Source organism: Bradyrhizobium sp. HKCCYLRH1030 (assembly GCF_051168395.1).
Lineage (GTDB): Bacteria > Pseudomonadota > Alphaproteobacteria > Rhizobiales > Xanthobacteraceae > Bradyrhizobium.
The window spans coordinates 56,600-104,076 of sequence record NZ_JBNPUY010000016.1; the positions used below are offsets into that span (position 1 = coordinate 56,600).

Consider the following 47,477-nt stretch of genomic DNA (forward strand, 5'->3'; position numbering starts at 1 on the left):
GGGATTCCTGACTTCAATGACGCGATCCGCGTCTGCTGATGCTCCAGCCAGGAGCATCGGCTGGTAGATCGGCTCAACAGCGTGCATGCGTGGCTCCTCAACTTAAAGACTGCGCTGGCTGACGCTTGCTTGGGGCTTGTCGGCCTCGTCGATCTGGCTGAAAGGCGCTCTGGCCGGCTTGTTGCGCGAAGGCTGCTCTTCGCGCTGCCAGATCACGATCGTAACGCCCATGATGATCAGCAGGCTGGCAAGAACCGTGCGCAACGCGAGCTCCTCCCCCTGCAGGACGAGAGCTGAGATCAGCGCGACGACGGGAATGAGAACGAGGCTCTGAGATGCGATCCGCGCCGGAATTGAAGCCAACGCATAGTACCAGGCAACGAATGCGAGGCCGGTCGCTACGATACAGTTGAACGCGATCGGGAAGGCGAGAGCTGAAAGGCGCTTGACCTCGAAATGCGGCTCGAGGACGGCTGAGGCCATCATGACCGCCATCCCTGCCGCTGCGAGCTGGAATGTAGTCCGGCTCCAGACGTCGATATCGCTGTGAGCTCGGTTGGCGAGCCACGTTCCCAAGGCCCAGCAGATGGCCGCAATCAGCAGCAGGGCAACCCCTTCCGCGTCGTCCAAAGTCATTGGCGCAGCCGTTGGCCCGAGGCCATTGGCGCTCAACAACATGATGCCACCAAGCCCGCTCCCGATCGCTCCAAGCTCGAAGCCGGTCTGCCGCCTTCCGTCCAAGACCCACTCAATGATCGCAAGCCAGAGCGGCATCGTATAGAAAATGAGAGCACTTCGGCCGACGTCCAGATATTGGAGTCCAACGAGGCTCAGGCCCAGCCCGCAGGCCATCTGCAGCATGCCCACGGCAATCAGGTTGAGCCGTCCGCGATCGCCGATGCGGAGCTGATACCCCAAGGCAAGGCGCGCCACCGCGATCGCCACCGCGCCGCCGAGAAGACGCAGTCCTGTAAAGAACAGGGGCGGCGCGATCTGCAGCGCGTCCTTTATGACGAGCCAGTTCATACCCCAGATCAGGATCACGAAGATCAGGCAGAGGGCTGCCGAAGCAGACGTCTTGCGGACCATCACATCGTTTCCCCTTTAGCCGGCAGCTGAAGGTTCAAGAACGTAGCGCCACATGGCGTCCTGGAATCGGCGCTTGTTCCCGACAGGCGTATGGCGGGTGGTCACGCGCGGAAGCGTTGCGGGATGGCAACGATTGATCTTGCAAAGCAGGAAATGCGGGCCCCGCGTCGTCGCACAGTGCTCCATTGCTGTCAGGATATGCCCGGCTTCGGCACAACGCACCGACGAGCGATAGCCGCAGGCGGATGCGACAAGATCCAGGGACGAGCTTCGTGACGTCGAGGCCTGGCCACCGGTGGACGCATAACTTTCATTGTCGAGCACGACATGGATGAGGTTCTGGGGTTTGGTGTGGCCAATCGTGGACATGACGCCCATGTGCATCAACGCGCCGCCGTCGCCATCCAGTGCGAGCACAGGACGGTTGGGCATGGCGATGGCGAGGCCTGCCGCCAATGCGCTGCAGTGCCCGAGCGAGCCCTGCATGTAGAAATTCTCGGGACGATCGTTGACCCGGAAGAGCTCTCGCGTGATGAATCCGGTCGTCGAGACGATCGACGTGGTCGGATCGAGCCGCTGGCAGATCAGTTCGATCGCCTCTCCCGCGCTGAGCGGGTAATCGAGCGGTGCGTCGGGGGCCGCTCCCGCGGAGCTCGGCGTGAGCTGGCCCTTTCGCAACAGCACAGCAAAAGGTGCCTCCTGCCGATGCGCTTCAGCGGCGCGGATGAGAAGCCGATCCAGTCCGCCCGTCGTTCCGTCGAACTCGTCCCAGTCGACGGCGAGCTGATCAAGGATCGCCTTCGTCGCGGCACCCATGAAGATGTGCTGCGGCTCATCTGCGCTCTCGTCGGGATGCCCTCGCACCGAGATCAGCAACAGGACCGGGATCCTGTTGACCATCAACAACGAGGTGAGTGGATTGACGACGTGACCAAGACCGGAGTTTTGCAGCGCGACGACGGCTCGCTGGCCAGACAGCGCAGCGCCAGCGGCGAGCGCCACCGCGCTGCCCTCGTTGGCCGCGGGTACGTCCGTCAACGCGCTGCTTTCGGCCGCCCTCTCAAACAGGTCAGCGAAGTGGGAGCACGGAACGCCCGAGAAGAACGTATAGCCTGCTGCACTCAATCTCGATAGAAGAACGCTCGTCGGCACGGACATGTCTCTGCTCCTGCACAAGGGCATTGGGAGCGGCTCTGCCGCCCCCAATGAATCGACGTCCTGTGACCTCAACTGAGTTTCTTCGCCACGATCAGGCTGCGATTGCAGAGCGATCTGTGGTACTCGACCTGCCCGAAGCCGGCCTGTTCGAGCATCCCGCGCATGTCTTCAAAGCTGTAGCAGCAGCCTTCGTAGCCCGTGGTCAGGAGCACCGAATATTCAGCTTCGGCGGTCGGGGCCGGACGCCCGCCGCGATCGTCGGGATGGCAGCTGTAGACAGCAATGCGGCCACCGGGCTGGAGGCTGTCGTGGGACTTGCGCATCAGCAGGCGGACCTTCTCGGGTCCCCAATTGTGAAGAACGTGGGAATAGAGATGAAGGCTTGCATCGCGTGGCAGCGGGTCGACAAACATGTCGCCAGCGACGATACGGACGCGGGCGGGAAAGAGACCCCGCGCGATCAGACAGGATCGCGCGAGCTCGTCGACCGGGGGGCGCTCGAAGATGGTCGCGGATAGCCGAGGATATCGCATCAGCAGATGAGCGGAATAGACGCCGGAGCCGCCGCCGATGTCGAGCATGGACGTATCGCCGCTGCAATCGAGCAGGGTAGCGAGATGCGGGGCAAAGATCCGGCCGCGCTCCTCCATGCCGCGCGTGTTGAGGTCCGCGAACTCATCCGTCTGCATCAGATCGTCCCAGCTGGTCGTGTCGCCGCGCGCGACATGCCAGGTGTCGGAGCCGTCGTTCCGCAGGACGTCGTACAGCTCGCGAACCGACGACTTGTACTTCATTGTGGCGATGTAGGAGGCGACATTCTCGTCGGATCGGCTGCTGAGATATCGGACGGCTTCGATGGTGGCGTGAAGTTTTCCGCCCTCGCGGGCAATCAGGCCCCAGGATTCGAAGAGCCTGATCATTGTACGTGTCGGCCGGTCACGAAGCGAGAAATGCTCCCGCAGTTCGTCTTCAGAGACGGGATGACCGTCCAGATAGGTGAACAGGTCGAGCCAGGACACCGCTGCAATGTAGAGGTCGGCGGCGTATGAGCTATCCCGCCACTTGATGACCTGGGCAATGTCGGGGCGGTCGACCTGTGAGACATCGGTCGGTGTGTCGATGCGAGATGCGAGTGCAGTCGGGGTCATGGGTTTGATCCTTTACGAGAACGGCATGAGTTGTTCGGTCAGTCTGGCTGGCCTGGCGCGGCATTCACGGGCAGGTATCGGGCCTCGGCGCGCGCGAGCTCGTCGTAGTGAAACAGCGAGAAGACATCCTCGAGGGTCGCGACCTCAGCCTCGATCCCGGCGATGCTCTGCTCGGTGATGATGCGTTCGCAGACATTGCGCATCGCGCTTGTCGCGGCGCGCATCGAATGATTGGCCCAGATCACGGTCGAGATGCCGGCAGCACGAAAAGCGGACGCGGGGGTCCGATAGTATTTCGTTGGGACGATCACGACGGGGAGGCGGTTCTGCCAACCATTGGCGAAGGCGAAAATCTCGTCCGCCGTGCTCTTCCGGGAATGAATGAGAATGGCGTCCGCTCCGGCGTCCGCATAGGCGTGAGCGCGGTGAAGGGCCTCGTCCATGCCATGGCCGGCGATCAAGGCCTCGATGCGGGCGACGAGGACGAGTTCGTCTCCAACCGCATCTTTCACGGCACGCAGACGCCCGGAAAATTCGCCGGCATCGGCGAGCGGATGACGATCGCCGACGAACGAGTTCATCTTCGGAAACTGCTTGTCTTCCAAGGCCACACCCGCGGCACCCCGCTGACGGAGCTTGTGGGCCAGAATGCGCGCGTTGTTGAAATTGCCGAAGCCGCTGTCACCGTCGACGAGAACGGGGAGATCAGTCGAATCGACCATGCGTTCGACGACGTCGATGAGCTGGGTCCAGGACGCCTCACTTGCATCGCGATAGCCGAGAGAGCAGGCGATCGACAGGCCGGATGCCCATAGGCCCCTGAAGCCGGCGCGCTCGGCGACGGCGCTTGATAGCCCATCATGGGCCTCCATCAGAAAGCTCAGATCTCGATTGCAGCAGATCTGCTCGCGGAGCACTGCGGCGCGAGTGGCGAGTTCCGGACGATGATCTGCAGCATGACGAATCGATTGCGGTCGCGTGAGCATGCAAGGTCTCCCTTCCCCGTGCGGGTCTGTCATCAACCACCAGTTGACAGTTTTGCGATACCGGGATCAATTACTAACTCTGGTAGTCACACCAGCGCATAGGTTCCGGTGGGGAGGGCGAGGGAGGCGATCTCGCCGAGGGCGAGCACTGCCGGCGAGCAGGCCCGGGTTCGTGCTGGCAAGGGGAGGACCGCGGCCCTGCCGCGTCCGCTTGCGCCGCCGGGGAAAGTCGCGTGCCTGGAGGGATGGCGATGGCCGGCCGCTACCTAAGCTTGTAGTAGCGGCGCGGGCCGATATGCGTTCAACTGGTTGCTTCGTTCAGCATCCGGTCAGCCGTTTGGCGGATCTGATCCGATGACGATACATCAACGGGCGCCAGAGACGCTGGCGCGCTGCCGCGTTCGTATTGAAGATGGCGTGGATCCGATGACAACCATCCTTCTGGACGATCATGGGCGGGCTTGGGATGCTCATTCGCCGGTTTTGCGGCGATTCCTGCAATGCCCGGTGTCAGATTTTGATTTCTCGTCCTATGTGGTCGACAATCTGGGATTCGTCGCTGTCACCATAATCGACAGTCGATCGGCCCGGATCCGGCTCAGGCCGAGGACCGCCTGCGGGATCAGCATCGCTTCGGCGCTATACTTCATCGCGGATAGGGCCGTGGAGCGAATCATCGTTGTGAAAGCAGGCGATGAAGTTGTCGAGTGCATGTTCCCGAGGGTCAGCCAGGCGATGACCTATATCGGGGATGAGGTCGCGCGAGCCCGCCTGCATCTGTCGCCGGTGTTCAGAAGCCGTGAGTTGCCCATCACTGCGCTTGCCAAAGAGGCAGAGCCTCTTGAGGTCCTGTTCATGCGATGGCTCGAATGTGATCAGGGCCGCGACAATACCGAACTGAAGGGCCTCCTCGATCTGCACTCGCTGCAGCGCTTCGTCATCATCGAGCCTGTCGACGGCCGGCTTATTTTCGCTGACATCGGCTCGGGGTTTGAAAGCTTCGGCAGAACCTGGCAACAGCATGCGCCGGGATTGCCGCTCGAGGAGCAGCCGGACTATCATTACGGCCAATGGGTCCGTGGCGTTTACGACCATGTGCTTCATACAGGCAAGCCGCTCTTCGACGACGTTGATGCCGTCATCCGGCGCCCGCACCGAAATGACAGGTTGCGGGTGCACTACAGGCGCCTCATCCTTCCCTGCGGTTCGACTCGCTCCAGACCAGCTCGGCTTGTCGGTGCGTCGCTCGTCGAGAACGTTGCATCAACCCCTTGGTAGCTGCGCGATGCAGTACGAGGATGATTGATGCACCCCTGATGGCGAGTGGCTGAGTGCCGTCTTGCGAGCTTTCCGGCTGTTGAGCGGCCCGCTTGCAATGCGTCAATTGTCTTGAAACCTGGCAGTTCGTGCTTGGGTCCGCAGCAACGCGGCGCGGCATGGCTTGGCTCAATTCAGGCGCGACATGTCGCAGCCGTCTGCTCAACCGGAGCGTTTGATTGCGCCGTCCCATGATATGACGGAGGCGTTCAGCGCTGTGCCAAGTGAGACGAACAGGCGTTGGCTACTCGCGTAAGACGCGTAGTGACGATAGTGGCACGCAGCAATAGGCCGCACTGCGGACGCCGGACGAGCTTTCTGGCCAGTGACTCCGCCGCTGGTGTAGCACCACCAATTTCGGTAGCTCGCCAAGCGCAGGCTTGCGTGGCATGAGTGGGCCAAGCTGGCCGAGCGCAACCTCTTTCGTCTCGGCACGTCGCGTGAAATGAGCCGGCGTCAAAGACAACGCCGTTTCCTGCGTCGCGATGCGAGCTCTCCGCATTGCGTCGTGACGGGGCTCTGGCAGTCTGGGACCTATTGATGACGGCCTGAAACAGATATTGTATTGATGTTGATACGACTGGGCGATATCGTCTCACGTCGAGAAGGAGAGGCGGACTTCGTCCGCTGGGTGCACGTCGATCCCTTGCAACCGATCGGCTGTCGGCGACCTTCCACCGACCGTTTTCGGCCTGGAGTTCGGTGATGTCTCTTGATGAAACCCTGCGGATTTTGGCAACCGTCGAGCCAGGTGGTCTGACGCTCGATGAGCAAGCCATCGAAAGCAATCCCGACGCCGTGCTCGTTGCCCTCGGACGCAGCTTTGAAGCGCTCTCCGCAGAACTCGCAACTCTCCAGCAGCAAGATGCGCAATCAGCTGGGGCCACCTGGGATGCAAAATCGCAGATCTCCGCCGTGGTGGTGCCCGGTGTAGAGCGCATCGAAGCGGTCTTGAGCTCGCTTGACCCGATTGAACGCGCCATCATGGCGATTCCGGCCAGAACGGTCGTCGGTCTGGGGGTAAAGGCGCGACATGCTGCACATGTGCTCTCAAATTACTGGGCGGACGTCCCCGAGAGGCTCGACTGGGATGCCCGGACCGTGCGGCATCTGATCGAATCCGCTTGTTCAGTCGCCGGTGTAGAGCTGAGCTAAGGTCTTTGCTGCGGGCCGTCTTCGTCATGGAGCGGTGCGATGGCCGTGGCGACTGGCGTGTGCCGGCGCTTTCGCCCTATCGGGCGGCCAAGTAGGTCGATTGGGCAGCGAAGCTTGTGAGCCTCAGCGGCGCTGCGCAATGAGGACCTGCGATTCAATGACTTCTACGACGCCGCCGGCGGTTGCGAATGGCGATATCTCCATCGTCAATTCCTGCGCGAGCTGACCTTCGAGAACGCCCAGCTGTTCAGGGGAGGAGGTCGACATCGATAGTGCGCGGTCGATCAGGCGAGCGACAGGCACGAGACGCTGCTCAATGACACCAATTCTGGTGAGCTGACCGAAGCGCGACTCCAGCAGGATCGATTCGTGACGTAAGCGCTCGGGTGCGAAACCGACACTCTTGTTGGTGAAGCGATCGACGACGTCCGAGTAACGCTTGTACCAGGCGTTCTGTGGGACATCGGGACGTACGTCATTGAACAGCATGACTGCGCCGTCCTCCTCGATCAATGGGTCGAGCTTTCGCAGCGTATCGGCGCGATCCATCCAATGAAAGGCACGTCCAATCGCCACGGCGCGAAAGCGGCCGAGCTGCGGGCTGAGGTCGAACGAGCTGCCTTCGATCAGTTCGATCTCAACGGCCGCCGCGTTGGCGATCGCCTGAGCAGCCTCTAGCATGGCAGGCTCCGGATCTATTCCGATGACCTTGCCGACCAGGGGTGCAAATGCGATGCCGAGCCACCCTGGTCCACAGCCGAGATCCATCAATCGGTGGTCCTTGGTCAGACGAAGGTGATCCGCCACAACTTGGATGAGCGCGGGTGCGTAATTCGGTCGCCCGGCCACGTAGTGAGGGACCGTCGATTGAAAGCGAGGGAATGAAGGGGAAACTGGTTCGGACGTCATCTGTATCGTTCGACAGCCGTGCTGAAGCTCATGTCTTGTGACGCCTTCCGGTGTGGGCCGGTCCGCCCATGGCGCGGCCCCATGAGATCGTGAGCGCTTCTCCTTCGCACGCGTACCGAAATGTCAGTTTGGACGGAACGTGCTCGGGACTTGGCGCGCTTGCAGGCAGGCTAGAAGTCTTTCAATGGCATGCGAAGCTCGTAGGTTGCAGGTGGAGCCAGCAGCTCGAAGTGCTGAATCGGACGTCCGGCGCTGTCGAAATGAATGCGCACCACCTTCAAGAGCGGTGCGCCTATCGCGACATTGAGGCGTGCTGCGACAACGGGGTCGGCTGCAGCTGCCGTCACAATCTGCTCGCCAGATGTGAATGTGATGCCGAAGCGCTGCAGAATCGCATAGAGCGACCCTCCTTCCATGTCTTCAGGACCAAATTGCCGTCCGATCGCTTCCGGAATGTAGGTCGTGACCTGCATGATTGGCCAGTCATTCATGTAGCGGATGCGAACTGTGCGCTGGAAAAGGTCGCCTGGCTGGGCTTGGAAGTGCTCGCGAACGTGACGAGGGGCCACCTTGAACTCGAACTCGACCACGTGAGCTCGCGTTGTGCGCACGATCTCCCTGTTTCGAGCAGCAAGGTCCATCATCGGTACCGTGAGAGGCTCCGGCTTCGAGAGCTCCCGTACGAACGTGCCGATACCCTGGCGGCGTTCGATCAGTCCGAGCTCATCGAGAGTGTCCAAAGCTGCCCGGATCGTCACGCGCGAGACGCCGAAGAGCACAGCCAGATCCGCCTCCGCCGGCAAGACTTCTCCTGGTGCATAGCGGCGTTCTGCAATTTCGTCCTGCAGGACCAAGAACACCTGATGATGAAGCGGTATGTCGCGCCGCCGTCGTGCAAGGGTCGCGGGCCGTCCTTTTGGGCGCTTGGACTTATCTGTCGGACGCGTCTTCCGCGCCGTTTTCTTGACGGCCGAAGCAGAAGCGTTCGAATGCTGCGGAACTCGCGGCGCCACCACCTAGCCTCGATCCCACAGTGCCGCGGGCGTGTTCATCGGCTCGAACTCTCCACGATGCTATTTCGATGCTAGCGTCTGGAGAGCCTTTTCGACGAACCTGTTCGTAAATGTCTCCGCGAGATCGACCTTCACGCCACGCAATTGTGGGTCGACGGTCGACAACACCTGAAATGCGATCCCCGCGCTCTCGGCGCTGAACCTGCCATCGGGCGAAAACATGTCTCGGGTGCCCCGGATGGAGGCGAGAAAGATGTTTCGATCAGGTTTGGCCCATTCCTCCGGAAGCGCATCGGCGATCTCGTCGACGGACGCGCGATCAATCCACTGCAGGGCGCGCACCATCGCGAGAACAAAGGCCTGGAGCGTATCGGGATTGCGTTCGATGAAGTCTGACCGCGCGTAGATCGTCCCTGACGGATAGAGACCGCCAAAAATGCCGATGGTCCCCTCGTTGGTGCGAGTGTCCGCGACTAGTTTGACGTCACCTGCTGATGTCAGCGCCGTAAGCGCCGGCTCACCCGTGACGACCCCATCCACGGCGCCGTTGCGGATCGCTGCTACGGCACCTGTGCCACCTCCGACACTGACGAAGGAAATGTCGGCCGGAGAGACACCAGCTCGCAAAGCGATGTACTCCACCATGAACTGAGTTTGGGATCCCAATGCCGTGACCCCGATCTTCATGCCTCTCAGGCTGCTCGGGTCGCGATAGTCCGCAGCCTTCTCTTTTCGCAGGGCCAATGCGAACGTTGGATGCCTGCCAAACAGCACAACCCCGACGATTTTTTGTCCCTTGGCATGCATCTGAATCGTGTGGTCGAAAGCGCCAGCAGTGAGTTCAGCACTTCCTGCCACGAGAGCCTGGAGCGCCTTGGATCCGCCGCTCACGTCAAGAAGCTCCGGGTCGAGGCCCGCGTCCCTGAAAAAGCCAAGGCGCTCGGCAAGTGTGACCGGTGCGTATTGTAGGAATGCCTTTCCGCCGATCGTCACTCTGACTCTGGACGTCTCGACGGAATTGCCCGCCCAGGCCGAATTCGCCGAGCCACACAACGCCAATAGCGGAAGCCCGAGAAAACTACGTCGCTGTAACACTGGCCGGGTCTCGCGAGCGTTGGGAGGAAATGTGTGCCGGTAGTGAACTTTTCTCACGATCCGATCACATTCGAATCATACGAACGATCATCCGCACGAGCAAGGCAAAAGCTCGCCGAGGTTGCACGAGTTAAATGCACGTGAGGCGATAGTCATCATAAACTGCGACCGAAAATTGTCGAAAGTAGTTGTTGGACGTCGATTGAGGCCGGGCAGCCGGCTGCGCGATGAGACCGAACTACTCCACGCGCTCAAGATGGACCGGCGACGCTCGCGTTCTGCGAAGCACACGCATCAGATATGCAAATCGCTCAACGAGTGCAGCTACGATCAGTCTCCGGCTTCGCAATCTGGCCTTGGGGAATTCGGCCGAGAGCGCCGCCTCCGGCTAGCTGCACCGGCACGGAAGCTGCACGCCGGTGCTGTCCGGCGCAGTTCGCCGCCCAACGGCCATGAGGCGAGAGCGGCCAGCTCAGCAAAGTGACCATAGTCCCGACTTCGTCGGGCCATTCGACCGGAAGTAGCGAGCACGTCAAGCTCGCCCGATATGATCGAGTTCAGCCGGCAATTGACATCAGGCTGGGACGTCCGTCTTGCGGGTTACCCAGACAATCCCGGCGCGCTTGCGGCAGACGAACGATAGGACCTCTGCAGCCGCCGGCAGGCGAGCGAGCAACGACAGCCCGCGCCGTCCTGCGGACTGAATGCGGAACCGCATGAAGTCCGCCTCGGCGGGGACCGGAGGAGACCCAAAGGCCGATCGCCACCATCTTCGCAACTCGCCCGGCGAGTAATAGAAAACGTCAGTCTTGAGCTGCCACAGCATGAAGTCGGCCCACTCTTTGCTGCTCTTGCCTTCCCGATAATAGCCGAAGCCGAGCCGATGCGCGGCTCGCATGTAGAGATGGGCGAATAACTCGGGCATGTGATGGACGAAGTAGAGACCCACGTGTCCCTCGAACCACGACGTGCTGTCCGGAAACAGAGCCAGGAATACCCCTCCGGGCTTTAGTACGCGCGCGATCTCGGAGACCGCAAGCTCCGGGTCTCGGACATGCTCGAAGACCTGGTTGGATATGACAACGTCGAAGAACCCTTCGTCGAAGTCGAGACGTCCATTACGGAGCGCGCGGAAGTGCTCAGGACGTTCCGAAGCCGGGGCATCGAGGTCCGCTCCGAAGAACTCGTAGCCTGCGTTTCGTCCGTAGACGACCACCTCGCCGCGCCCGCAGCCGTAATCCAAGACGCGGGGGCGTTCAATGCCAGATAGCGAAAGTGCTCGCTGAAACACAAACTCGTAATTCGGGCTCATGGACGGAGACATCGCAAAAACAGCGCGCCTCTGCAACACAATGTTTCTGCATGTGACGGCAGGTTTCGAATATTGCCGCTTCGAACGAACCAGCCAAATTCGTGCTCCAGCAGCGTTATGACGTCGGTCAGCCGCCTGGGATCGCTGCTAGCACAAGCGCCAGAAGTCAGCGCCGGACTAGATGCGTTGGTCATCCAGGCGTGGTCAGTAACTCACGCCGAGAAACGTTCCTCGCGTGATGCTGACAATGATAAGACTGTTAGAATACGCGATTTTGAACGAGACGCCACTTATCCGGGAGGTTGCGCTTACCATCAATGGGCATTCGTACTAGTTAGTCGTGGACTGCCACCATTTCTGGCGCTCGCGGCGCAGTTACGCGCTCTCTTTCACTCTTATTCCGACCGGGCCCTACGCTCGCTATCGTCATCCATGACGTTGACTGCGGCTGGAGGACGGCAACTCTCGATCCGAAGAATGCCTTCCAATCAGGGCAAAAACGGCCGCCGAGCCGACCACGGCAGCGATCGCGGCAATTGCAAAAATCGTGGCAAATACGTTGATACCGGAAAGAATTGAATTGGGTTGTTCCAACGATGTCCTCATGACGGCACCGAACATCGCAATCCCAATAGCGAATCCACCTTGACGGAGAATTACGCTTATCGCAGAAGCCGCTCCAGCCTGCTCGCGACGTACAGATCCGACGATCCTCGCCGTTAGTTGCGGATTGAGTGCGCCATTTGCGCACCCCGCGATGGCCATACCAACAAGGCCCACGACGAGATGCTGCATCTGTGCCGCGACGGCCATCACAAAAGCGCCGATCGAGACGATCAGAAGCCCGGCGCCAAAGAAGACCCGTGCTTCCATCGCCAGTGCAATGCGGGCGGAGAACATAGGCAATGCAACCATCGGCATGGTTGCAGCTAGCATCAGAACCCAAGCGTCACTAAAAGAGCGGCCTAACCGTTCTTGCAGGAAGAGGGGCAGATAGATCAGCACGGCCCAGTAAGCGACCGACAAAGCAACTGGCACGAGACAGAACCCAACAAATGTTCGGCTGGAGAACATATCGAGTTCTATAAGTGGTTGAGTGCCAAAGCGTTGAGTTGACCAGAAGGCGACAAAGAGCGCCAGCACCCATAGAATTGCAAGCCAACTTGGAATTTCGAACGTCGAGATACGTGTTCCATGAAGCAGGAGCCAGACGACCGAAAGAAGCAGCGCACTTAACGTCGCAATGCCGCGCAGATCAATTTTCCGCTTAGCTGGATCGCGAGATTCGTCGACTACCATGATCGCGGCAATTGCAATGAATAGGCATATGGGGATGTTGATTAAAAACACCCAATGCCACCCCAATAGGTCCGCGATCAGGCCGCCTCCGGCCGGACCGAGGGCTGTTGCGACTCCTGCCATTGTTCCTGTCCAGGCGAACGCCCGAGCGCGACTTGCTGTATTTGTGTAGCGATTACCAATTATCGCGAGCCCAGAGGACATCATAAAGGCCGCGCCGATACCTTGGCCTACGCGGCCGATGATCAGAGAAATCTGGGCCCCAGCAAAGGCACATTGGAGAGACGCGAGAAGGAAGATGGCATTGCCACCAAGCAACATCATGCGTCTGCCGAAACGGTCGGCGAGAATTCCGGCGGACAACAAGAAGGCCGTTAGCGCAATGCTGTAAGAATCCATGAGCCAAGCGAATCCGCCGACATCGAGTGCCAGATCCTGCTTTACGAGGGGCATCACCATAACGATTGCTGTGATGTCGAAATTCACGACGAATAATACCATGCCTACAATCGTAGGAACCAACGTGTTCAGCAGTGATGTTGAGTCGTCTAAGCGGGTCGAACTTTCCGCGGTCAATGTCGTCCCCTATCTGAAGGTGTTGCCGGATTTCGTGTGGGTTATCGGAGCTCTAGCGGATGAACGGATCCGATGGAGAACGCGCACGTCGGGAGAACTTCCGGGAGTGGAAGACGACGCATTCCAGGTGATTAAAGGCGGTTCGGAACGCAAGACGATGAGGTCCCAGCTGCGGGCTGCCTGGTCCGGATTGTCTTCTTCAGTCGCACAAAATGCATGCTTTGCGACCAATGTTCGTTTCTCGAAGGCGCAATGGGCATACCGCTTTAAATGCCGAACAACTCCGGAGGACGCGAATGATCGCTTCTCAAAACGGCATGAATCTGTATCATGTTACGCGAGGTCCCAAATGATCCGTCGCTTGCCGCCCTTCGGCCCGCTTGTCGCGTTCGACGCAGTCGCCCGCAATCGCTCGTTTACGCGGGCGGCCGACGAACTGGGGGTTACCCAGAGTGCAATCAGTCATCAGGTGCGCCGGCTTGAAGAATTCTTCGGTATGCAACTTTTGATACGCCGCAATCCTGGAGTCGAATTGAGCGATGACGGGGCTAGGTTAGAAGGCGAGCTCGGCCCACTCCTCGACGAGATAGCGGGTCTTGGGCCTAGCTTAAGATATAGATCGACCCGACAGATGCTGCGCTTGGGAGCTGGCTCGTCGTTAGCCGGATGGTGGTTGATTCGCCGGTTGAGAGCCTTTCGCCATTCCAACTCGGAAATTGAGATTGATTTCCGGCTTGTCGAGTCTGAGGCTGTTGGTGAACCGCCGCTGGATGTCCGGATATTGTGGACTACTCTCGCAGAGTCCCGCGCAACGCCATTGCAAGAGCCGCTCCTACGCGAACGTATCTTTCCGGTCTGCGCCCCGTCTCTTCTTCCTCAGGGCATGCCTTTGTCGGACCCAACGGCACTGCTCGATCTTCCATTGATACAGAAAGGTCATCCCCCTGAGGGCGAATGGAGTTGGGCCTACTGGTTCGGGAAACTTGGGCTTAAGCGCACCGAACCGCACGGTCTTTTATTAGGGGACATGGGCCTTTGCTTGACCGCCGCTGTGGAGGGCGCTGGCGTCGCCATCGGCCGCTCTCTCCTCGTCGCCGATGCAATCAGCGACGGGCGCCTCGTGCCCGCACTAGCGAACGCTCCTCACGTCCTATCAAACAAGGTTCACATTGCGCGTTGGAGCCAGGATCGCATTGGAGATCCACACACCAAAGTGCTGGTGAACTGGCTCGCGCAAGCCGCCGAGGACACGGATCGCGCTATGTCAAACGACTGGCACAGCATGGCGTAGTAGCGTTGTTCGGCTTCGGCCGGCGGGAGGTTGCCAATGGGCTCAAGGAACTTGCCGTTGTTGAGCCAGTCCACCCATTCCAGGGTCGCGAACTCGACGGCTTCGAATTTTCGCCATGGCCCGCGCCGATAGATCACCTCAGCCTTCTAGAGGCCTTTGAAGGTTTCGGCGAGAGCGTTTTCATGGTTGCCATATCATGCGCCTGCCGTGGTTTTCGAGCCAAGATCATACAATAAGTTCCGCGCGACAGGGATCAACAGCGCGGAGCCTCGCCTGAGACGCCGTGGGCTAAGGCAAAGCACGCCCGGAATGCCCAGCTCCGGTTCGCCGAAAGGCCTCGCTGAGCCGTTCGGTCCCGAACGGCTGACGGATAGAATTTTGAGCAGCCGCTTCGAAATCGACAGGGTACACTGGCGGGTACACCCAAGAAGACGCAACAAAAAGCTCTGTGTATATCAAACGTATAGCGCAAACGTCGATCCCGCCCCTGGGGCCATAGCTACACCACTCGCACCGACGGTCTATTGGGATCTGGCACATTAGGCCGTCAGCGGTTGCGGACCGATGAGGCTATTCATCTGGCTGCGTATCCGAGAAATACAAACTCACGAGCTTGCCTGAGCCATATCGCGGCTTGTTGAACCGGGCCTCAACATACTGCAGCCGCCCACTTCTCAGATCGGTCTGCAGCGCCCAAAATGCGTCTGCTGGAAGATAGGCAGAGAAAAGCCGGAGGTCTGGCTTGAGTCTCATGTACAGCAACGAGGGGTGTGCCTGAGCGCCATTCGCATCGCTGCGATGATAAACGCGCGAGCACATCAGAGAGCAGCGGATTTCCCTGCCGAGGTGCTTGGGCAACTCGGGTCTGGTCATGACGATTTCAGCAAGCAAATGAGCAATAGCTTCATCTATGCTGGCGTCACGCTCGCTACCGTGCGTTGAGATGTAGTAGCTGACAGTGACCGATTTCACGTGAGCAACCAAAGAATATTCCTCTTCCGGTTGCTTGCGGTTTGGCAGTCGTCCTCTAGCCGGCATTCGAGGTCTTTCCTTTGGCCAGGTGGAGAGCTCGGCTATGAGGAAAGCAGGCCAGTGTTGACCCAGCAGTCTGCTGAAGACTGTCACATGATCTTTGCCGGGGATCGAACAGGCAGCATCAACCGCGCACGAAGCTACGTGACTCAGCCCTGCGACCCGCGCTTGATCGGCATCACCTTCTTGGGATCGAGCCAGTGGTCGATACGATCAGCCCAATGCTGCATCAGCTTCGTGCGCGAGCCGATCAGCGCGAGCGGTCCGTGTTTCTTGTAGAGCCCTTCTACGGTCGAACTATCGAGATGCGCGAGCTGCAGTTCGACGACATCGCCATCCCATGCCTTGGCCTCCTTGATCTCTTCGTGGTGGGACAGGGTCGAGAAGGTGGTCCGGAACCCGTGGGCGCAATGATCAGTCTTGGTGTCAATGCCAAGCAGCCGCAAGCGCTTGTTGAGCGTGTTGTTCGATAGCGGGGCATCCTTTGAGCAGGAAAAAACATACTGGCGATGGCCGGTCAGCTCTTGGACGCTGCGCAGGATTGCGAGTGCCTGTCGTGACAAGGGCACGACATGGTCCCACCCGGTCTTCATCTTGGTGGCTGGAATAGTCCAGCGCTCAGTGTCCCAATCGACCTCGCTCCACTCCATTTCATTGACCATGCCGGGGCGAGGTATGGTCAGCGCATCGAAGCGCAAGGCAAGGCCAACAATGTCGCCAAACCTCCCTCTCGCCCACGGTGCGCTGATGAGCTTGAAGACGCGCGTCACATCGCGTGGCTCAGTTACGCCGGGACGCGGCGTCGAAATGTTGGCAATCAGCTTCCCATTCAGATTGCGGAATGGATTGTAGCCGTCGCCTTCGACGTCGGCATAGTCACAGATTTGCGCACCGATGCTGCGCACGCGGTCGCGGGTTTCCAGCTTTCCCTTGGCTTCGTATGAACGCAGGAAAGCGAGCACGTCCGGACGCTTGATGTCCTGCCTGCACAACTTGCCAAAGCGGGCCTTGACGTAGCGGACGCGCAGCTCAAGGACCTCGATTGTCTTTGGGTCGCGCACCGCAACGATTCTGCCGCGCTTGACTTTCTCCATCTTTTTCTTCGCGAGCCACTCGTCAGCCCATTGCCCGAAAGGTCGAGCGGCCGCTTGCCTGTGCTTATCGAGCTGTTTCTCGGTGCTCGGGTCTTTGCCGTCCTTGAGCAGGTGCTTGGCCTTGTCGCGCTCGTGACGTGCGTCGGCGAGTGAGAACGTGCCGTTCTTTCCGTTGCCGTAAGGCCCGATGGAGTAGGTTTTCTGGCGACCGGAGAAGCGGTAGGCCATCCGCCAGAGCTTGGAGGCAGCATGGCCGGGTTTATTGTCGTCGGGTGTGACGAAGAGGTAGAGACCGCCGCCGGTTACATCGGAAATCTTGGCGGCACCCCACGCGCCATTGTCGAATCTCGGTTGGGCAGCGCGGCAGTCGACGTCGGTTCTGATCTGCTTGGGATTGACGCACGCGACATCGTTCTTGCGGGTCATCTGCTCCATTCCTTCGTTCGGAATAGCGAAAGTCGCCGTGAACGTTTGTTCTCCCGATACCAACACGATACCAACAAAAATACCAACAAATCGGGCGGCTGGGATCGGGCGAGAACAAACGGTGATGAACGGCAATGTGCGCGGAAAGGCCCAATTTTCAAGGGGTTCCGAGCAGAGCGCGAACTGTTGCGGACGATTTAGAACGGGCTTGAACAGCCTAGTTGGTGCCCCTGGCCGGAATCGAACCAGCACTCCTTGCGGAACTCGATTTTGAGTCGAGCGCGTCTACCAGTTCCGCCACAGGGGCATTCGCCGGGCCTGTGCAGGAACCATAGCGAAGCGGGCGGACTATAGCGGGCGGCCGGGCCGGGTCAACCCGCACGGACGTGATGGGCGCGCATCTCGACAGCTTTCGCGGGCCGGAGTAGGAGCCGGAACGGCCCGGCATGGGACCGGATGCAGCCCCGTTCGGGAGGACCGATGACCAATACTTCTGTGATGGCGCGCCCCGCGGCGGGAGCCATGAGCCCGGCGGTGGCGGCGGCGCTGCTCGCGGCCGGCATAGCGGCGGCGGCCTTGGCCGGCGCCTGGTACATGCAGCTGGTCTGGGGCCTGCAGCCCTGCGAGCTCTGCCTGAAGCAGCGCTGGGCCTATTATGCGATCGTGCCGCTCGGGCTGCTGATCGCGCTCGCCGCCAAAGGCGGCGCGCCGCGCGCGCTGGTGCTCGCGGGGCTCGGCGTGGTCGCGCTGGCCGCGCTCGGCAATGCCGGGCTCGGCGTCTATCACTCCGGCGTCGAATGGGGCTTCTGGCCGGGGCCGACCGAATGCACCGGGCCGATCGGCAATCTCGGCAGCGCCGGCAGCCTCTTGGAGCGGCTCGACAGCGTCAAGGTCGTACGCTGCGACGAGGTACAATTCCGCTTCCTCGGCCTGTCGCTCGCCGGCTACAGCGTGCTGATCTCGCTTCTGATCGCCGCCATCGCCGGCTGGGGCATCACCCGGAAGCGCGCCTAGTCGTCGACATCCTCCTGCGGCCGTCCGAACAGATGGACGATGCCGGGGGTGGCGATCGTGACGAACACGAAGCGCGACAGGTGATGCGCGCCGACGAAGATCGGGTCGATGTGCAGCGTCAGCGCCAGCGCCATCATCGCGTCCATGGCGCCGGGCGCGAACGCGACGATGGTGTCGGAAAAGCGCACATGCGTCACCAGCACGATCACGGTGACGAACAGCGCCGAGATCGCCACCGCGATCGCGAACGAGCCCAGCGCCGCCCTGATATGGCCGACCAGGGTCTTCACCCGCATCCGGGCGAAGCGGCTGCCGATCAGGGCGCCGATGCCGACCAGCGCCACGCCGCGCATCCAATCCGGCAGGCCGCCCTCGACGAGGCCGGTGCCGTGCAGGACGCCGCTGGCGACCATCGCGCCGAACAGCCAGCTCGCCGGAAACCTGATCAGCTGCATCAGCATCGCCGCGACCAGCGAGGCCACCAGCAGTGCGAGCAGGCCGAGCGGTGAGGCGACGCTCTGGCCGAGCGAGATCGGCGCCGCCGGTGCGACGCCGGCCACTGCCAGCACCAGCGGCAGCGCCGCCGTCAGGATGATCACCCGCAGCGTCTGCACCACGGCGATCGCCGGCAGGTCGGCACCGCGCTCCACCGCGAGCATCGTGATCTGCGACAGCGCACCGGGACTGCCGGCGAGCAGCGCCGAGGTGCGGTCCCAGCCATGGACGCGCTGCAGATAGAGGCTGGAGCCGAAGGTCGAGCAGAACGTCGCGAGCGCCAGGAGGCCGATGGTCACCGGATAGGCGCTGACATGGTTGATCAGCTCGCGCGAGACCACGGCGCCGATCGAGATGCCGAGCAGCAGCAGCACAGTCTGGGTCAGGATCGGCGGCATCGCCAGCGGGCGGCCGGCGATTGCGGCGATCGCGGTCGCGATCATCGCGCCGGAGATCAGCCCGCCGGGCAGATGGGCGACGAGGAAGATCAGGCCGCCGGCGGTGCCGAGCACGAGGGTCTCGATCGCGCTCAGGGTCTTGGCGCGGCTCGGCAGGTCAAAGGGGAGGGAGGAGATGATCTGGCGCACGGCGCCTTATGCCAAAACCTGCCTGCGCGAACAATTCCCGCCGCTGCGCAGGCGCCATGCGCGCATGCGCCCGCAGGGGCCGGTCATTTCGGTTTGTCGGGCGTCGGCAAGGGAGCGGGCACGGGTGTGGTCGCGGCGGCGGCCGCGGCCTTGTCGCGCTTGCAGGCCGAGCGGAATTTGCCGCGTGCCTTGCCCTTCAGCCCCTGCTCGTCGGCCTCCTTGGAGCAGGCGATGGAAATCGTCCGCCGCGCCGCCTTGTCGAGGGTGGCGAACTTGTCGGTGGCGGCATCGGGCCGCGACGGCAGCGTCAATCCGGGTTGCGAGCGGGCGGGGCCCGCGGCCGACAGGGTGGCCATTGCGATGGCCGCAATCGCCGCCCGGGCAGTGAATCTCATGCTGAAGTCCTCGAACGAAAGGCACGCTGCGATGTCCGGCGATGCTGAACCCGCAGTGAATGGAATGAGCCGGATCGCCGTGCGACGCAAATTATATTTTCGCGCGGCCATGCTCCCGCCTGCTTTGTCGGTCGCGGGCGTCTCGCTAGAATTACCGTCCCATTCCACCATGCTCCACAGGGAGATCGAGGATGAGTTTTCACGCAAAATCATTGGTTGCTTCGTCACTCGCTACGCTGGCCGTGATCGGGCTCGCGACGTTCGCCGCCGCGCCGGCGAAAGCGCTGACCGCGCAGGAATGCAGCGCCAAGTACAAGCAGGCGAAGGAGGCCGGCACGCTGGGCGGCCAGAAGTGGAACGACTTCCGCAAGGCCCAGTGCGGCAGCGATGCCACCGCTGCCGCGGCACCGGCGGCTCCGGCCGCACCTGCGGCCGAGGCCAAGCCGGCCAAGGCGGCGAAATCCGACGCCAAGGAGGCCGCTCCCGCGCCGACCGGTCCCGCCGTGTTCCCCAACGCGGTGGACCCGAAATACGCCAAGGAGAAGCCCGGCAAGGCGCGTCTGCAGACCTGCGTCGATCAGTACAATGCCAACAAGGCGACCAACGCCAATGGCGGCCTGAAGTGGATCCAGAAGGGCGGCGGCTACTACAGCGAATGCACCAAGAAGCTGAAGGGCGCTGCCTGATCCGGGTTGACGAGACGTTGCCGGCGGCCGGAGGCATCATGCGTTCGGCCGCCGCTCTCGACGCCGCGCATCGCCGCGAGACCGCCGGCCGGACTCGGCTCGGTGCCGGTCACGCGCCGGTCGCGCGGCGGTGGCGGCGGCATTGCTGCTCCGGTGATTTTGGGGCTTGCCTTCCTGTGCGGGAAATGACCCTGCTCTCGCCATGATCTCTGCTGTCCAAGGTGTGCTCAGCCTGTTTTGCGGCGCGATGGTCGGGTTCTCGCTCGGCCTCGTCGGCGGCGGCGGCTCGGTGCTGGCGGTGCCGCTGATGGTCTATGTCGTCGGCGTGCCCGAGCCGCACATCGCGATCGGCTCGAGCGCCATCGCGGTCGCCACCAACGCGGCCGTCAATCTCGCCAATCATGCGCGCGGCGGCACCGTGATCTGGCCGATCGCGGCGCTGTTCGCAACGGCGGGCATCGTCGGCGCCTTCACCGGCTCGCTGCTCGGCAAGATGGTCGACGGCCAGAAGCTGCTGGCGCTGTTCGCGCTGGTGATGATGGTCATCGCCATGCTGATGCTGAAGACGCGCGCTCGCATCGGCACCCCCGATGTGAAGATGAGCATGGCCAACGTCCCGGCGATCGTCGGCTTCGGCCTCGCCACCGGCACGCTGTCCGGTTTCTTCGGCATCGGCGGCGGCTTCCTGATCGTGCCGGCGCTGATGGCTGCGACGGGCATGCCGATCATGAATGCGGTCAGCTCGTCGCTGGTCGCGGTGACGACCTTCGGGCTCACCACCGCGGCGAGCTATGCCTGGTCCGGGCTCGTCGCCTGGGATCTCGCCGGCCTTTTCATCGCCGGCGGGATCGCGGGTGGCCTTGCCGGCACGCGCCTGGCGCGCCATCTCTCCGGACGGCGCGGCGCATTGAACGTGGTATTTTCCGTCGTGATCGCGGTGGTGGCGCTATATATGCTGACGCGCAGCCTGCTGCATATCTGGAGCTGACCTCAATGAAGCGCGTCCCCTCGACTGCGATCACCTCCGCCAGCAGCCGGCGTGACGTGTTGACGCTTTTTGGCGCAGGCGCGGCGCTTTCCTTGTGGCCCCGCGACAGTCGCGCCGAGGATGCCGACGAGCCCGACGAGGGCGCGGTGCTGCGCGACCCCGATGCGCCGGTGCTCGGCAATCCTTCGGGCGACATCGCGATCGTCGAATGGTTCGACTACAATTGTCCGTATTGCCGCAAGCTCGATCCCGAGCTGCAGCAGGTCATCCATGATGATGGCAAGGTGCGCTGGGTTCTCAAGGAGTGGCCGATTCTCGGGCCGACTTCGGTGGTTGCCGCGCGGATGGCGCTGGCCTGCAAATATCAGGACAAATATGCGAAGGCGCATGAGGCGTTGATCGGCGTCAGCTCGAAGCTCACCGAACCGCGCATCGACGAGCTGCTCGCGGGAGCAGGCGTCGACGTCGACCGCGCCAAGCGCGACCTCGCCGCAAACGCCAAGGCCATCGATGACATGCTGGCGCGCAACGACAAGCAGGCGCGGGGATTGCGTTTCCGCGGTACGCCGTCCTTCATCGTCGGCAAGTTCAGGGTACCCGGCGTGCTGACCATGGCGCAGTTCGAGCAGGTCATCGCCGACGCGCGCAAGGCCAGGGCGGCCAACTGATTGGCAAAGCAAAGGCGCCTCGACCAACGGCCGAGGCGCCCTGAAACAGCAGCGTCGTGCGCGTTACTTCGACGAGATGCGAACCCAGTCGTCATGCGCGCGGGTCTTGAGTGAATTCCAGCTGTCCGCCGCGACGTCCCAGTTCACGATCGTCCGGCGCGTCTGCGCGGTCGGCCCGTTGGCGACCTCGGAGGTCTGCATCGAATCATGGATGTAGACGCCGAACCCCAGAATGAGAGCCCCCAGGATCATTCCCACGAATGTCCGCATGTCATGTTCTCCAGTGTGACGGCCAATAACGCCGCGGTCGAAACTTGGTTCCACGCCCGCCGCGGTCCCGGTCCACCGCGATCAGAACATCCTAACTGCGCGATTTTTCAGGCCGCGATTCCGGCAGCGAGGTGACGAGATTGAGTGTTTTCATCTCGTCGGGCTTGAACGTGAACAGCTGGTCATGCGGCGTCTCCATCGCATGCACCCAGACCTTCAGATCGATGCCCATCTCGGCGAGATGGCGCTGGCATCGCGCCGAGATGTTCTGCGCAAGGCTCATGTCGTCGCCGGACCTCACGGCGGTCCCGGACGTGGGGACTGCGGCGATCTGATGCACGCCGATGATCGCCCGCTCGCCGGCCCGGCGCTCGAGACCGCCGGCGAACACCAGCGGGCACGACGACGCGCAATATTTTCCCGCCTCCACTTCGGTTGCGAATTTCCGCGCGCGGATCAGTCGCCCCATCGCCAACGCGTCGGCGACGGAGCCGCCGGGCGAGTTCAGCACGATCGTCCTGATATATTCGCCATGACGTTCGACTGCGTCCGCAAAGCTGCGCGCGCTGCCGGGTGTAATCGTGCCGGTCGCGAACAGCCGGCCGCCGCCGCGCAGCTCGAACTGAATCGGCTGCTGCAAGGCACGATCGCCCTGCGGCAGCGGCATCAGCCGCTTCATCAGGGGCGCCAGCACGGATGGTGATTCCTCCGGCAGGTCCGGCGCGTCGCGCCGAATGTCGAGCTGAGGCGGGGCCGCATCCGATGGCACTTGCGGAGCATTCAACTCGAGCAGGTCCGCCGCGAGAACTGCGACGGTGACGACGAGAATGCTGCGGAAGACCCAACGCAGAATGCTCTCATCGGGATTGTCCGCGAGCCAGGCATGGACGCGTCGGTTCAGCGCCGAAGCCACGGGACTACTTTCCGATTCGAGCCGATGACAGCGACGTCACGTTCTCATCCGCCGCGGCCGGCGCCGGCTCAACGGCCGGTGCAGAAGGCTCCTCCGTGGGCGTTTCGGCTGGCCGTCGCTCGGCCGCCCGCCTGGCGTCCTCCACCTCGCGCGCAATCTGCAATGCGGTGACGAGATCGGCGGCGGTCAGGCTGGAGGCGCTCACGGCGGGCAGGCCCTCGCGGCGGATGGCGGCATGGACGACGCAGAGGATCAGCACCAGCACCGCCGGCATCAGGTCGATCGAGATTGCGCCGGCCCAGCTCGGGATGAAGTCGCCGGCGTAGCGCAGCACGGCTTCAGCGGGCGACAGCGTCTGGAACCGGGTCGGCTCGATGCGCGGCAGCGCCAGGATCTTGTCGGCGGCGTCGGCGAGCGAGGCGGCCTGCGTGGCGATCGCGCTCTCCACCTTGCCGACGACGGCGGTCTGGCGCTCGGCCAGGTCGCCGCTGCGTCCGCCTGCGGCAGGCGCGATGAATCCGGCCGAAAGCGACGTCGCGGCGCGCCTCACCGCAGGTGCCACCGAGGTCTGCTGCAGATTGGCGATCACGCCCATCAGGTTCAACGACTCCGTGGCGAAGGCATCGCTACGCGTTGCGATCGGCCCGCGGTCGGAGATCAGCTCGCGCATCTTGGCGAGGCTCTTGCCGCCCTGCTCGTAGAGAGCAGAGACGCGCTTGCCGGACTCCTGGACCTGTTGTCCCAGTCCGTCGAGCTGCGTCGACATCTGCGCGAGGAGCTGGACCACGGTGCCCGATCCGGAGGTGCCGGTCAGCGAGCCCGCGCGTTCGGCGTCCGCCAGCTTGGCGAAGCGGGAGGAGGCGAGCTGGATATCGGGCAGCAGGCTTTGCGCAGCGATGGCCTGGCTGTTGGCCCTGTCGAGGTCGCGCGTGTAGTTCTGCACGGTGATGGCGAGATGCTGCTGGATCGCGGCGGCGCCGGCCAGCGCCGAGGCATTCAGCCAGGACGACATCGCGACGATCATCAGCGACCCCAGCAGCATGCAGCCGGCCATCATCAAGCGCCCGATCGCGCTGGTGACGTGCGGCATGAACTGCATCATGAACACCCAGAAGGCGTAGATGCCGACCGAGACCGCGACCGAGTAGATGACCGCCGCAAAGAACACCGTGGTCGGACTGCCGTTGAGCAGCTCGCGGACGCCAAGATAGGTGTAGACGCCGGCGGCCAGCGCCAGGATCGCGGTCGTGAGCTTCAGCGTGACCTCGAGACGGTTGACGCCATTGGCGAGCACGACGGAGGTGGAGGAGCGGGCGGACGAGACTTGCGCGACGGACGCGGCAGGCGAGGGCATCAGCGGCGAGGGCATGAGCAGACCTTCGGCGGCGTCATGGCCGCCCGTGTGCAGCGCCCCCGCTGTATGACCGAGCAGAACCAATGCGGACAAAATCCGCCGACATTGTGTCGGCGGCATTGCCGATCAGCCATGTCGTAGCAAGGGAATCAAGCTCAGCGCATCAGCCAGCGCAGCAGCTCGACATTCGCCTCGCGCGGATAGCAGTGGCTGAGATCGTCGATCTCGCGATAGGCGACGTTGGCGCCGGCCTTGGCCAGGGCGTCCGCCGTATGCCGCGCGATCTCGACCGGAAACATCCAGTCGAGCCGGCCGTGCACGATCTGGATCGGCAGGCCGCGCAGACGGTCCCGGTCGGCGATCTCGGCCATCAGCGGATGGAACGTCGCGGCCACCGGCGCAAGATGCGTGAACGGCGAGCCTGCGGCCAGTCCGCTGACGTAGCAGAACGTGCCGCCGTCGCTCATCCCGGTCAGGAGCATGCGGGCGGGATCGATCGCGACGCGACTGCGGACGAGGTCGAGAATGCGCAGGAGGTTCGGCGTATCGGCGTCGTCGCCCATCAGCGCCCAGGTCGGTCCTGCCGCGGTGGGGGCAACCAGGATCGCGCCGAAGCTGCGCGCGGCGCGCAGCCAGCTCCAGAGAAAGTCGCGGCCGTTGCCGCTGCCGCCATGCAGCGCCATGACCAGCGGCCAGTCTCGGTCCGCCGTGTAGTATTCCGGCACATACAGCGAAAAGCCGCCGCGATTGCCGATCTCGTTATGGTCGTGAAACACAGTGTCCTTGCCTGCAGAGGACGCGGCCAGCAGCTGGCGCAGCCCGTCGTCACCGTCGACGGCGGGATCGAGGAAGAATTCGCTCAGCGGCGGCAGCGTCGCGGCCAATGGAAACAGCGCCTCGAGTGCGCGGGGCAATTGACGGAGGGCCCTGAACACGTCGACCAGGTCGCCCTCGCCGCGCTGAACGGCGCGCAGGCCGGCAAACGACATCAGCGCTGCGTCCGCTGCGGTGTCGAAGGCGATACGGATATGGGCGAAGTCCGCCGGCCACGACGTGAGATGAATCCGCGCCGTGTGCAGCACCTGCTCGGGATCGCCGACGTCAGCCATCACGCGATCGAAATCCGGCGGGTTCAGGTAGCGTGCAACGTGGGACAGGGCTTCGAGCGTCTGCAGCAGTGGCGGCAACACGATGAGAATGTCATCCACCACGGCATCCGTCATGCAGGTCTCCTTGATACGCGATACGCGGGGCTGGCCGTCTCGTCTGCTTGCCGGTCATGCAACGCAAAATCGGGCGTCCGGGCAATGACCATTTTCCGAACGCGTGTTCGCTCCGCGAAGCCGCAATCTCGCGATGCGGCTCCTGCAAGTCAACACGGTGCGGACGCTGCCGTCGCGCGCGGCAGGTGAGTCGCGCGCGAATACACGCGCAGACGATAGTTGATTGACAAAATTCGGGCGCGATGTCGCACTTGGTGAGAGCCGGCGGCGCGGCGGAGGGTTCCTCGTGGATCACCGCCCTGGGTCAAAACTGCCGATCGGTTGCCGAGGGGGGATTCGCATCATGACCAAATCGCCGTCGGCCGCGTTGATCAACGCGGTGCTCGCCATGGACGTCTACAACAGAGGCGTCAACCCGACGCTCGTGGTCAATTTCAACCGTATCGGGAGCTATGAGCTGGTGGCGGCGAGCGTGACCTCGACCGCCGACAATTTCGAGGCCGCGACCTATCAGCTCGCGGGCGATCCATCGACACGGATCATTTCGTTTCGCGGCACCGACAGTCTCGCCGACGTGCCATCGTGGCTTGGCGGTGCCGGTCTGGCCGGCTGGCCGACGCAGTTCCCGGATGCGGAGTCCTACTACAAGACATGGGCGACATCGAACGTCTCGCTGACCGGACATTCGCTCGGCGGCGGACTTGCCGGCTACATCGCGGCGCTCAACGACAAGGTGGCCTATGCGTATGACGCGATGCCGTTCGAATTCGCGGCTGAGGTCCGCTACGACCAGTTGCACGGCTTCTGGGGCGCGCTGACGTCGCACCCGGTCGACCGCTATTCCGACATTCACATGGTCTCCCTGTCCGGCGAGATCCTGCAATATGTGCGGGCTGCGGCGCCGGTGCTGGAAGCGCCGCTGGCGCTGCTGCAGCTCGGACCGGTCGCCGGCGCGCTTGCCATCGCCCATGCTGCGATCGGCATCTCGTCAGAGCAGAAGACCGTGCTCGGCGCGGGCACGGATCTCGGTCAGGATCCGGTCAGCCTGCACTCGATCGCGCTGCTGACGATGATGCAGTGGGCGAGCGACAACGGTGCCCAGGATTGGAAGAAGGCGGCCGCTGTGCTGCTGGCGCCGCTGCAGGATGACGCGATTGCTTCGGCCGTCGGCATTCCCGCGGCCGGTGTGGGCGGCGAAGGCGCGCCGTCCGACAAGATGAAGGACATGATCGCCTATTCGACGGTGACCGACGCCAGTGGTTACGGCAACAGCGCCGTGCAGGCCCTGTTCAACGGCGGTGGCGTGCTCGGCAACAGCGTCAGCGCCGACACTGCGGCGACCTACCTGAAGAACGGCGGGGTCGAGAAGGCGCTGGCCGAGATCGTGGTGGAATATTCGGCACTGCTGGCGCAGAACCACGACGAGGTCGCGGCGACGCCAGGCGTGATCGGCCATGAGCACGGCATCCTTTATCAGGACACGGCCAACAACCTGCTGGTCGCGGATCTGTCGTCCGACCTGTGGTCGCGCGCCGACACCGGATCGGCTGTCGACGTCCTGGGCAAGCTCGCGCTGATCGATGCTGTCGCGAGTTTCGACAGTGAGGACGCTGGCCTGATCGACCTGGCGATCGGCGTGCTCTGGGGCGGCAAGACCGACAATCTCGACTGGCTCAGCGCAGCCTTGAGCGACGCGGCGACCACGGTCGCGGTCGATCCGGTGCCGGGCGCGATCATTGCTGCGTCCGACGGTGCGCTGCTGATCGCGGGCGGCGGCAACGACACGCTGTTCGGCACCGCCAATGACGACCTGCTGATCGGCGGCGGCGGCAGCGACGTGCTCAAGGGCGGGGCCGGCGACAACATCCTGGTCGGCGGCGTCGGCGCCACCTACGTCTATGCGCAAGGCGACGGCAACGACGTCATCATCAACGGCGTAGCGTCGCTGTCGAAGCCGACCGGCACGCTCGATTTCGGAACGACCTACACGGCCGACAATTTCTGGTTCGTCAAATCGGGCAACGATCTGGAGATCGACATTCTCGGCACCCATCAGCAGGTCACCGTCGCCGACTGGTTCCTTGGCGGCTCCTATCAGCTGCAGGAGATCAAGGCCGGCGGTCTCGAGATCGATACCCAGGTTTCGCAACTCGTGCAGGCCATGGCGACCTACGTCCAGGCGCATCCGGGTTTCGATCCCACGGTGGCATCACAGTTGCCGACGGATGCGCAACTGCACGACCAGATCGCTGCGGCCTGGCACGTCAACGCGTGAACGCAGGCCCGCGGCCGCCTCAGTGCAGCCGCGGCGCCTTGAGCAGCTTGGCGCGGTCGGTCGAGGCGATGGTGACGTCGAAGGTGACGCCCTCATGGTGCACCGTCAGCGGCACGTCGACGCCGGCTGCGCCGAGCGCCCAGAGCTTGCGATAGAACTCGCTCTGGCTCGTCACCTTGTCGCCGTTGATGCCGAGGATCACGTCGCCCGCCTTGAGCTCGGCGCGGGCCGCCGGGCCGTTGTCGGAGACGCCGATCACGACGACGCGATCGTCGACCTCCGTCGCGTACATGCCGAGCCAGGGGCGTGCCGGCTTGTTGACACGGCCGAAGCGCCTGAGATCATCGATGATCGGCTTCAACAGGTCGATCGGCACGATCATGTTGACGTGCTCGTCCTTGCTGTCGCGCTCGCGCTCCAACTGCAGCGACCCGATGCCGATCAGTTCGCCCTTGGCCGAGAGCAGGCCGGTGCCGCCCCAATTCGGATGGGCGGGGTGGGTGAAGATCGCCTCGTCCAGCAGATATTCCCAATAGCCGGCGAATTCCTGCTTGGCGATGATCTGGCTCGCGACCGATCGCGTGCGTCCGCCGGCGCCGCCGAGCACGACATGATCGCCGACCTTGGTTGCCGCCGACGAGCCGAGCGGCAGCGCCGGCAGGTCGAGCGATCCGAGCGCCTGCACCAGGCCGAAGCCGGTCGTGAAGTCGAACCCGAGCACATGGCCCTCGACCACGCGTCCGTCATTGGGGTGCAGCCAGACGGATTCGGCCTCGGTGATCAGGTAGCCGATGGTCAGCACCAGCCCGTCGTCGATGACGACGGCATTGCCGGCACGTTCGGTCCCCAGCGTTTCCGCGCTGAAGGCGTCGGACGGAATGATGGCATGCAGGCCCACGATCGAGGACAGGGCTTGATCGAGATCATATTGATAGTCTTCGGCGCGAGGCTGGAAGGCGGACGGCACTTTCCATTCGGTCAAAGAAGGCATTTCGTTCTCCTGCTCTGTCGATACCCCCGGGTGCATCGACCAAGCTTCTGCTTCGTGTCGCGTGACGGCCACAGCGTGAACGCGAGCTTAACATCTTTGGGCGGCTGCGCCAGTTCCGCCGGCTCCGCATCGGCGTCGGGAGGAACTGGCTTCCCAACTACCCGCGGCCGCAGCCCCTGCCGATCACGGGCCAGACCAGCCACGCTCCGGCAGCATACAGGCTGCCGACAGTCGTGGCTCCGGTTTTGGCCGCGATGTGGAAACGTCCGGCATCGAGCAAGGCTCCGTCGGAGGCGACGATCGCCGAGATCATACGGTCGGACGGGCCGAACACGACCACAGCATCCGGCTTGATCACCAGGGCCATGGCAGCCATGCCCGCAAACCAGACGAGGGCAACGGCCAGCACGCCCTTCAAGGGAAGGGCGCGGGACGGGGGATGCCGGTCAATAGTCGTAGGCATGCTCGAACGTATATCCCGCGGCTTCGAAACGGCCGATGTCCTGAACCAAAGACCGGACCGGTACGTCGACGCCGATGCGACGGGCACCGGGGCGCGACTGGATCGGGACACTGAATATAGGCAGCCCATCGAAAGCTGCCAGCCGTCCGTCGCCCGGAGGGACCACGATCGTGACCAGGATACGATGATTGCCTGCGATTTCGCCGAACGCGGCGCCGTCATGACGGCCGAGCTCCTTGGCGAAGGAATCGAACTTGGCGTAGCGCTCGGTCTCCACCAGCACGCCCTTCACGCCTTTGGAGTCCGTGACCTCGCGGATCACCTTCACGCCCGGAATGACTGCAAGCTCGGCGGCAGGCAGGCCGGTGACGACGCTCTGGATGGTCAGCACGGCCGGATCGTAGCCCGCCACATAGCCGATGACGGCCGCATAGGCGGCGCGCCCGGCATATTGCAGGCTGAGCGAGACGCGCCGCTCCACGGCGCGGAACGATGGCACGAAGGGCGTCTCGCGCCAGAACTGATCGAGCTTGGCGACGAAGGGATACCGATACCAGGGTGTCTGATACAGGAACGCAGCGTAGTCCTTCAGCAGGGCAAGGTTGAAGGCGTCCTCCGCGGTCTTGACGCCGTCCGTGGTCTCCCAGCTGATCGCCCCGATGCTCTTCTCGTAAGCGCCCTGGAGCGCCATCTCGGCGGTGAAGCTGAAGCCGATGATGTAGTTCGTCAGCTTCTGCTCCGAGGTAGCGGGACCGGAGCCTGCGGCCTGGCGCGTGGCCCGGCACAGGCTGCGCCAGAAGCCGGAGACGCTCGATAGATAGTGGAAGTCGGACTCCGAGGCCTGCCCGGTCACCGCAGCGAGGTCGGCATAGGCGTGGACGATGTACCATTCAGGAAAGGTCAGGAAGCTGTCACCCTGTGATCGCGCATATGCGGGATCGGTGATGCCGAAGTAGGAGGTCACCATCGGGGTCGGGACGTCGGCCACGCAGACCGTCTCGACGCTGATCACGGTGGCGGCAACGCCGATCGCCGCGGCTGCCAAAACGACGCCGAGAAGATACAGCGCTTTACGGCGCAGGCTCATGCGAGGGCAGCCTGTCTACGCCACGGCGACCAGCCGACCGCGATGCCGATCGCGCCGAGTGCGAGATGCGGCAGGCTGGAGAGGACCTTCACCAGCCACGAGGTGTCGCGGATGCCGTCGATGACGATCGAGAGGTCGAGATAGCCCGAGCCGGTGAACACGCCCATCACGCCGTCGAGGAAATACAGCGAGCCGAACACGCGCAGGAAGAACACCGCGCTGCGGCGGGTCAGCATCGCCGCCAGCGCCCACAGGCCGGAGGCGACATGCAGCGCATCCTTGTAGATGTCGAGCTGGAACAGGCCGAACACGCGGCCCTGCGCATCGATAAAGGTCGGGATGTAGTCGGTCGCGGCGGCGAACAGGAGCGCCATGGCGAGCGCCAGCGCGGCGATGCGATAGCGGTCCAATGCGAAGCCATCTGCTGCTGATGTATTCATGCGAAATAGGCGTCCCACATCGCGTTGCGGAACAGGAGGTTCGGATCATACTGCCGCTTGGCGGCGACGAAACGCGCGGCCGCCGGATAGGCCTTCTCGACCTGGTCGCGGCGCGCGTGCAGACGATAGGGCAGATAGAACGCGCCGCCAATCGCCGTGATGCGGTCGATCAGCGCTTCCGTCGTCCGCAGCATGTCGATCTCGCCTTCGGGCGAGGTCGCCTGCGAGAACGACATGACGGCCGCGATCCGGCGCACCGGTGCGATCGTGAGCGCGGGTGTCTTGTCCTCGGCGACGTAGCGCAGGGTGACGTTGAGGAATTCGGCGCGCGCCTTGGGAATGATCTCGCGGCAGGCGGTGAGGAACTCGCCGAACCGCTCCGGCGCGACGAAATATTCGTGCAGGATGTCGGTGCGGTGCATGTCCTTCTGCGCCAGATTGGCGACCGGCTCGGCCATCAGCGAGTTGCGGGTGTAGCGGCTGTCGGAGATGGCGGGGCCGAGCCGGGTCTCCATGAACCAGCGCAGGCCCTTGGCGACCTCCCATCCGGTCTGGGCGCGATAGATCGTGTTGGCGACGCCGGTGAGCTTGCCGGAGCTGACTGCCGCGGGCAGGGTCGCCGGAGCATCGGGGGCGGGGCGGAAGGTGACGAGCAGGGCGTCGTCGAAGAACGCCTTGCGGGACACCGACATCCGGCCATAGGCCATCTTCACATTGGCGTCGCCGTCGATGTTGCGTGTGAACTGCTCGGCGAATTTCTCCGGCGCCATGCGCTCGAAGCGCGGCTCGAGCAGCAGGTTCGGCACCATCTCGACCTCGAGATCGACGACGATGCCGAACAGGCCGTAGCCACCCATCGCGAGCCCGAACAGCTCGGCATTCTCGTTGCGCGAGCACTGCACCAAGGTGCCGTCGGCGAGCAGCATGCGGATCGATTTCACCGTGGAGCCGAACGGGCCATACGGCACCGGCCAGCCATGGGCATTGACGCAGAACGTGCTGCCGACGCCGAAATCGCTGTTGGACTGCATCACGGCCGGCGAGAAGCCTTTGGGATCGAGCGCGGCGATCACGTCCCACCAGCGGTTGCCGGCCGCGGTGCGATAGGTCTTCGCCGCCGTGTCGAGCTCGATCGCGCCGCCGTCGAGCGTGATCGCCGTGCCGTCGCGCGGCAGGCTCTGGCCGCCCATCGAATGCCGGGCCACGGCCGCGGTCACCGGGCGTTTCGCCGCGGCCGCCTCCTTGAGCTCGGCGCGCAGCCGCGCGATCAGGTCGTCGGTCGTGGGCTTGCTGATCACCACATGCCTGGCGACCGGCGTCGGGTTGAGCCGGCTGGCGTCGTTGAGGATGGTGCGCAGCTCGGCCCGCGCCCGGGGCATCCGCGCCAAGGGCAGCGCCGCGGCCGTACCCGCGGCGCGCAGAAACCGTCGTCTCGACATCATGGCGCGGACTCTCCTTCCCTTCACGGAGTCTACGCCAGCATCGTAAACGTTCGAAAAATTTCCGTGCCGTCAGTCTGCCGCCGGGCGCGCCCGCGTGGGCACGAGACGGAAGTCGCGGCCATCCTTCACCCACTCCGCGCGCTCGTCGCGCAGCAAGGTGCGGCGGACCTTGCCGGAATCGTCGCGCAGCATGACGTCGACCAGCTCGTAGCTTTCGGGGTGCTTGTAGCGGCTGAGCCGGTCGGCAAGGAACGCGCTCATGCCGTCGACGATTCCCTGCGCATTCCTGGAGCGGTCGATCTCCACGATCGCATGCACGCGCTGGCCAAGCTCTGGATCGGGCAGGCCGACCACGACGCAGGAGCGGATGTCGGGATGCGCCATCAGCGCCGCCTCGACCTCGGCCGGATAGATGTTGGCGCCGCCGCGCAGGATCATGTCGGCGAGGCGATCGCCGAGATAGAGATAGCCGTCGGCATCGAGCCGGCCGATGTCACCGAGCGACTCCCAGCCGTCGGCGCGGCGCTTCGGCTCGGCGCCGAGATAGTGATAGGTGCTGCCGGGACCATCCGCAGGCAGGAAGTAGATCTCGCCACTCTCGCCCTGCGGCACGTCGTTACCTTGGGGATCGAGGATGCGCAATTTGCAGGACTCGTCGATCTTTCCGACCGAGCCCTTGTGCTGCAGCCATTCGGTGCCGGAGATGATGGTGCGGCCCTGGCGCTCGGTGCCGCCATAGAGCTCGTAGACGCGCTCGGGCCCGAGCCACTCGATCCATCTTTCCTTGAGCCATGGCGGCATCGGCGCGGCCATGTGGAACACCATCTTCAGGCTCGACAGATCGTAGCTGTTGCGCACCGCCTCCGGCAGCGCCCAGATCCGGTGCATCATCGTCGGCACGAAGTTGACCCACTGAATGTGCTGCGCCTGGATCAGCCGCAGCGTCTCTTCGGCGTCGAACTTCACCATCCCGGTCAGGCTGCCGCCGGCGAACAGCGCGTAATGCGACACGATGAAGGGCGCGTTGTGATAGAGTGGGCCGGGATTGAGCAGCGATGCGCCCTTCGGAATGCCAAGCGGCGGCTCGGCGGCGGTGTCGGTCACCGCAGGCTGGTGATCGAGGATCACCTTCGGCCGTCCGGTCGAGCCGCCCGAGGTCATTGCTTTCCAATAGCGCGACACCGGCGCGGCGAGCGGCGCGTCGGAAAAGCCCTCGGGCGTGAAATCGGCCGGCAGCGCGTTCGGCGCGTTCCAGTCGGCCTCGCCGCCGACCACCAGTGACGGCTTGAGGATATCGAGCACCGCGGCGGCCTCGCCGCGCGGCAGTCGCCACGACAGCGACGTCGGCGTCGCGCCGCATTTCCACACCGCGAAGCTGGTCTCGAACAGCGCATTGCCGTTGGGCAGGCCGATCGCGACGAAGTCGCCGGGCTTGACGCCCTTGGCCGCGAAGGCGCGCGCACGCGCATTGGCGCGGCGCTCGAGCTGCTCCCAGGTCAGGACATCGGTGCCATGCCGGAGCGCGACGCTGTCCCCGGGTTTGCGCTCCGCATACCAGCGCGGCACGTCGGCCATCGGAATCAGCATCCATTCCTCCGCATCGTCGGCTGCCTCGCACGGGCGCCCATTCTTGGTCTGCGGCTTCGGCCGCCGACGTCAGTGACGAGAGGTGTTGTGCCTCAACCGAACCGGGTCGTCCATACGCGCGCGCCGCCAGGTTTCGGATGGCAGTTCTGCGAAATGGCGCTGATGAGCCCGAGGTAGGACTGAAAGGCTGGAAGCCGTGACGCCAGGCGGACTGATAATTCCGTCACGCGGATCGTAAGACGATCGGGGTCGCGCCACGGGAACAGGTCAGGCACCGAACGGCGCGGCGATAAGAACCTTTGCAGCCGATCTTCATTGTCGCTCGCGGGGGCCAACGGACAGGAGCTCCCATGCACGCTCAACAGATGATCGAAACCCACCCGCACGTCCGCGGTCGAGTTGACGACGCACTCGTCCGCTGCATCGAGGAGTGCTACTCCTGCGCTCAGATCTGCACCTCCTGCGCCGATGCGTGTCTCGGAGAGAATAGCGTCGCCAGGCTGACGCAGTGCATCCGGCTCAATCTCGATTGCGCCGACGTCTGCAACGTCACCGGCCGTCTTGCCACGCGGCGCACGGGCTCCGACCAGGAGATGATCAGCCGCATGCTCGAGGCCTGCGCGGCGGCGTGCCGGCTATGTGCCGAGGAGTGCGATAAGCACGCCAAGATGCATGCCCATTGCCGGATCTGCGCCGAGTCCTGCCGGCGCTGCATGAACGCGTGCGAGGAGGCTGGACGCAGCACGACCCATTGATAGGTCGGTTGCGGCGCCGCTCCATCGAAGAATGGAGCTCATCAAGAGACAAAGGCCGGGCGCGAGGCCCGGCCAGTCCGACCATGGCGACCGGATTGCTCCGGTCCTGAGAACGCCATCGCAGACAATCGATCGATCAGCCGCCGTTCAGCTTCGTGGTCAGGGTCGTGAAGATGCCTTCCAGGGTGAGTCCGAGCTTGTTGAGTATGGTGATGATCGCAAGCGCGATGCCGGCCGCAATCAGGCCGTACTCGATCGCGGTTGCGCCCGATTCATCCTCGTAAAATTTGAGAAGCAATTTCTTCATCAATTCCCTCCGCCGCCCGGCGACATGACCGCCGAACGATGCCCGCGAAACTACGGAATGGAACCTAAGGTAGTATGAACGAGGTCTAGCCAAGTTTCGCAACTTTGCCGTTTATGTCGAAAATCTCAGTTGCAACACGGTCCACTGCACGCGAACGGGATCATGGCGGCACACCGGCTGCGCGCAGTGCCTCCGCGTAGGTTGTGGCGAGCGTCCCGGCCGGAAACGGGATCCGTTCGAGGAACTCGGACACGGTGAGATGCGGTTCGAGGCTCAGAAGCTGACGCGCGACCTCGCCGGCGCGCGACATCTCTCCGGTCCTGACCAGGGCCACGATCAGGACGCGGAGCGCGACGGCGAAACGCCGGTTCTGCGCCAGCGCGATCTCCGCCCATTGAACGGCGCCAGCGAGATCGTCCTCGGCCACCGCACAGATCGCCAGCGCTCCGGCTGCGAACCAGCCCCGCGGATCGCGCGGGTTCAGCCGCCGCGCCCGTTCGATCATCGCGCGTCCCGCAGCCGTGTGTCCGGCCATGATCTCGATCCAGCCGCTCAAGGTCAGCGCCATCGCCGAGTTCGGGTTGATGGCAAGCGAGCGGCGGAATAGCTCCCGTGCTGGGGCGATGTCCTCGGCCATGTTCCAGATCGCGAAGGCCGCCATCCACAGCACCTGCGCGTCACCGGGCGCATGCTCGCACGCCTGCCACGCCCGCGCCACGGCGGCCGTGCGATAGGTCTCGTCCGGCGCGCTCCAGCCCTGGAAGTGGCGCAGCGCCTGGCAATAGGCCCAAGCCGCCATCGCGGGCGCGCAGGCGGGATCGATCGCCAGCGCCTGGTCCAGACACGCGGTCGCCGCCGCGAGGCTGTCGGACGTGAAGGCGTCGCGCAGGCTGGCGGCGCGCAGCAGCAGATCGTAGGCGTCCGGAAGCGGCGGCGTGGCGCGGCGGCGCTCGCCTTCCGCCAGCTCGAGCGTCGGCTCGATCGCCGCCACGATGCTCTCGGTGATGCGGTCCTGCAGCGCGAACACATCGTCCAGCTGGCCGTCGAAGCGCTCCGCCCACAGATGCGCGCCGGACGCCGCATCGATCAGCTGCCCGTTGATGCGCAGGCGGGACCCAGCGCGGCGCACGCTGCCTTCGAGAACGTAGCCGACGCCGAGCTCGCGTCCGACCGTGCGGATATCGACGGCCTTGCCCTTGTAGATGAAGGAGGAGTTGCGGGCGATCACAGCGAGGCCGCTGCAACGGGATAGCGCGGTGATGATGTCCTCGGCCATCCCATCGGCGAAATAGTCCTGCTCGGGATCGCCGCTCATGTTGGTGAAGGGCAGCACGGCGATGGCGGGGCCGTCGAAGGCGGGTGCGGCTGATACGGCCGGCGTCTGCACCGCGTCGGCCTGCTCACGGACCGCCCCGACGAAGCGGACGCCCTTGCGCGGAATGGTGCGGATCAGCCGCTGCGCCTCGCCGCTGTCGCCGATCGCGCTCCGCGCCGCGCTGATGCGGCTCGCCAGCGTCGCCTCGGAGACGATGCGGCCGCCCCACACCTCGGCGAGGATGTCGTCGCGGCTGACGACGCGCTCGCGCGTCCTGATCAGGAACGCGAGCAGGTCGAACACCTGCGGCTCCATCGCGACCAGGTCGTCGCCGCGGCGCAGCTCGCGGCGGCCGGGATCGAGCACGAAATCGTCGAAGCAATATACCACAGGCACCGTCCTGGCCGCCGGTTTCACCTTCGCGTCACGCGATCCGCAAAATCAAGCCGGCCTCAAGGAAAAATCAATGCCTCCTCCAAGCGCCGCGCGGGCGCAAGGCGCACAACGACCGCACCTCGGAACCAGGAGCCTCCGCCATGCCGACCATCCTTCACGCCAGCCGCCGCCGTTTCCTCACCCTTGCCGGAACCGCCGTTGCGGCCTTTCAACTCGGCTCCAGCGCCGGGCAGGCGCAGAGCTTCAAGTCGGCGTCGAAGCTGCCGGCGATCCGGCCGGGGGCGGGGACGTCGCTCGGACCGATCAAGCAGGTCAAGGCCGGCGAGATCAGCATCGGCTATGCCGAGACAGGTCCGGCCGACGGCCCCGTCGTCATCCTGCTGCACGGCTGGCCGTACGACATTCACAGCTTCGCCGACGTCGCGCCGGCGCTGGCCGCGTCCGGCCATCGCGTCATCATTCCGCATCTGCGCGGCTACGGCACGACGCGGCTGCTGTCGCCGACCGTGTTGCGCAGCGGTCAGCCGGTCGCCGTCGCCGCCGACATCGTCGCGCTGATGGACGCGCTCGCGATCAGGACCGCGACCCTCGCCGGCTATGACTGGGGCGCGCGCACCGCCAACATCATCGCGGCGCTGTGGCCGGAGCGGTGCAAGGCGATGGTCTCGGTCAGCGGCTATTTGATCGGCAGCCAGCAGGCCGGCCGCATGCCGCTGCCGCCGGCCGCCGAGCTGCAATGGTGGTACCAGTTCTACTTCGCGACCGAGCGCGGTCGCGAGGGCTACGACAAGAACCGGCGCGACTTCGCCAGGCTGATCTGGCAGACGGCCTCGCCGAAATGGGCGTTCGACGACGCCACGTTCGCGCGCAGCGCCGCCGCCTTCGACAATCCCGATCACGTCGACATCGTCGTGCACAACTATCGCTGGCGGCTCGGCCTCGCGCAGGGCGAGGCGAAATACGATGCGCTGGAGGCGAGGCTCGCGACCTTTCCCGACATCACCGTGCCCACCATCACGATGGAGGGCGATGCCAACGGCGCGCCGCATCCAGCGCCCGAGGCCTACGCCAGAAAGTTCACCGGCCGCTACGAGCACCGGCTGATCACTGGCGGCATCGGCCACAACCTGCCGCAGGAAGCGCCGCAGGCGTTTGCGCAGGCGGTGCTCGACGTGACGACGAGCGCGTAGCGCCGACGATCTCAGGCGGGAGCGCGTTGCTTTTCTCGGCGTTGCAGCCACGTCTCCCGCCGCACGATCCATTGCTCGGAGCGGGTCTCGCCATTGTGGTGCGCGACCTCGATGAAGCCGACGAACTCGGCGCCCGTCTTCTGCTTGACCCGCCGTGATGCGATGTTGCTCGCGACGTTGCAGACGGTGAACTGATCGAGCCCGAGCGGACCGAAGGCGAAGTCGTTCACGGCGGCGATCGCCTCGCTCATCAGCCCTCGATTCCAATAGGGCTCAGCGAGCCAGAAGCCGCGATGGCCCTTCATCGACTCCATGCGCGGCCGGAAGTGAATATTGCCGATGGCCTCGCCGTCACCGTCGCGCAGCGCCAGCACCCATTGATACAGCTCCTCGCCGGCCGCGATCCCGTCGAGCTGCAGCCTGACGAAGGTCTCGGCGCCGTCGGGAGGATAGGGCCACGGAACGACGGCTGCGAGGTTGCGGACAACGTTCCAGTTGTTGAACTGACGCTGGATCGCCGGCGCATCGGCGAGGGCCAGCGGCCGCAGGATCAGACGGGCGGTATGCAACGTGGGCGTGAGCATGACGCCATGCTGTCGTTTACCAAGCTCGTTTGCAAGCCGGGGTTGCTGCGCCGTCTAACTTGCATGTCATTGATAATTCGCATCGCGCTCCGCCATTAAGGTTGCCAGGAACTTTCACGCCCGGACTGGAGCCGAATACTTCCACAACGCTGCATTGCAGTGCATGACTTGAGCACACGCAGCCTGCACGAATGCAGCGCGCGTACAACCGTCGCAGGAAACTGCGCCGGCTCGGGCTCAGGGTTGCGCCCGAACGTCAACCATTCGTCTGCCGCGAGATCATCACGCAGATCTTGGGCGGGCGCGATTCGGGGTGTCGTGGATATGAAGCGCAAAACGGCGGATCGTCAGTTACGTCGTCTGCAGGCAGAGCAGAGCTTCGATCCGCGCACATGGCGCGATCGGCAGCTCGGCCGGGCCGCGCCGTTCTACGGCTCGGAGCTGTTCCAGCTCGGCTGCCCGCCGCTGGCGTCGTTCATCGCCGCGTTCCTCGGCTGTCTGATGACCCTGCATCTGAGTGCAACCGGGCTGTCGCCGCTGATTGCCTCGGCCGCGGCGGCTTTGCTGCTGTGCGCCTCGCTGATCCTGACACGGACCGCGGATCTGGTACCGAGCACGTTCTTCTCATCGGCCTATGGCGGCAGCTTCGTCGGCATGACTCCCGTGGCGCTGTTGAACGCAAGCGTCATTCGCGCCGGTCTGCCGCTCGACGCCGCCTTCGTTCTGCTCTCGCTGTTCTGTGGACTGGTGTTCTGTCTGGGCTGTGCGCTCGACATGTGGCTGCGCGGGGGGCTCGCGCGCGGCTATGGCGGACGACTGGGCGCGCTGGCGGCGGTCGCTTCGTTCCTGTTCGTCGGTCTCGCGCCGCTGCTCGGCGCCGAGGGCGAGCTGTTTCCGATCGCGCGCCGCGGCGCGCTGGAGCTGGGGCTCGGTGGCACCGCGCTCACCTTCGCGTTGTGCACGGTCGGCATGCTGGCGACGATGGCCGCCTTGCGCTGGGCGCCCGTGGCTGGGTCGCGCCGCGCGGTACGCATCTTCGTTGCGGCGACGGTGGCCTTTGCCGGCCTCGTGGTGCTGCAGCTTCTGCCCAGCAAGGCCCCTGATCTCGACGCCTATTCCGCCGGTTGCTTCGTCGGTATGTCGTCGTTGCGGCGGCTCCGCAGCCTGCCGCAGGCGATGGCCGCGGTGGTGCTGCTGACGTGCCTGCTGATCCTCACCGGTCCCATCCTGCCGAGCGTCGGCGGCAGCCTCGGATACATCGCCTTCGTCTCGGTCATTTTCGTGGATGCTGCGGTTCGTCTGTTCGTCGAGGCAGGGGAATCGCCGTGGCAGACCGTCCTCGCCTGGACGCGGGGACTCGTCGCCACACTCGCTATCTTCGCGGTGCTGCTCACCAGCGAGCTGATGTTTCAGCCGCCGGTGGCGGAGCCCAACGGTCCGTTGGTGAACGCGGACAAAGCCGCTGCGCCGGCGCGGACCACGATGACCTCACACGACGAGGATCGGCGCGACGGCACGGCGCCCGGCGAGCCGGCCTTCGCCGCTGACACAGCGCCCGATCTGCCGCTTCAGATCCTGAATCCGGAGGGCGCCAATCCGCTCGCCCCGCGGCCCTCGAGTGAGCCGGTCCAGCAGTCCGCGTCGCCCGCGTCCGCAGAGCCGTCCCGGCGGATCGGTCGCGATGGTCGGCCAGCGGGCGTGCTGGCTGCGCGGCTGAGGCGCCAACAGGCACGGGTGGTGCCGCACGCGACGGCGCGACCGCGCATCGTGGCCCGCCATGAGGTGCAGCCCGCGCCGGAGTGGCGGCCGGACCCATCGACATTGGCGGGGCCGTGACAGCGGACCGCGATGACGCGCTCGACCGGCCGTCCGAGCCCGGCTCTCACCGCTGGCCGCGCCGGTCGCTGAATGTCGTGCCGCTGGCCTCGTTCGCCGGCGCTTTTCTCGGTTGTCTGGCGACGCTGCACCTGTGCACGTCGGGCCTGTCCCCGGCGCTCGCGTCGGTCACCGCCACCCTGCTGCTCTGCGCTGGCCTGATCACGGCAAGAACCAGAGATCTGCTGCCGACGACCTTCTCCTCCTCGGTCTATGGCGGCAGCTTCAGCGGGATGACGCCGATCGTTGCGTTGAGCGAGAGCGTGGCGCGGTCGGGGCTTCCGGTCGACAGATCCTTCCTGCTGCTGTCGCTGTTTTGCGGCCTCGTGTTCTGCAGCGTCTGCGCGATCGAAATGCGGCTGCGCGTCGTGCTGTTGCGCGGCTATGGCGGCCGCTTCGGCGCGCTCGCGGCGATCGGCTCGTTTCTGTTCCTCAGCCTCGCGCCGCTGCTCGGCGCCGACGGCGCACCGGTGCGCGTCGCCAGCCTTCAGGGCTTCGACAGGGGTCTCAATCATTCGGTGCTCATGCTGGCGCTGTGCGGCGTCGGAATGGTCGCAACGATGGCGGCGCTGAGGCTGCCGCGGGTTGCGGCCGCAGGGCGGCCGGCGCGCATCTTCGTCTCGGCAGCACTGGCCTGTGCCGGTCTCGTCATCCTGCAGCAGCTCGCGCCGGACGATGCCCGCCTGTCCGACGCGTATTTTGCCGGTTGTTTCGTCGGCATGTCGTCGCCGCAGCGTTTGCGGGGTGTGGTCCAGCCGCTGGTCGCCGCGGTGGCGCTGACCGCGTTGCTGGTCCAGGCGGCGGCGGTTCTGCCAAGCGTCGGCGGCAGCCTCGGCTTCGCAGCCTTCGTCGCGGTGGTCGGCGTCGATGCTGGCCGCCGGATCATCAGCCGCGCCGCGCTGCCGCCCGAGCGTCCTGCGCGGATCTCGCTCGGCAGAAGCCTCGCCGCCGCACTCGCGATTGCGGGCGTGCTGCTGCCGAATGACTTGTTCCAGTCGGGGCCGGTCGAGGAGACCACGGGATCGATCGTGCAGGCGGAGAGGCCGCCTCAACCTGAGCCCGCCGTTCCAGCCGAGCCTGTTGCGGCCGAGCCGGCCGTGGCGGCAGTCCCGATCGAATTGCCCGCCGATGCGTCGCCGGCCGCCGAGACGACATCCGACGTAGTCCGTCCGGTCGCGCGGCCGGCGCCAAGCGAGCCGCCGCGGCGGCGCCGCGCCAGCCGGCCCGCGGTCGTTGCTCCGCAATCGCGTCCGATCGATCCCGAACCCTGGCGCATCATCCGCGACGGACAGCAGGCGGGTGCAGGAACGGCGGCGACCGGCTCGCCGCCGGCTCGGGCGAAGCGCAGCCAAGCCCGCGTTCCCGGATCAGTACCGGCCCCGCCGCGCGCCGCGCCACGGCCGCGGACGCCCCGGGTGGAGGATCCGCAGCCCTCGGTGTCGGAACCGCGCTGAGCAGGCTCAGCCGAACTTGCGCCGCGCGTCGAGCGCGAGCCCGATGCCGACGCTGCCGAGCAGGTCGGTCTCGGCGATACGCGCCGCCGGAAACAGCGCCAGGATTGCCTGACGCAGCGCCGGCACCATGCTCGAGCCGCCGGTGAGGAAGATGGTGTTGATGGAAGCGGCCCCGACGCCGGCATCGTCGAGCAGCTTCGTCACCGTGCCGACGACGCGTTCGACGGAATCGCCGATGGCGCGGTCGAAATCCTTGCGCGTGAACTTGATGCGCGCCCAGTCGTCCTTCTCCGACAGCACCGAGGTCAGCGACTTCGCCGCGGTCAGCGCGATCTTGGCCTGCTCGACGCCGATCGCGAGCGTATGGCCGCGATGCTCCTCCACCACCTTGATGAAGCGGTCGACCAGATCGCGCCGCTCGGCCTCGTAGCGGATCTGGCGCAGCTCGCCGATCACGCCCTTCTTGTAGAGCTGGTTGATGCGGTGCCAGGTGGCGAGCTCGTGATAGTACAGCGTCGGCAGGTTGCGCTTGCCGTCGGCGGTCAGGCTGCCGTAGCCGAGATGCGGCATGACGCTTTTCAGGCTGAGCAGCCGGTCGAAATCGGTGCCGCCGATGTGGATGCCGCCATTGGCGAGGATGTCGTCCTCGCGCTGCGCCTTGCCGCGCCGCTCGGGCGAGACGCGCACGATCGAGAAGTCCGAGGTGCCGCCGCCGATGTCGACGATCAGCACCAGCTCCTCGCGGGCGACCTGCTGCTCGTAGTCGAGCGCGGCGGCGATCGGCTCGTATTGGAACGCGATGTGCTTGAAACCCTGGTCCCGCGCGATGCCCTCCAGCGCGCTCTGCGCCTCCGCGTCGGCCGCATCATCCTTGTCGACGAAGCGGACGGGACGGCCGAGCACGACTTGATTGATCTCCCTGCCGAGCCGCGTCTCGATCCGCGTCTTCAGATGCGCGAAGAAGAAGCCGAGGATACCTGCAAACGGCACCGCCTTCTGCCGAATATAGGTCTTCTCGTGGATCAGCGCGGTGCCGAGGATGCTCTTCAGCGCGCGCATGAAGCGGCCGTCGTGGCCGGTCAGATAGCGCTCGATCGCGCTGCGCCCGAACTGGGTGCCGTGATCCTCGAAATCGAAGAACATCGCACTCGGCAAGGTCCGCTGCTCGCCCTCCAGGGGGATGAGCTCTGCGGAGGCGGAATTGCTGAGGCCGACCGTGGTGTTCGAAGTGCCGAAGTCGATGCCACAATGGGCCGCTGCCGCCATGCTCGTCTCGTTTCCGTCCGGGGGGCGGTCCGCTTAGCCGTTCGGCGGCGCGATGTCATCCGCCAATGTGCGGAGCGGCGCGCATGGCAGTCGTCTGGCGGAGAGATGACTGTGCATCCTGCCTGTCGAAGGTGCAGCCGGGGGCGATGACGCCCCCGCTGTCCGGTGATCATCCCGCCGGCCTGAACGCAGGTCCCTCGAAGCGCAGCCCGGCTGCGCCACGTTCGACGCGGTCATGCGCCGCGTGGATGAGGCGCGCCTCGCCGGCGTCGGCTAGGCGCGCGCGGCCGTCCAGCAATGCGGCGAGACGCGCGAGCGCCAGCGCCTTGTTGCGATGCTGGGAGCGGCCGTCGCGCGCGACCGCGACCAGCCCCGTCGGCATGTGAACCGCGCGCACCGCGCTCTCGGTCTTGTTCTGGTGCTGGCCGCCGGGACCGCCGGCACGAAAGCTCTCGAACCGGACGTCGGTGGCCGCCAACGCCGCCATCCGCTCCGACGGGGGCAGATCGACGATGCCGACGAACCAGTTCTTGCGGCCGTGATGCGGCCGCAGCGGACTGCGGCACACCCAGAGCAGCGAGCCCTGCGTCCAGCGCCGCGCGAGGTCGGCCGCCGTCGGCCCGTCCAGCACGACGATCGCGCTGGCCGGCCCATGCCGGTCGGTCTGCTCTCGCGCGATCGCGCATTCGCAGTCCGCCGCCTCGGCCTCGTCGGCGAGCCGCTGCAGCGCATGCGCGACCGCGAGCCGGCATTCGGCCGGACCGCGCCCCGCCGTGAGGAGCAGCCGTCTCATCGCCGGTCCTCCCTGCGCGGCCGCTGGACGGCGATCTTCTTCACCGTCACCAGCGGGCGGAAGCTGGCGACGACGCGCGCCAGCCCGAATGCTTCGAGATCGGCGATCACGCCGACGATCGGCTTGTAGGCCTCCGGCGCTTCCTCGGCGAGCAGCGCGCGGTCCTCGCAGATCACGCGGCCGCCGAACGGATTGCGCGCGAGACGCTCGCGATCCGATCGCGTGGCGCCGACACGGCCGATCATCGAGCTCCGGTCGAACTTGCGACCGGCGCCATGCGCGATCGACCACAACGCCTCCTTTGGCGCTGACGCGAGCGGCGCGACCAGATAGGACAGCGCGCCGCGCGAGCCCGGCACGACGACGAGACCCTGGTCGGACGGCGCAGCCCCCTTTCGGTGCAACACGCCGTCTGCGCGATGCTCGATGCAATTGTGCGAGCACGCACAGACCGGATCGGCCTCACAGCGCAAGGCCGTCGCGGCCCGCTGCGCGATGACCTGCCGGTTCAGCGACGCCCAGCGCAGCGCGTGATCATGTGCTGCGAGATAGGCGTGGCCAGCCTCACTGTCCGGCGCGAGCGGCTTGAGATCCTCCGCAACGTGCCGTTCGAGCAGCGCATGGCCGAGGCCGCGCGAGCCCGAATGCACCAGCAGATGAGCGCGGTCGCGATCGATGCCGCAGGACGGATCGAACACCTCCTCGACCGCCTGCAGCTCACAGAAGTGATTGCCGCCGCCGATCGTGCCGAGCGACGCATCGAAGTCGGACGGCGCAAGCTGATGAGCTGCGAGCTCGCTCACGATGTCGCCGTCATAGGGTGTGGCGACGTCGCGCAGCCGGTCGGCCGCCTTGTCGACGCGAATCCGGCGCGAAGCGAGGTCGAGCTGATACAGCGCCATGCCGCAGCCCGCATCGGAGCCGACGAAGGCCGGGTGGATATGGTCGGCGAGGATGGCGCAGCCGACGGGACCGAACTTGCCGGGATGCAGGTCCGGCATGCCGGCGACAGCACGCACGCCACAGATGTCAGCCACCGTTTCGAGCTGGCGCGCAGCGGCGCCCTCGATCCAGGAGCTGGACGAGTAGAAGCCGTGGACCGGCGCACGGCCGTCCACGCGATGGGAATTGCCCATGTAAATACCTTGGAGAAAGATAGGGAGAACTGGTCAGGGACGATCAGCGCGCGCGGACGCACGCATGCCAGACCAAGCCTCGCCTCACGCGAGGATCAGTCCCGGCGGCTCCTGGCGGAGCAACGGATGATCGCAGTCATCGTCTCTCTCCTGTGCGGCGGAGCCGAATGCTCGACGCCGGAGCGCGTAGTAATCACATCCCGATCATATTGGCAATGTACGTCATTCAACCGATGTCCCGCTGTGACGTACAGGACACGGATGCCCCGTCGTTTTCGAGCAGCTCGCTTTCTCTCCGTCATTGCGAGGAGCGCAGCGACGAAGCAATCCAGGGCCCCGCGCACCACACTGGATTCTTCGCCGCGCTCGCACAGAATGGGGGGCATCGAAGATGGACGACGGCGCATCTGTCCGCAGCCGGCAGATCCAGGCACGTGCATCCTCGCGATCAGAACAGCGCGAGGAAATCGCCGAGGAAATAGATGATGGCCACCACGATCAGCGCGCCCATCAGCAGGAAGGAAAGCTGCACGGCGATCGCGCAGCCGCCCAGGGTCGTCGCCATCGCCGCGACGTGCCGCTCCTCGCGACGCAACTGACCCACGACGCCGAGAATGATCGCAAGCAACCCGAGCGAGACCGCGGCCACCGGCAATTGGCGGTGCAGGCGGTCGGTCCAGGACGTCTCGCGCGCCGGCGCCTGGTAGTCGACGCCCTTGATGCGCGCCATCAGGCGCTCCTTCACGCGATGTCCGACATCGACGATGACCTGGTCGATCGGCGGCGGCGGATCGATCACCGGCAGCCCCCAATGCGGCAGAACCGCCGCGACCAGAGCAACAAGCCCGATCACGCAACCGATGATGCCCAGCCGGCGTGACTGAACGATCGTGTCTGTCATGGCTCAAAATCTCCGATGCGGGCGTGCTGCGTCTGCTTCGGTCGCGGCGGAAGGATTGCGAAACGTTAATCTCGTCATCGTCACCGCGGAAAGGACCCAACCCCCGCAAGCCTGAACGCCTGGATCATGCGTCGGCCGCCGGAGCTCTCCGGTTCAATCCCTCCGATCCGCCCAAGGTCATAGCAAGCGCGTCGCAAGCTGCTGCGCCTCCCAGCCTTCGAGAAATTCCCGCTGTTGCGTGACCCAGCGGACATTCTCGCTACCCCATTCGCGCGAACGGCTGGCCTGCTCGCCCATCAGCCAGAAGTGCCTGACGATCACGAAGGCATGCGCGGCCTCGAAATCAGCGGCCGAGATCGGGCGGACCGAGCGGTAGCCGTCGACGAAGGCGTGCCACGCCGCATGAAAGCGCCGGCCGAACGACAGCTTGGCCCACAGGAACACGGCCATGTCATAGGCCAGATAGCCAGGACCGCCGTCGTCGAAGTCGAAGAACACGGCCTCGCCGCCGGCGCCGATGCGCGCATTGAAGCCGTGGCAGTCGCCGTGACAATGCGTCCATGTCAGACCCTCCATCGCCTCGATCCGTGCGGCGGTACGCTCCGCGATGTCCTGGAGAAAGCCGCCATCATCGGCGTCGATCAGACTGCAGAGCTGTTGAACGCGCGCGAGCGGCCGGTGCAGCAGGTGGTCGAGGTCCAGAAGATAGAGCGGCGCTTCGGGCCGAAAGGACATCGCCGCCGCGTGCACTCGGGCAAGCGTCACGCCGTTGGCGCGCGCGTCGCTCTGCGATGCGACCTCCGGGGTCCGTCCCTCGATGGCGTGAAACAGCACGCCTTCGCGGCGGCCTTCCGCCGCCTCGCCGCGTACGAACAGCGCGCCGTCGCGTGCCGGAACCGCCGCGGCCACCGGCACGCCGCAGCGCGCGAGATGTGCGAGGAAGTCGGTCTCGGTGCGGACATCGGCCGGGCCGCGGGCGCGGTGATGCGACAGACGGAAGACGTAGCGTGCGCCCGTGGCGGATGTAATCAGATAGACGTCGTTGAAGCCGCGGTTCATCAGGCGGCACGCGAGCGGCTCCGATAGCGCGTAGTGTGTTGCCACGAAGCGGCCCACGCTCTCGGCGCCGGTCGTGGTGTAGATCGGCTCGAAGTCGGGCACGTCGCGTGTTCCGGATTGTGGAGACGATGGCATCCTAAGCTGCTGCCGTCCGCGGTGAAAGGCGGGACGGGCACGAGCAATCCATCGCATTGGCGTAGGCAGGTTGTACCGGGCTGCCCGTCGGGCAAATCGATCGAGGTGGCGAGCGCAATCTGCCGCTGATGTCCAGCCCGCCTGCGAAAAGTATTCTTGTTTCGCTTTTCCGGAAATCATGCTTATCTCCCGCGCATCCCGCCTCATGCAGAGAGGGGCGTACGCGTCGTCACGATACGCGGGGGCGGGGAGTGGTGGCCGTCGCGAGGTCGGGCGCGTTCGCGCGCAAGACGGCTGATGTCGTGGCGGACGGTCAAGCCGTGTGGTCCTGGCGCCCCGAAGCTGGCGCCAAGCTTGCGATCACGTTCGTGCGTGGTTGCGAGCGACGGGGGCAAACAAGCCGGTCCCCGGGGAGAGCGCGGAGCAGCCGTGAAAACCATCGCGCAGGGAAGGCCGGGTGGCGGGCTCAAGCGGTGGTCGCAACACCAAGTGTTTTCATTCGTGACAGCAGCTCGTCAAGCGCTTCTGCTGGA

At 64.6% G+C, this 47,477-nt stretch carries 45 protein-coding genes, 1 tRNA gene and 1 pseudogene (1 of these 47 cut by a window edge); 12 read left to right on the plus strand and 35 right to left on the minus strand.

The annotated features are described in order from the left end of the window. The 5 genes from phnY to aepX all read right to left on the minus strand — a co-directional run. Positions 1–87, minus strand: the 5' end (the start) of a protein-coding gene (phnY, locus tag ACQR1E_RS31530) for a phosphonoacetaldehyde dehydrogenase (RefSeq protein ID WP_316171854.1). 1,356 nt of this gene lie to the left of the window's left edge; only the first 87 of its 1,443 coding nucleotides appear in the window; its start codon is at positions 85–87; the stop codon falls past the left edge of the window. 15 nt (positions 88–102) lie between these two features. Continuing rightward, positions 103–1,089, minus strand: coding sequence for a DMT family transporter (locus ACQR1E_RS31535; protein WP_316171853.1), 987 nt, complete (start codon positions 1,087–1,089; stop codon positions 103–105). A 15-nt stretch (positions 1,090–1,104) separates the two neighbouring features. Then, on the minus strand, positions 1,105–2,247 hold the full coding sequence (gene aepY, locus ACQR1E_RS31540; protein WP_316171852.1) for a phosphonopyruvate decarboxylase: 1,143 nt from the start codon (positions 2,245–2,247) through the stop codon (positions 1,105–1,107). 68 nt (positions 2,248–2,315) lie between these two features. Next, positions 2,316–3,266 (minus strand): methyltransferase, encoded by a 951-nt coding sequence (locus ACQR1E_RS31545; RefSeq protein WP_316171851.1) that lies wholly within the window; start codon positions 3,264–3,266, stop codon positions 2,316–2,318. A 167-nt stretch (positions 3,267–3,433) separates the two neighbouring features. Next, positions 3,434–4,312 carry a phosphoenolpyruvate mutase gene (gene aepX, locus ACQR1E_RS31550; RefSeq protein WP_316171877.1) on the minus strand — a complete coding sequence of 293 codons (879 nt, stop codon included), beginning with the start codon at positions 4,310–4,312 and terminating at the stop codon, positions 3,434–3,436. Positions 4,313–4,735: 423 nt separating this feature from the next. On the opposite strand from aepX, the gene ACQR1E_RS31555 reads away from it, so the two are divergent. Continuing rightward, positions 4,736–5,659 (plus strand): hypothetical protein, encoded by a 924-nt coding sequence (locus tag ACQR1E_RS31555; RefSeq protein ID WP_434885778.1) that lies wholly within the window; start codon positions 4,736–4,738, stop codon positions 5,657–5,659. A gap of 744 nt (positions 5,660–6,403) precedes the next feature. Then, positions 6,404–6,853, plus strand: a complete 450-nt coding sequence (locus tag ACQR1E_RS31560) for a hypothetical protein (protein ID WP_316166708.1) — start codon at positions 6,404–6,406, stop codon at positions 6,851–6,853. Positions 6,854–6,976: 123 nt separating this feature from the next. Here ACQR1E_RS31560 and ACQR1E_RS31565 read toward each other — a convergent pair whose 3' ends face one another. The 5 genes from ACQR1E_RS31565 to ACQR1E_RS31585 form a co-directional block, all read right to left on the minus strand. Next, positions 6,977–7,762, minus strand: coding sequence for a class I SAM-dependent methyltransferase (locus tag ACQR1E_RS31565; protein WP_316171848.1), 786 nt, complete (start codon positions 7,760–7,762; stop codon positions 6,977–6,979). Between the two features lie 170 nt (positions 7,763–7,932). Beyond that, positions 7,933–8,622 carry a GntR family transcriptional regulator gene (locus ACQR1E_RS31570; protein WP_316188201.1) on the minus strand — a complete coding sequence of 230 codons (690 nt, stop codon included), beginning with the start codon at positions 8,620–8,622 and terminating at the stop codon, positions 7,933–7,935. Between the two features lie 213 nt (positions 8,623–8,835). Continuing rightward, positions 8,836–9,768, minus strand: a complete 933-nt coding sequence (locus ACQR1E_RS31575; RefSeq protein WP_434897986.1) for an ABC transporter substrate-binding protein — start codon at positions 9,766–9,768, stop codon at positions 8,836–8,838. Positions 9,769–10,444: 676 nt separating this feature from the next. Continuing rightward, the gene (locus ACQR1E_RS31580) at positions 10,445–11,182 is read right to left on the minus strand and encodes a class I SAM-dependent methyltransferase (RefSeq protein ID WP_434897987.1); all 738 of its coding nucleotides are present in this window, start codon (positions 11,180–11,182) and stop codon (positions 10,445–10,447) included. 426 nt (positions 11,183–11,608) lie between these two features. Continuing rightward, complete coding sequence (locus ACQR1E_RS31585) at positions 11,609–12,982, minus strand: MFS transporter (protein WP_434897988.1); 1,374 nt, start codon at positions 12,980–12,982, stop codon at positions 11,609–11,611. A gap of 424 nt (positions 12,983–13,406) precedes the next feature. Here ACQR1E_RS31585 and ACQR1E_RS31590 point away from each other — a divergent pair, with 424 nt between their 5' ends. Further along, complete coding sequence (locus ACQR1E_RS31590; RefSeq protein WP_316172224.1) at positions 13,407–14,348, plus strand: LysR substrate-binding domain-containing protein; 942 nt, start codon at positions 13,407–13,409, stop codon at positions 14,346–14,348. Here the strand turns inward: ACQR1E_RS31590 and ACQR1E_RS31595 are convergent. The 4 genes and pseudogenes from ACQR1E_RS31595 to ACQR1E_RS31610 all read right to left on the minus strand — a co-directional run. Then, positions 14,336–14,536 (minus strand): annotated as a pseudogene (locus tag ACQR1E_RS31595) (IS3 family transposase); the annotation flags it as partial. The gene ACQR1E_RS31590 and the pseudogene ACQR1E_RS31595 overlap by 13 nt on opposite strands. Positions 14,537–14,918: 382 nt before the next feature. Further along, entirely contained in the window at positions 14,919–15,386 is a 468-nt protein-coding gene (locus tag ACQR1E_RS31600; protein WP_434897989.1) for a hypothetical protein, read from the minus strand. 143 nt (positions 15,387–15,529) lie between these two features. Then, positions 15,530–16,900 carry a tyrosine-type recombinase/integrase gene (locus ACQR1E_RS31605; protein WP_434897990.1) on the minus strand — a complete coding sequence of 457 codons (1,371 nt, stop codon included), beginning with the start codon at positions 16,898–16,900 and terminating at the stop codon, positions 15,530–15,532. Between the two features lie 222 nt (positions 16,901–17,122). After that, positions 17,123–17,207 (minus strand) — tRNA-Leu (locus ACQR1E_RS31610). Positions 17,208–17,380: 173 nt separating this feature from the next. Between ACQR1E_RS31610 and ACQR1E_RS31615 the strand changes: the two genes are divergently transcribed. Continuing rightward, positions 17,381–17,914, plus strand: a complete 534-nt coding sequence (locus tag ACQR1E_RS31615) for a disulfide bond formation protein B (RefSeq protein ID WP_316171832.1) — start codon at positions 17,381–17,383, stop codon at positions 17,912–17,914. Here ACQR1E_RS31615 and ACQR1E_RS31620 read toward each other — a convergent pair. Then, complete coding sequence (locus ACQR1E_RS31620) at positions 17,911–18,996, minus strand: AbrB family transcriptional regulator (RefSeq protein WP_316171831.1); 1,086 nt, start codon at positions 18,994–18,996, stop codon at positions 17,911–17,913. The genes ACQR1E_RS31615 and ACQR1E_RS31620 overlap by 4 nt on opposite strands. 83 nt (positions 18,997–19,079) lie before the next feature. Further along, positions 19,080–19,604: a hypothetical protein gene (locus tag ACQR1E_RS31625; RefSeq protein ID WP_434897991.1), complete on the minus strand. Its 525-nt coding sequence runs from the start codon at positions 19,602–19,604 to the stop codon at positions 19,080–19,082. Here ACQR1E_RS31625 and ACQR1E_RS31630 point away from each other — a divergent pair. Further along, positions 19,583–20,077, plus strand: a complete 495-nt coding sequence (locus ACQR1E_RS31630; protein WP_315716224.1) for a hypothetical protein — start codon at positions 19,583–19,585, stop codon at positions 20,075–20,077. The two genes, ACQR1E_RS31625 and ACQR1E_RS31630, sit on opposite strands and share 22 nt — an antisense overlap. On the opposite strand, the gene ACQR1E_RS31635 is transcribed toward ACQR1E_RS31630, so the two are convergent. Beyond that, positions 20,038–20,220, minus strand: coding sequence for a hypothetical protein (locus ACQR1E_RS31635; RefSeq protein ID WP_434842361.1), 183 nt, complete (start codon positions 20,218–20,220; stop codon positions 20,038–20,040). The genes ACQR1E_RS31630 and ACQR1E_RS31635 overlap by 40 nt on opposite strands. A 59-nt stretch (positions 20,221–20,279) precedes the next feature. On the opposite strand from ACQR1E_RS31635, the gene ACQR1E_RS31640 reads away from it, so the two are divergent. Beyond that, positions 20,280–21,065: a sulfite exporter TauE/SafE family protein gene (locus ACQR1E_RS31640; protein ID WP_434897992.1), complete on the plus strand. Its 786-nt coding sequence runs from the start codon at positions 20,280–20,282 to the stop codon at positions 21,063–21,065. 5 nt (positions 21,066–21,070) lie between these two features. Beyond that, positions 21,071–21,733 (plus strand): DsbA family protein, encoded by a 663-nt coding sequence (locus tag ACQR1E_RS31645; protein WP_315716222.1) that lies wholly within the window; start codon positions 21,071–21,073, stop codon positions 21,731–21,733. A gap of 63 nt (positions 21,734–21,796) precedes the next feature. On the opposite strand, the gene ACQR1E_RS31650 is transcribed toward ACQR1E_RS31645, so the two are convergent. The 4 genes from ACQR1E_RS31650 to ACQR1E_RS31665 form a co-directional block, all read right to left on the minus strand. Beyond that, complete coding sequence (locus ACQR1E_RS31650) at positions 21,797–22,003, minus strand: hypothetical protein (RefSeq protein ID WP_172111383.1); 207 nt, start codon at positions 22,001–22,003, stop codon at positions 21,797–21,799. A gap of 91 nt (positions 22,004–22,094) precedes the next feature. Then, positions 22,095–22,916, minus strand: a complete 822-nt coding sequence (locus tag ACQR1E_RS31655; protein WP_315716220.1) for a hypothetical protein — start codon at positions 22,914–22,916, stop codon at positions 22,095–22,097. A 4-nt stretch (positions 22,917–22,920) separates the two neighbouring features. Then, complete coding sequence (locus ACQR1E_RS31660; RefSeq protein WP_409998693.1) at positions 22,921–24,285, minus strand: hypothetical protein; 1,365 nt, start codon at positions 24,283–24,285, stop codon at positions 22,921–22,923. 140 nt (positions 24,286–24,425) lie between these two features. Continuing rightward, entirely contained in the window at positions 24,426–25,493 is a 1,068-nt protein-coding gene (locus ACQR1E_RS31665) for a phospholipase (protein ID WP_434897993.1), read from the minus strand. Between the two features lie 343 nt (positions 25,494–25,836). Here ACQR1E_RS31665 and ACQR1E_RS31670 point away from each other — a divergent pair, with 343 nt between their 5' ends. Further along, positions 25,837–27,768 (plus strand): calcium-binding protein, encoded by a 1,932-nt coding sequence (locus ACQR1E_RS31670; protein WP_434897994.1) that lies wholly within the window; start codon positions 25,837–25,839, stop codon positions 27,766–27,768. A 19-nt stretch (positions 27,769–27,787) separates the two neighbouring features. On the opposite strand, the gene ACQR1E_RS31675 is transcribed toward ACQR1E_RS31670, so the two are convergent. The 6 genes from ACQR1E_RS31675 to ACQR1E_RS31700 all read right to left on the minus strand — a co-directional run bounded on the left by ACQR1E_RS31675 (position 27,788) and on the right by ACQR1E_RS31700 (position 33,778). Then, positions 27,788–28,759, minus strand: a complete 972-nt coding sequence (locus ACQR1E_RS31675) for a S1C family serine protease (RefSeq protein ID WP_315716217.1) — start codon at positions 28,757–28,759, stop codon at positions 27,788–27,790. Between the two features lie 157 nt (positions 28,760–28,916). Then, positions 28,917–29,222 (minus strand): hypothetical protein, encoded by a 306-nt coding sequence (locus tag ACQR1E_RS31680; protein ID WP_315754336.1) that lies wholly within the window; start codon positions 29,220–29,222, stop codon positions 28,917–28,919. Further along, complete coding sequence (locus tag ACQR1E_RS31685) at positions 29,206–30,309, minus strand: hypothetical protein (RefSeq protein ID WP_434863086.1); 1,104 nt, start codon at positions 30,307–30,309, stop codon at positions 29,206–29,208. Before ACQR1E_RS31685 ends, ACQR1E_RS31680 begins: the two co-directional genes overlap by 17 nt. Continuing rightward, complete coding sequence (locus ACQR1E_RS31690; RefSeq protein WP_315716214.1) at positions 30,306–30,749, minus strand: DUF4383 domain-containing protein; 444 nt, start codon at positions 30,747–30,749, stop codon at positions 30,306–30,308. The genes ACQR1E_RS31685 and ACQR1E_RS31690 overlap by 4 nt, the downstream gene beginning before the upstream one ends. Beyond that, positions 30,746–32,191 carry an FAD-binding oxidoreductase gene (locus ACQR1E_RS31695; RefSeq protein ID WP_315754340.1) on the minus strand — a complete coding sequence of 482 codons (1,446 nt, stop codon included), beginning with the start codon at positions 32,189–32,191 and terminating at the stop codon, positions 30,746–30,748. Before ACQR1E_RS31695 ends, ACQR1E_RS31690 begins: the two co-directional genes overlap by 4 nt. 69 nt (positions 32,192–32,260) lie before the next feature. Beyond that, positions 32,261–33,778 (minus strand): AMP-binding protein, encoded by a 1,518-nt coding sequence (locus tag ACQR1E_RS31700; protein ID WP_434897995.1) that lies wholly within the window; start codon positions 33,776–33,778, stop codon positions 32,261–32,263. 350 nt (positions 33,779–34,128) lie between these two features. Between ACQR1E_RS31700 and ACQR1E_RS31705 the strand changes: the two genes are divergently transcribed. Further along, positions 34,129–34,533 carry a four-helix bundle copper-binding protein gene (locus ACQR1E_RS31705; RefSeq protein WP_316166730.1) on the plus strand — a complete coding sequence of 135 codons (405 nt, stop codon included), beginning with the start codon at positions 34,129–34,131 and terminating at the stop codon, positions 34,531–34,533. Between the two features lie 136 nt (positions 34,534–34,669). Here the strand turns inward: ACQR1E_RS31705 and ACQR1E_RS31710 are convergent, their stop codons facing one another. Together ACQR1E_RS31710 and ACQR1E_RS31715 are read right to left on the minus strand one after the other, a co-directional pair. Next, on the minus strand, positions 34,670–34,840 hold the full coding sequence (locus ACQR1E_RS31710) for a Flp family type IVb pilin (protein ID WP_284418181.1): 171 nt from the start codon (positions 34,838–34,840) through the stop codon (positions 34,670–34,672). A gap of 160 nt (positions 34,841–35,000) precedes the next feature. Continuing rightward, positions 35,001–36,545: a winged helix-turn-helix domain-containing protein gene (locus ACQR1E_RS31715; protein WP_434897999.1), complete on the minus strand. Its 1,545-nt coding sequence runs from the start codon at positions 36,543–36,545 to the stop codon at positions 35,001–35,003. A gap of 146 nt (positions 36,546–36,691) precedes the next feature. Here ACQR1E_RS31715 and ACQR1E_RS31720 point away from each other — a divergent pair, with 146 nt between their 5' ends. Then, positions 36,692–37,741, plus strand: coding sequence for an alpha/beta fold hydrolase (locus ACQR1E_RS31720; protein WP_434897996.1), 1,050 nt, complete (start codon positions 36,692–36,694; stop codon positions 37,739–37,741). A gap of 11 nt (positions 37,742–37,752) precedes the next feature. Here the strand turns inward: ACQR1E_RS31720 and ACQR1E_RS31725 are convergent, their stop codons facing one another. Then, positions 37,753–38,325: a GNAT family N-acetyltransferase gene (locus ACQR1E_RS31725; RefSeq protein ID WP_434897997.1), complete on the minus strand. Its 573-nt coding sequence runs from the start codon at positions 38,323–38,325 to the stop codon at positions 37,753–37,755. A gap of 324 nt (positions 38,326–38,649) precedes the next feature. On the opposite strand from ACQR1E_RS31725, the gene ACQR1E_RS31730 reads away from it, so the two are divergent. Next, positions 38,650–40,161 carry a hypothetical protein gene (locus ACQR1E_RS31730; protein ID WP_434897998.1) on the plus strand — a complete coding sequence of 504 codons (1,512 nt, stop codon included), beginning with the start codon at positions 38,650–38,652 and terminating at the stop codon, positions 40,159–40,161. Beyond that, a complete protein-coding gene (locus ACQR1E_RS31735; protein WP_315716207.1) occupies positions 40,158–41,654 on the plus strand; it encodes a hypothetical protein in 1,497 nt (498 codons plus the stop codon). The genes ACQR1E_RS31730 and ACQR1E_RS31735 overlap by 4 nt, the downstream gene beginning before the upstream one ends. Before the next feature lie 6 nt (positions 41,655–41,660). Here the strand turns inward: ACQR1E_RS31735 and ACQR1E_RS31740 are convergent, their stop codons facing one another. From ACQR1E_RS31740 to ACQR1E_RS31760, 5 genes are all read right to left on the minus strand, one after another. After that, complete coding sequence (locus tag ACQR1E_RS31740; RefSeq protein WP_316176291.1) at positions 41,661–42,920, minus strand: Hsp70 family protein; 1,260 nt, start codon at positions 42,918–42,920, stop codon at positions 41,661–41,663. 169 nt (positions 42,921–43,089) lie between these two features. Continuing rightward, on the minus strand, positions 43,090–43,713 hold the full coding sequence (prfH, locus tag ACQR1E_RS31745) for a peptide chain release factor H (RefSeq protein WP_315716205.1): 624 nt from the start codon (positions 43,711–43,713) through the stop codon (positions 43,090–43,092). Next, positions 43,710–44,849: an RNA ligase RtcB family protein gene (locus tag ACQR1E_RS31750; RefSeq protein ID WP_315716203.1), complete on the minus strand. Its 1,140-nt coding sequence runs from the start codon at positions 44,847–44,849 to the stop codon at positions 43,710–43,712. Before ACQR1E_RS31750 ends, prfH begins: the two co-directional genes overlap by 4 nt. A gap of 448 nt (positions 44,850–45,297) precedes the next feature. Next, positions 45,298–45,750, minus strand: a complete 453-nt coding sequence (locus tag ACQR1E_RS31755; protein WP_315716202.1) for a hypothetical protein — start codon at positions 45,748–45,750, stop codon at positions 45,298–45,300. Positions 45,751–45,927: 177 nt separating this feature from the next. Further along, complete coding sequence (locus ACQR1E_RS31760) at positions 45,928–46,911, minus strand: phosphotransferase enzyme family protein (RefSeq protein ID WP_315716453.1); 984 nt, start codon at positions 46,909–46,911, stop codon at positions 45,928–45,930. Between the last annotated feature and the right edge of the window lie 566 nt (positions 46,912–47,477).

Bases quoted from the DNA above. Each gene is read 5' to 3' on its own strand.
- ACQR1E_RS31535 (WP_316171853.1), bottom strand. From the start codon at position 1,089: ATGGTCCGCAAGACGTCTGCTTCGGCAGCCCTCTGCCTGATCTTCGTG.
- aepY (WP_316171852.1), bottom strand. From the start codon at position 2,247: ATGTCCGTGCCGACGAGCGTTCTTCTATCGAGATTGAGTGCAGCAGGC.
- ACQR1E_RS31555 (WP_434885778.1), top strand. From the start codon at position 4,736: ATGACGATACATCAACGGGCGCCAGAGACGCTGGCGCGCTGCCGCGTT.
- ACQR1E_RS31560 (WP_316166708.1), top strand. From the start codon at position 6,404: ATGTCTCTTGATGAAACCCTGCGGATTTTGGCAACCGTCGAGCCAGGT.
- ACQR1E_RS31565 (WP_316171848.1), bottom strand. From the start codon at position 7,762: ATGACGTCCGAACCAGTTTCCCCTTCATTCCCTCGCTTTCAATCGACG.
- ACQR1E_RS31580 (WP_434897987.1), bottom strand. From the start codon at position 11,182: ATGAGCCCGAATTACGAGTTTGTGTTTCAGCGAGCACTTTCGCTATCT.
- ACQR1E_RS31585 (WP_434897988.1), bottom strand. From the start codon at position 12,982: ATGGTATTATTCGTCGTGAATTTCGACATCACAGCAATCGTTATGGTG.
- ACQR1E_RS31590 (WP_316172224.1), top strand. From the start codon at position 13,407: ATGATCCGTCGCTTGCCGCCCTTCGGCCCGCTTGTCGCGTTCGACGCA.
- ACQR1E_RS31600 (WP_434897989.1), bottom strand. From the start codon at position 15,386: ATGCCGGCTAGAGGACGACTGCCAAACCGCAAGCAACCGGAAGAGGAA.
- ACQR1E_RS31605 (WP_434897990.1), bottom strand. From the start codon at position 16,900: ATGACCCGCAAGAACGATGTCGCGTGCGTCAATCCCAAGCAGATCAGA.
- ACQR1E_RS31615 (WP_316171832.1), top strand. From the start codon at position 17,381: ATGACCAATACTTCTGTGATGGCGCGCCCCGCGGCGGGAGCCATGAGC.
- ACQR1E_RS31630 (WP_315716224.1), top strand. From the start codon at position 19,583: ATGAGTTTTCACGCAAAATCATTGGTTGCTTCGTCACTCGCTACGCTG.
- ACQR1E_RS31625 (WP_434897991.1), bottom strand. From the start codon at position 19,604: ATGATTTTGCGTGAAAACTCATCCTCGATCTCCCTGTGGAGCATGGTG.
- ACQR1E_RS31635 (WP_434842361.1), bottom strand. From the start codon at position 20,220: ATGCCGCCGCCACCGCCGCGCGACCGGCGCGTGACCGGCACCGAGCCG.
- ACQR1E_RS31640 (WP_434897992.1), top strand. From the start codon at position 20,280: ATGATCTCTGCTGTCCAAGGTGTGCTCAGCCTGTTTTGCGGCGCGATG.
- ACQR1E_RS31645 (WP_315716222.1), top strand. From the start codon at position 21,071: ATGAAGCGCGTCCCCTCGACTGCGATCACCTCCGCCAGCAGCCGGCGT.
- ACQR1E_RS31650 (WP_172111383.1), bottom strand. From the start codon at position 22,003: ATGCGGACATTCGTGGGAATGATCCTGGGGGCTCTCATTCTGGGGTTC.
- ACQR1E_RS31660 (WP_409998693.1), bottom strand. From the start codon at position 24,285: ATGCCCTCGCCGCTGATGCCCTCGCCTGCCGCGTCCGTCGCGCAAGTC.
- ACQR1E_RS31665 (WP_434897993.1), bottom strand. From the start codon at position 25,493: ATGACGGATGCCGTGGTGGATGACATTCTCATCGTGTTGCCGCCACTG.
- ACQR1E_RS31670 (WP_434897994.1), top strand. From the start codon at position 25,837: ATGACCAAATCGCCGTCGGCCGCGTTGATCAACGCGGTGCTCGCCATG.
- ACQR1E_RS31675 (WP_315716217.1), bottom strand. From the start codon at position 28,759: ATGCCTTCTTTGACCGAATGGAAAGTGCCGTCCGCCTTCCAGCCTCGC.
- ACQR1E_RS31680 (WP_315754336.1), bottom strand. From the start codon at position 29,222: ATGCCTACGACTATTGACCGGCATCCCCCGTCCCGCGCCCTTCCCTTG.
- ACQR1E_RS31685 (WP_434863086.1), bottom strand. From the start codon at position 30,309: ATGAGCCTGCGCCGTAAAGCGCTGTATCTTCTCGGCGTCGTTTTGGCA.
- ACQR1E_RS31690 (WP_315716214.1), bottom strand. From the start codon at position 30,749: ATGAATACATCAGCAGCAGATGGCTTCGCATTGGACCGCTATCGCATC.
- ACQR1E_RS31695 (WP_315754340.1), bottom strand. From the start codon at position 32,191: ATGATGTCGAGACGACGGTTTCTGCGCGCCGCGGGTACGGCCGCGGCG.
- ACQR1E_RS31700 (WP_434897995.1), bottom strand. From the start codon at position 33,778: ATGCTGATTCCGATGGCCGACGTGCCGCGCTGGTATGCGGAGCGCAAA.
- ACQR1E_RS31705 (WP_316166730.1), top strand. From the start codon at position 34,129: ATGCACGCTCAACAGATGATCGAAACCCACCCGCACGTCCGCGGTCGA.
- ACQR1E_RS31710 (WP_284418181.1), bottom strand. From the start codon at position 34,840: ATGAAGAAATTGCTTCTCAAATTTTACGAGGATGAATCGGGCGCAACC.
- ACQR1E_RS31720 (WP_434897996.1), top strand. From the start codon at position 36,692: ATGCCGACCATCCTTCACGCCAGCCGCCGCCGTTTCCTCACCCTTGCC.
- ACQR1E_RS31725 (WP_434897997.1), bottom strand. From the start codon at position 38,325: ATGCTCACGCCCACGTTGCATACCGCCCGTCTGATCCTGCGGCCGCTG.
- ACQR1E_RS31730 (WP_434897998.1), top strand. From the start codon at position 38,650: ATGAAGCGCAAAACGGCGGATCGTCAGTTACGTCGTCTGCAGGCAGAG.
- ACQR1E_RS31740 (WP_316176291.1), bottom strand. From the start codon at position 42,920: ATGGCGGCAGCGGCCCATTGTGGCATCGACTTCGGCACTTCGAACACC.
- prfH (WP_315716205.1), bottom strand. From the start codon at position 43,713: ATGAGACGGCTGCTCCTCACGGCGGGGCGCGGTCCGGCCGAATGCCGG.
- ACQR1E_RS31750 (WP_315716203.1), bottom strand. From the start codon at position 44,849: ATGGGCAATTCCCATCGCGTGGACGGCCGTGCGCCGGTCCACGGCTTC.
- ACQR1E_RS31755 (WP_315716202.1), bottom strand. From the start codon at position 45,750: ATGACAGACACGATCGTTCAGTCACGCCGGCTGGGCATCATCGGTTGC.